This is a genomic window from Ruegeria sp. BI12, from assembly GCF_056537985.1.
Genome location: NZ_JBQFSL010000002.1, coordinates 400,687 through 458,357, shown reverse-complemented (window position 1 = coordinate 458,357; position 57,671 = coordinate 400,687). Strand labels below are relative to the sequence as shown.

Below are 57,671 nucleotides of genomic sequence, written 5' to 3'. Positions count from 1 at the left end.
GTCGGACACCGCCGAGGAACGGAGACGGCAGATATTTGAGGGCGCGTGCAAAGTGATTGCCAAACACGGGTTCGGAAATGCTTCCATGCGCGAAATCGCCAAGGAATCCGGCCTGTCCGTTCCGCTGATGTACAAATACATCAAGGACAAGGACGACATACTGCACCTGATCACGACGATGTGCATGCAGGACATCATCGACTTTTTCGATACCGGGAAGCTGTTTACAGGCCCCGCAGATCAGAACCTTGAAAAAGCGATAGATCGGTACATCGACTACATCGGGAAAAACCGCCGCTATATCAATCTGGTCTATTCGGAAACCCGGTCGATGTCCGCTGAGAACCGTGCGCGCGTTTTCGATATGGAACGTGATTTCATGGGGCGCTGGAAAGGTATTCTGGACAAAGGGGTCGAGCAGAAAGTGTTCCGCCCAATGAACACAGAGTTGATGGCCAACTATCTGTATTTCCTGTGCAACGTCTGGTCACTCCGGCATTGGAGTATCGGAAAGTTCCCGGAAAGCGAGATCAGGACCAGTCTGAAGGCGCTCATCATGGATGGCGTTTTGGCAGAAGCAGGCTCGGCGAAGAAGTCCTGAGTCACCCTAGTTGGCCTATGTGCCACCCCCTGACGTTCCAAACGCAAGTTCCTGTCGCTTCTGGGCAATTTGGTCGCAAACCAACTTGCGGCAACTAATGGCCGTGTCTAACTGCGTATATGACACCGCTCAGTAGTCCAAACCCTCTGAATCGGCGTGCAACCGGTTGTGACCTCGTCGTCAGTGGATGATCGCAGGCGCTCAGCGCCCATTGCCTTCTGCCCAGATAACGGACACTTCGGACAACTTCATGACATCTCAATCCCTGCGCCTGGCCATAGATATCGGCGGCACCTTTACCGATACAGTACTTGTCTCGGGCGAAGAGGCCATATTAGCCTCGACTAAGACGCTCACGACGCATCAAAATCCAGCCGATGGCGCGATGGAGGGCGCAAAACGTGTCATGGCGCAATCGGGCCGGACGTTGAATGAGGTGACTGGCTTCATCCACGGCACGACACTAGCGACCAACGCGTTGATCGAACGGCGCGGCGCTGTTGTGGCGACCGTCACGACCGAAGGTTTTCGCGATATTCTGGAAATCGCGTATGAGCGGCGGTATGCGCAATATGACATCAACCTTGAAAAGCCAGACCTGCTGGTGCCACGCGAACGGGCGTTGACCATTCGCGAACGGATGGATGCCGGAGGGGATGTGCTGATCCCATTGGACACCAGCGCAATTGACGCGCTGCTGATTGAATTGGATACCAGCGGGGCGGACGCTGTCGCAATCTGTTTGATGCATGCCTATGCCAACCCATCGCACGAACGCAGTTTGCGCGACATTCTGGCGGAAAAACGCCCCAGCCTGACAGTTTCAATTTCCTCTGATGTAAGCCCAGAGGCGCGCGAGTTTGACCGGCTTTGCACTACGGTCGCCAATGCCTACATCCAACCGTTGATGGAAAGCTACCTTGCGCGGTTTGCCACTCGGTTTCAGGCAGAAGGCGTGAATTGTCCGATCCTGATGATGACGGCCAGTGGCGGAATGTGCACCGTTCAGACCGCCTCGCGCTTTCCGATCCGCCTGGTCGAAAGCGGCCCGGCAGGCGGGGCAATTTTGGCCGCACGCATCGCAGCGCGGTCCGGGATTGACGAGGTGTTGTCTTTCGACATGGGCGGGACGACCGCGAAGCTTTGCCTGATTGACAAGGCAAGGCCGCAAACTTCGCGTCAGTTTGAAATCGCGCGCGCGGCGCGGTTCATCAAGGGATCGGGCATGCCGGTGCGCATCCCTGTTGTCGAAATGATCGAGATCGGGGCGGGTGGCGGTTCCATCGCCGGGGTCGACCGGCTGGGGCGTTTGACTGTGGGCCCAAAATCGGCCGGATCAGAACCCGGTCCCGTTGCCTTTGGCCGTGGGGGTACCGAACCAACCGTGACCGACAGCGACATAACCTTGGGCTATATCGTACCCGACACATTTGCCGAAGGGTTTATCAAAATCGATTCAGAAGCACCGAAAGCCGCGCTGAGCCGGGTCATCGGGGCGCGACTGGAGACAGACGCCGCAGGGGCCGCCGACGGTGTCAGTCGTATCGTCGATGAAAGCATGGCCAGCGCTGGCCGGATGCATGCCGTGGAATCGGGCAAGGACCTTGGATCGCGTACGATGATCGCGTTTGGTGGCAACGGGCCCCTGCACGCAAGCCGAGTGGCGCGTTCAGCCGGGGTTAGCCGCATCGTGATTCCGCCCAATCCGGGCGTCGGCTCGGCGGTCGGATTTCTGTTTGCGCCGGTCAGTTTTGAGATCGTAAGATCTCGCTACTCTCTGCTTGAAACCTTGGATCTAAAGGGCATCAATACCCTGCTGTCTGACATGATCGATGAGGCAAGCAGCGTAGTTTCCCAAGGCGCAGGTGGTGCGCCCACGGGAACACAACGCTCCGCCTTCATGCGCTATAACGGTCAGGGGCACGAGATCGAAATCGCCCTGCCCGACCGAGACTTAAACTTGAACGATGTAAAACCTCTCACCGCTGCGTTCGAGGCGGAGTACGGCAAGCAATTCTCGCGCCCAGTACCGGGGATGCAAATCGAGATCCTGAATTGGGCCGTCCGGGCCGCGACACCTGACGCGGAAATTCCAGTGTTGCCGGAAACACCTACTTTGACAACGATCACTCCTGCCCAAACCCGCCCGATCATCTGCGACGTGGATGGTCAGACCAAACAAGCTGGTTTTGTGTCACGCGACATCCTGAATCCTGGCGACCGGATCTACGGACCGGCGCTGATTACGGAAACGCAGACCACCACTTTGGTCTCAGCTGATTTCTCCGCGCATGTGGACGCAATGGGTAACCTCATCCTTATCCAAGACAAGAAAGGAGGCGCATGATGGCTGCCGATCTTTCCCCTGCCCACCTGCAAGTCATGTGGAACCGACTGCTTGCGGTGGTCGAAGAACAGGGCCAGACACTGATCCGCGCCGCGTTCTCACCCATTGTGCGGGAATGCGGTGATATCTCAGCCGGAATCTTTGACGCCGAAGGTCGGATGCTCGCACAGGCGGTCACTGGAACACCGGGACACATCAACACGATGGCCGCAGCTGTGATGCATCTGCGCGACCATTTCCCGGTTCAGGACATGAAGCCCGGCGATATCTACATGACCAATGACCCATGGTTGGCCTCGGGGCATTTGAACGACTTTCTGCTGATGATGCCCGTTTTCAAAAACGGGCGGGTCGTTGGCTTTACCTCGTGCACATCGCATCTTGTGGATCTTGGCGGTCTTGGCATGGGACCTGAAGGGTCTGATATCTATGATGAGGGCCTGCTGATCCCGCCTTGCAAGCTGGTCGATCAAGGAGTGCCGAACGCCCTGCTGCTGGACATTGTCCGCGCCAACAGCCGCGAGCCCATCGCAAATGAAGGCGACATATACGCGCTGATCGCCTGCTGTGAAGCGGGCGGTGTTCGTCTGCTCTCAATGATGGATGAGTTCGGGATTGGCGATCTGGATCAACTGGGCAGCTATATTATCGACACCTCGCGTCGCGGAACGCTTGAGGCGATCGCTGAAGTTCCGGCAGGTGTTTATGAAAACCTCTTGAAGATGGACGGCTATGAAAGCGAGTTGGAGCTGCACGCGACCTTGACGGTCAGCGCGCAGGGTATGCACGTGGACTTTACCGGAACCTCGGGCTGTTCGCGTAAGGGCATCAATGTTCCATTGAACTATGCCACTGCCTATACCGTATTCGCCCTGCGCTGTATCGTGGGGTCCGATATCCCGAATAACGCCGGATCATTGGAGCCATTTACAGTGGACGGTCCAAAAGGGTGCATTCTGAACGCTCAGCGCCCTGTACCAGTCGCGATGCGGCACACTCTTGGGCAGGTCACACCAGATCTGGTGCTGGGTTGCCTACATCAGGCCCTACCAGATCAAGTGCCCGCCGAGGGTGCGTCCTGCATGTTTGATCTGCCGATGCGGCACGCCCCCGAAGTGGCCCGCGACGGCGGTCAGGAATTCGCGGTCGAGCCCGTGCATAATGGCGGCACCGGCGCGCGGCCACACGCGGACGGTCTGTCCGCAACCGCATACCCTTCAGGCGTGTTCGGATCACAAGTCGAAATCACGGAAAGCGTGGCCCCCGTCACTATCTGGAAGCGCGAGTTGCGCCCGGACTCCGGGGGCGCAGGCAAGTATCGCGGTGGTCTGGGCCAGCGAATTGAGATGACATCAGCTAATGGGGCGCCATTCATCGTATTCTTGTCGGTCGAGCGCCTCAAGTTCCCCGCCCTTGGTCGCATGGGCGGGCGCCCCGGCGCACCAGGGCGTATCCGTTTCCGCGATGGTGATAACGACATCCCAGGCAAAGGGGAACTTCGCGTCGAAGCCGGCGACTATCTGATCTTTGAAACTCCTGGCGGCGGTGGTTTTGGCGACCCGGTTCAACGGGATCCGCAGGCAATTTCCCTTGATCTGCATCGAGGGCTGATCAGCGCAGAAGGCGCAAACTCTTACAGAGGTACATCATGATCCGTCCGGTTCCGCACATTGGGTCGATGGCGGCCTATGCTTTGGCCGACCTTGGAGATGAAGTCACCATCTCGCTGGCCCAGAATGAAAGCGCTTTTCCCACAAGCCCCGCTGCCATCAAAGCGGGCCGCGACGCAATGAGCGATCTGCAACTGTACCCCGATCCGGAATGGTCGGACCTACGCGCTGCAATCGCCGAAGTGCATAACGTCGATCCGACACGAGTGCTTTGCGGTGCGGGCTCGATGGAGCTTATTGGCTGTTTGATCCGCGCTTTTTCCGGGCGCGGCGACAGGGTTCTCGGCACAGATTATGGGTATGCTTTTGTCGCCTCAGCGTCTGCTCAGGTTCAGGCCGACTACGTCAGGGCGCGCGAGGTGGACCTGACAGTATCCGTAGACGATATCATTGTCGCGGTGACCCCCGAAACGCGGATCGTGTTTGTTTGCAACCCCGGCAACCCGACCGGCACTCTGATCCCCAACTCCGAAATCTTACGCTTGCGAGACGGCTTGCCCGCTGATGTTCTACTAGTCGTTGATCAGGCCTATGCTGAATTTGCCGATCAGATACATGACCCGGCAGAAGTCTTCTCGCTGACCGATCGGGGGGACACAGTGGTCTTACGCACCTTTTCCAAAGCTTATGGTCTGGCGGCTGCGCGCGCAGGGTGGGGATATTTCCCCTCAGAGATTGCGACGGAGCTGCGCAAATTGCTCAACCCGAACAATATTTCCATTGCTTCGCAGGCAGCGGCGGCGGCTGCGATCCGCGATCAGGCGCATATGCAGGATGTGGTTGCCCGAACGGGTGAAATACGAGACCGATTTGCCGAAGAATGTCGCGCGTTGGGCCTGACCGTTCCCCAAAGCCACACGAACTTTGTGCTATTGCGTTTTGCCTCGACCCAAGAGGCACAACGGGCAGATTTAGCGCTGCGGGCCGACAATCTTCTGATGCGCGGCATGGGAGGTTACGGTCTAAGCGACTGCCTGCGCGCCACAATATGCGAGGAAGCGGTCATGGATCGATGCCTTTTAGCCTTAAAAGGAGCGCTCGCATGACCGAAACACGAACTGCCGCAAAAATCGGTGTTCTGGTGCCCTTCACAAACACAAATCTAGAACCGGATTTGGAATTACTGAGACCGCCTAATACCACAATCCATTTTCAACGCATGGGCGGGTATGACGTGGATGAAATCCCCGGCTCGGACCAGATGGCGGGGTTGGGCGCATCGGATATCAGTCACGACTTGCGAATGATCTCGGGCGTGCGACCGGATGTTGTGTTGTATGGCTGCACCTCGGCGACGCTGACGCATGGGCCATCCTTTGACGCAGAACTGGCACAACAGATTAAGGCAGGATCTGGCGCGATTTCTCTGACCGCCGCGGGTGCGCTGATCGCAGGGATCAAAGCCGTCGGCGCGACAAAGGTTGGCTTTTCGTCACCCTATTTGGGCGAAATCAATTTACAGGCGATGGATTTCATGGCCCGCAACGGAATTTCGACCGTCAATTGTGCAGACGTGGGCCGCGAACTTGGCAATTATGGGCAAGGTGAATTAACCCCGGACGAGGTTTTTGAACTGGCCTGCCAGGCCGATCACCCGGATGCGCAAGCCATCGTGCTAAGCTGCACAGACATGCGCTCAGTCGAAGCGATCGAACAAATTGAGGCCGCGCTGGACAAACCCGTCATCACCTCAAATCAAGCGATGGTCTTCTGCCTGATGAAGGCATTGAACCTGCCGCAACACGAAGCATTGCCCGGGCGTCTGTTCGACGCCCTGTGACCCGCAGATGGCGGTTTGCGTCACACCCAGCAGGATAGCAATGTTTGAATAATGTTCAGGACCTTGAATGACGCTGCCACCCAATCAAGCTGAAAAAGGCAAACAAAATGGCGGCGACACAGACGATGGAAGGTCCTGCGGGCGTGTCAAAAACATAGGCCGCCCGCAACCCTGCTACGGCGGACGTCGCCCCGATTGCTGCAGCAATCAGAGCCATGGTTTCAGGCGACCGTGCCAGACTGCGCGCTGCAGCGGCCGGTATTATTAGCATCGCCGCGATCAACAGAACGCCCACAACCTTGATTGCAACTGCCACCGTGATTGCCAGTGCAATCGTCAGGATCAATTGTTCACGCTTGGGGTCGAACCCACTGGCATAGGCCAGTTCTTCATTCAACGTCGCTGTCAACAGCTGGGACCAGCGCCAGGCGATCAAAACGACGACCAGTGCGGCTCCACCCCAGATAACGGCCAGATCCGAGCGTGACACGGCCAGGATATCGCCAAACAAATAGGCCATCAAATCGATCCGGACACCAGAAAGGAATGAGACCGCGACAAGACCAAATGCCAAAGCGGAATGCGCCATGACCCCCAGCAAGGTATCCATTGCGTACCCGCGACCTGCCAACAATGTCACCGTCAGTGCCATCAGCAGTGCAACAGCCAACGCTCCTGTAAAAACCGATATCTGAAAGGTTAGCGACAGGGCGATGCCAAGGATGGCGGCGTGCGCTGTGGCATCGCCGAAATAGGCCATACGGCGCCATACTACGAAACACCCCAGCGGCGCTGCAGCAAAGGCCACGCCCACTCCGGCCAGTGTGGCCCGGGTCATGAAATCATCAAGCATTATTCTGCGGCTTCCTGTGAGTCTTTTCCATGATGATGATCGTGGTTGTGATCATGGTCATGGCGGTAAAGAGCCAGCGCACCCCCCGTTCCGGTTCCGAACAACGCGCGGTATTCCGGGGCCGAGGCCACCACCGCCGGAGATCCCTCGCAACAGACATGGCCGTTGAGGCAGATCACTCGGTCGGAGGCACTCATAACCACGTGTAGTTCATGGCTTATCATGATGATTGCGCACCCTGTTTCGCGGCGCACATCTTCGATCTGGCGGTAAAACGCAGCCGATCCGGGCTGGTCCAACCCTTGCGTGGCCTCATCCAGCAACAGGATTTCTGGTCGGTTGATCAATGCCCGCGCCAGCATCACGCGCTGGAACTGACCACCCGAAAGCTGCGACATCTGGCGCTTGAGAAGATCAGGAACGCCCGCTGTATCCAACGCCGTCTTGCAATCCTTCTTGGACGCACGATGCGTCAACCGCATGAACCGTTCAACGGTGATCGGTAGGGTCGGGTCGATATGAAGCTTCTGTGGGACATACCCAATTTTTAGCCCCGGCTTTCGTTTTACCTGTCCTGCAGACGGTTTGGTCGCACCGATTATGGCGCGCAGAAGACTTGTCTTACCCGAACCGTTGGGACCGACAATTGTCACGATTTCGCCAGGCTCGACACCCATGTTGACATGCTTCAACACAGTATTGGCCCCATAGCTTACGCTAAGGTCTTCTACGGTAATCAGGTTCATTTCTACGCCTTTTCGGTGCAGTCGGGGCAAACACCTTCGGCTTCTACAACGGTCCGTTCAATCTCGAAACCCACCGCCCGTGCCGCCGCGCCCAGCTCTCCTTTTGCAGGTGCGGAATGAGTTTCGGCGACGGCATCACATTTCCTGCAGATCATGAAGGCCGGGGAATGTGTCGCCCCGGGGTGGGCGCATGCGACAAACGCGTTCAAACGTTCGATTTTGTGGACAAACCCGTTGTCGACCAAAAAGTCGAGGGCGCGGTAGGCTACAGGTGGCTGCGACCCGAAGCCTTCGTCGCGCAATCGATCTAGTATCGAATAAGCGCCAAGGGCCCGATGTTCCTGCAGCAGCATTTCCAGAACCTTGCGCCGAACGGGCGTCAGGCGCAGACCTTCTTCTTTGCACCGAGTTTCGGCAACAGCAAGGCTGCTCTCGACGCAATGGGAGTGGTCATGCTTTTGAAATCCGACGAGGGCGGAGTCATCAGCAGGTGCAGGTCTCGTCTCACTTGTCATGTTATTCCATATCATGTATGCCGCCGGCAACGTTATAAAATCACATAGAGGGTTTGATGTCCAGAAAGCTTCTTCCTGTTTCGATCACGGCTGCGTTGATGGGGGGCACAGCGATGGCCGACGCCCCGAGTGTTGCAGTTGATATTGCACCGGTGCATTCGCTGGTGGCGCGCGTAATGGAAGGTGTAGGTACACCAAACCTGATCGTGCAACCCGGCGCATCCCCGCATGAATACAACCTCCGTCCTTCCGAGGCCGACGCGCTTCAGAACGCAGATCTGGTCTTCTGGATTGGCGAAGACCTGACACCTTGGATGGAAGGCGCAGTCGAAACGCTGGCCGACGGTGCAACGGTCACAACACTGCTGGAAGCTGACGGGACCGTCCTGCTGGACTTCCGCGAAGGTGCTCTGTTTGAGGCGCACGATCACGGCGATGATGAGCACGCTGAAGGTGATGATCATGATGACCACGGCGACGAGCATGCCGAAGGCGAAGATCATGACGACCACGATCACGAGGATCACGCTGACGAAAAAGATCATGACGATCACGACCACGGCGATGAGCATGCCGAAGACAAGGATCATGATGACCATGACCACGGCGACGAACATGCCGAAGGTGAAGATCATGATGACCACGGCGACGAGCATGCTGGCCACGATGACCATCATGACCACGCGCATGGCGATCACGATCCGCATGCCTGGCTTTCGCCGGAAAATGCCAACAACTGGCTGAACGTGATTGCTGCGCAGCTTTCCGCGGCGGACCCAGACAATGCAGGCGCCTATTTCGCAAATGCAGCTGCGGCACGTGAAGAGATGGCAGCACTCTCAGCAGAGATCAACCAAGCTCTGGAACCCGTTCGCGGTGGCAACTTTATCGTTTTTCACGATGCCTATCAGTACTTTGAGAACGCCTTTGATTTCCCGGCGTCAGGTGCGATTTCCATCGGGGATGCTTCAGACCCCAGCCCAGCGCGGATTGCCGAGGTCCAGGGACGCATTCGTGAAGAAGGGATAAATTGCGTTCTGTCAGAGCCTCAGTTCAACCAAGGCCTCGTCGCCACCGTCATGGATGGGACTGAGGCGAAAACGGCAGTGATTGACCCGCTTGGTTCTGACCTTGAGCCCGGAGCGGCGCTCTACCCGCAAATGATCCGGAACATCGCGAAAACACTGGCTGACTGCCTGTGATCTGATCTCTCAGCCCGTTTTGTTTAAATTCCGGAACGGGCTGGCTATCACCGGGGGCAACAAGGTATCTAGTACACTTGTGTTGGCGCGTCTTGTTGTCCCCGGTGCGCGTACACGAATGCCCAATACATATGGCTTCTGTACAGCTTTTAAGCGAAACAGGAGAAATCTATTCGAATGGAAAACTATCCAGCCGTTCGCTGCCTGTTTCGGTGACAAGAACCTGCGTTTCCAGTTTAATGCTTTCTGATCCCTGCTCGGCAATCAAGCTTTCGACACACACGACCATGCCGGGTTCAAAACGCCCCGACATTGCTCCACCCCCCCAATCCACATGCAAGGGAACCACCGGCCATTCGTCGGCCATACCGACACCGTGAACCGCCAACGAATACCGATACGGAATGTAAGGATCAGGTATCCGCCAGCTTTTGTTGTTGAATTCGGCAAAGCTGACACCCGGGCCCACCAGTTCAAGGTTGTGGTGAATCTGCTGCAGTGCGGTGTCGTACAGGCGACGCTGTGCGGAAGACATGGGCGTGTAACCGCATGTCCATGACCGCGAAAGGTCGGCGCAGTAGCCGTACGGGCCGATCATGTCGGTGTCGAATGAAATCATCTCGCCCAGCTGGCAGGGCCGATCCGAACATTCTTGGTACCAAGGGTTCGTCCTTGGACCACATGTCAGCAACTTTGTTTCAAGCCAATCACCACCCGATCGCGCGTTTTCGAAATGCAGATGCGCCCAGAGTTCGCGCTCAGTCTTGCCGGGCGTGGAATGTTCGTAGATCCGCGCCATGCCCGCCTCGCACACGCGGATCGTCCAGCGCATCAACTCAATTTCATCATCTGATTTGATCGATCGCGCGATCTCTGTAAGGGGCGAGCCTGCTATAGGATTGAGACCGCGTGCTTTCAAAGCCTCGACACCGCTGCTTTCGAGCGTGTCGCAAGCAATCCTAAGATTATCCCCACCATACTGCCGGACGAGGTCCGCAATCTCATCTGCCCAAAGGTCTGTTGCCCTGTCCGTCTTGTCACCTGAAGCCATGAACATCCAGGTTTTGGCGATCCTCAATTCATCGATCCCGGGCAACCCTTCGCTTTGGTGAAGGCAACCCTTGAACTCGAACATAATAGACGGGCCATTGTTCAGGATCAGCGCATAACGCATGGGGTTATGCAACGTCCAAACCTGCATGTTGGAACAGTCGAACGCATAGCGGATATTGCAGGGATCATACAGCAGCAACGCCGCACAATTCACCTTGTCCATTTGCTGGCGAAGACGCTGCAGCCGATAGTCCCGTGCCTTATCCAGAACCGCAGCGGGCACCGGGCTTTTCAGCGGTTTCTCCGCGCCTTCGCTGTTCAGGTAGGTCAGCTTACGCTCGTCCTTGAATGCGCCATCCCGGATCACGACGCGCGCCCATAAAATCCAATGCGTTCTTCGTCGGTGAATTGGACATTTGGCCGTTCATAGTATGAAAACACAGCGATGATGCGGTCGCGGTTGCCTTGCACAGGCGTGACACGGTGTGCCGTGTTTTTGCCCTTGAAGATGTTCAACATCCCAGGCTGGAGCTTCATCTGTGTTGGTTTGCGCCGGCCTTCCAGCAAATCCGCCACCCCATTGTAGTTCGGGTTGTCATCTGCGCGCAGGTCCTTTTCGTACTCAAACTCACCCCCCGAAAGCGGTGCTTGCAGCAGTAGTGTTGTGGTGAATTCCGACCTGTCGAAATGCCAATTCAGGGCCTGCCCAGCTGAGTATGCCATGACGTTCACACGGGCCAGCGAGTCATCCATGACAAAAAGCTTGGGCTTTCCCATGACTGCTGCCAAAAATTGCGAAAATGGCGGCCACTCATAAAGACGTATCACTACGGCCTGCCCCAGCTGATCGGCACAAATCGTCCGGTTGGAAGTTTCAAACTGGGTCAGGGCCGGATGGTCATTGCTGAGACCCTCGATTGACGTCTTGAAATAGATGTTGTGCCGCCGCTCATGGACAAACGCGTTTTCGTCGAAAACCGGCCGCAGATCAGCAACCGCAGATTGCAGTGCGTTGTCCCGAACAAAACCAGGCAAGTTGAACAATCCGTTCTGTGAAAGCTCGGACTTGCACCGTTCAATCAGGTCTTGCCAAGCCGCGCTGCCCGGCTGGTCCAGCGGATATAAGTCCAGATTGATGATCTCGCGCATCTTCGACCCTCCCTGTCTCCTATCCTGAGTAGGACTTGAAACAGGGTTTTATCAATAGGTATTCTTTTTATGATACGTAAGAATTTCTAAAGGTTGAACATGAAGCGAATTGCCCCGTTGAATGCGCTACGTGCGTTTGAGGCCGCAGCCCGGACCGGGTCATTTACCAAGGCCGCGCGTGAACTGAACGTCAGTTCGGCAGCCATTAGCCAGCAAGTAAAACTGCTGGAGGAGTTTTGGGAGGAAACGCTGTTCATCCGGCAAGGCAACCGGATCTGGCTGACGGATTCCGGGCAAACGGCCTATCCTGAACTTGCAGCGGCCATGACGCGCCTGTGGGATTTGTCCGACCGGATGCAGCGAACAACAAGTCGCCGAAAGCGCCTGATCCTAAGCGCGCCCCCATCTGTTGCCGAAACATGGCTGGCCTCAAAGCTATCCACACTGGACCTAAATAGACTTGAAACCCCGCTACACATTCGCGTCGAGGATGATCCCGTGGACTTTGAGTCCGACCAGATCGACATGCGGGTATTTTATGGTCATGATCTTTATGGGGATTTTCAGGTGGTCCCTTTGTTTTCCGACGTCATGATCGCGGTGGCCGCCCCGCAATTTGCCGCACAGTTCAATCACAAACTTGATGATGTAACAGATCAGAACTTTATTCACACAGACTGGGGACCGGGTTTCGCCTCCTCCCCGGACTGGAACACCGCCTTGGACGGGCGCCGGATCATTGACCGCTCGGCCGGGCAACTTGTAGGACACAGCAGCACCGCGTTACGCTTTGCGCGTGGCAGTTTGGGCGTGGCTCTGGTTCCGCAGGAAATGGCGGCGATGGATTTGAAATCGGGCACCGTTGTCAGGATGAAAATGACGCCAATTCCACTGCAGCAGGACTACCGGATAGCGCACCCAAAGAGACTGAGCTCTCATCCAAGTGTTCAAATGGTCGTGGCCGCACTCCTGAGTTGAAACACCAATTGAGCTTTAGGCGAGGATTACACCGCACCTTCCTTCAGCGACGTGAGGTAACCACCCAGATTTGTTGACGACAACGGTTTGCCCGCATACGAATTTGGCCAAACGCAGGAAACCAACACGCGACGCGGCACAGACCTCGCTGAACTCCCAAGGAATAACTCCATGAGCGAAAACATCATCGTCAGCACTCAGGATCGCGTCACCACAGTGACGATTTCCCGCGAAGAAAAGAAAAACGCGATCACTTTCGCCATGTATTCCAAGATGGCAGAGACCATCGAAAAATACGGTCAAACCGATGAAGCCCGGGCGCTGGTTATCACTGGTACCGGGGACATGTTCACAGCCGGGAATGACCTGCAAGACTTCATGACAGGCGGCCTACCCGTGGGCGACCAGGAAAATCCGATCGTACGGTTCCTGAACGCAATCCGGGATTGTCCGAAACCCCTGATCGCCGCAGTTAACGGGCCTGCAATTGGTGTTGGTTTAACCATGCTACTGCACTGCGATTTGGTCTATTCCTCGCAAAGCGCCACCTTCAGCGCGCCTTTTGTCCAACTTGGTCTGGTGCCTGAGGCCGGATCCTCGATGCTGCTGCCAGCATCGCTGGGCATGGCTGTCGCGAATGACGTCTTGTTGGCCGGACGGGTCCTTACCGCAGCCGAAGCCTTGAACCATGGCTTGGTCGCGCGTGTCTTTAGCGACAGCGAGTTGATGGGCAAAGTGCAGGCGATCGCGCATGCTATTGCGGCCTCATCCCCAGTTGCACTCAGGCAGTCCAAGGCGCTGATCCGCAATCAGCGTAACGAAGTTGCCGGACACATGGCCGCAGAAATCAAGATTTTTGCTGGGCAGCTGCAGTCTGCAGATTTCGCCGAAAGCGTTGCTGCCAAACTACAAAAACGAGCACCTAACTACGGCTAGTCGGCTTTCTTTGATCGACAATGGCTGACCATAACTCACAAGCAGCGCGAGTTACTTGCAAGGGCGCGCGGGCCTGCCAACAAAACGCAAACTGAAACCAAACTCGCGTCACTGGCCCGGCCAGCAAATGACTAAGCCCTAGCGACTTAATTTCATTACTGGGCTGGTCAATCCCGCCCGGCAATGAAATCAGTGCGCATCAACAAATTTTGATTCGCCCCAATCGGCTTTCGTAAGTCGCGCAGGGCGTATTCTGTGGCTTTAGGATGGCGTTTCACCCGAAAGCCGCTTGAAGTCAGAGGAAAAGCATGGGCCTAACCTGCTATGACGTGATGGTACCGCCAGAGGTACAAAAGACCATTCTGCCGGATGAAAGCATCGCCACGGCCTTTAACATCATCAGAGACAGCCGGGCACGGTTCCTGCCTGTCGTCGCCGAAGATGGAACTTATGTCGGTGTCTTTACCGCTCCGACTTTGCTGAAACTGATCCTGCCGAAAGCAGCGACAATTGGCTTGAACGATGATGCGTCGCGCGTGCCGATTGAATCCCTGAGTTTTATGAACCTGACGCGGGATGATTTCGAACAACAGCTGGAACGGCTGAAGTCCGAAAAAGTTCGCGACAACATGTCGAGGCCGTCAAACATCCCTGTTGCTGCACCCGACACACCGGTGATGGAAGGCATCTTCCTGATCTACAAATACAAACGGCACGTGATCCTTGTTGAACCGGAAACCAACCGTTTCGTTGGCACCGTAAGCGCCAACTCGCTTTTGGATCGCGCACTCGACTAACCTAATACGAACCGGACAAATACCTTGGCTACGCATTCGACGTCACACGGAGAGGCCGCTCTCTCTGTTCCACAACTATTGGGCATTGATCCGCTTTGGATCGCGACCGGGATTTTGATTTTGGTGTATGCGGTTCTGATCACCGAAAAGGTCAACCGCGCCATTTTGGCGATGCTGGGCGCATCCTTGATGGTTCTGTTTGGCATCATCAATCAGGAACAGGCCGTAGCAGGTGTGGATGCCAACACTCTGGCTCTGCTTATCGGTATGATGGTGATCGTGGGGATCACCAGCAAATGCGGACTGTTCCAATATGTGGCGATTAAGGCTGCAAAAGCGGTGAAAGCCAATCCCACAGGCATCCTGATCATGCTTACGCTTATCACGGCTGTATTCTCGGCACTGCTGGATAACGTGACAACAGTTTTGTTGATCGCGCCGATTACACTGCTGATCACCGAAGCACTGGAAACTCGGGTCTTTCCGTTCTTCATCGCAGAGATTCTGGCTTCGAACGTCGGCGGCACCGCCACCCTTATCGGTGACCCGCCCAATATCATTATTGGCTCTGCAGCGGGGCTGAGCTTCAACGAATTCGTCGTGAACCTGGCCCCTATCTCGGCCATATGTCTGGTTGTCCTGACCGGTATTATCTACCTGATGAACCGTAAGGAACTGGCCAGCATTCCGAAATCGGCAAGTGAACGGATCATGGGGTTCAACGAATCCGAGGCGGTCACCGATGTGGTCTTGATGATCAAATCTCTGGCTGTTTTGGCGCTGGTTTTGCTGGGCTTCACGCTGGGGCATAGCTACGGCATTCAACCAGGTACGTCGGCCCTGGCCGGAGCGGGTCTATTGATGCTGCTGGCCTACGGTCATCAAAGCGGTGAAGAGCAATCCGAGTCGGTTCACCACATCTTTGGCGAAGTCGAATGGGTCACGATCTTTTTCTTCGGGGGACTATTCGTCATCGTTGCCGGTGTTGAACATGTCGGACTGCTGGCATTCTTCGGTGAGAAAGTGCTGGAGCTGACCCAAGGCGATATGATGTGGACCGCGTTCTTCATCTTTTGGGCCTCCGGCATTTTGTCCGCAATCCTCGACAATATTCCTTTCGTGGCAACGATGATCCCGCTGATCGAATCCACCGCAGACACGTTTGGCGGCAAGGACGCGATTGAACCTTTGTGGTGGTCGCTAGCGCTTGGCGCCTGTCTGGGCGGCAACGGTACACTGTTAGGGGCAAGCGCCAACCTGACGGTGGCCGCTTTTGCAGAAAAGGCCAAGCAGCCTATCGGCTTTATCGCTTTTGCGAAGATCGCGTTCCCGATCATGATCCTGACCCTGATGATCGCAAACGTATACATCTGGCTGCGCTACTTCTGACCCTTTAGCCCTTTGAGCCAAACGTGTTACTGGTTCAAAGGGCGTCTGGTTCCGACAGGCCTACCCCTTCAAATGGAAATCACACGGCGTTGAGACACCAATTTTGGTTGTCTTTTTGGTCAATCCCCCCTAGTGACGGCCTCACCTCGGGGAGCACGGCCTGCCGCGCTGAGATGCTTATCAAGCGAACCCGTAGAACCTGAACCGGCTAGAACCGGCGGAGGGAAGGGTTTCGGTTTCATCCATCCTTACCCTCTCGCCGCAATGGAGGATGACATGAAACATCTGCTAATTGCTGCGGGACTTCTGAGTGCAACTTCGGCCATCGCCGCCGACAAGCCTCAGCTAACCGTTTACACCTATGACAGCTTTGTATCCGATTGGGGGCCCGGCCCGCAGGTCAAAGAAGCCTTTGAGGCAACCTGCGACTGCGAGCTAAACCTCGTGGGCGTCGAAGATGGTGCCGCACTTTTGTCGCGTATCCGGCTTGAGGGTGAAAACTCTGACGCCGACGTTGTGCTTGGGCTGGATACCAACCTGATTGCAGCGGCCCGGGAAACCGGCCTGTTTGCGCCCAACTCTGTCTCCGCCGACTTCGCTCTGCCGATCGAATGGACCGATGACACATTCACCCCGTATGACTGGGGCTACTTCGCGTTTGTTCACAAAGCGGATGCGACAGCGCCTGCGAACTTCCGGGAGCTGGCGGATAGCGACACCAAGATCATCATTCAGGATCCTCGTTCGTCCACCCCCGGTCTGGGTCTGCTGATGTGGGTCAAAGCAGCGTATGGTGATGATGCACCGGAAATCTGGGCTGGTCTTTCCGACAATATCGTTACGGTCACAAAAGGCTGGTCCGAAGCGTACGGCCTGTTCCTTGAGGGCGAGTCGGACATGGTTCTCAGCTACACGACATCTCCGGCTTATCACCTGATTGCCGAGGACGATGGCAGCAAGGCCGCGTCTGCTTTTGACGAGGGCAACTATCTGCAAGTTGAGGTTGCGGCAAAGCTGGCCGCAACAGATCAGGCCGAATTGGCTGATCAGTTTTTGCAGTTCATGGTCTCGGAAGCGTTCCAGCAAATTATTCCGACAACCAACTGGATGTACCCGGCCGTAACCCCGGCAGAAGGTTTGCCTAAAGGGTTCGACACCCTGACAGTGCCGGCGAAGTCCCTGCTGTTCTCTCCCGATGAAGCCGCCGCTGTGCGGGATCAGGCACTTGCAGAATGGCAGAACGCGCTCAGCCAGTAAGCCAATGGCCAGGTATTGGCGCGGCGGCCCTGGTCGCTGCACTGATCCTGGGCACCCTGGCAGCGGTTGCAGCGCGCGCTGAGACCAGCGGCGGCTTCACATCTGCCGACTGGGCTGCACTGCGCTTCACGCTGACCCAGGCCACGATGTCCGCATTTTTCAGCGTGGCGTTGGCCATACCGGTTGCGCGGGCTTTGGCCCGCAGGCGGTTCCGCGGGCGCCGGGCTTTGATTGCACTTCTGGGCGCACCCTTCATCCTTCCGGTGATTGTCGCAATCCTTGGTCTTTTACAGGTCTTTGGGCGGTCCGGATGGATCTCGGACATTATGGGCGTTTTCGGCCTACCCCCCATACGGATCTACGGCTTGCATGGCGTCGTGTTGGCCCATGTGTTCTTCAATCTGCCTTTGGCCACGCGACTTGTGCTGCAAGCCTGGCAAGAAATTCCCGCCGAACGATTTCGTCTGGCCGCGCAGCTGGGCTGCAACGGAATGGCCATGTTTCGGCTGATCGAAATGCCAATGCTTAAACGGACCCTACCGGGTGTTCTGGCCGTGATCTTCGCCATTTGCCTAACCAGTTTCGCAGTTGCCTTGACCTTGGGCGGAGGACCACGGGCCACGACGATCGAGTTGGCAATCTATCAGGCCTTCACTTACGACTTCGACCTTGGCCGTGCAGCCCTGTTATCCGCACTACAACTTGCCCTGACAGCTGCGACCGCTTTGGTGGCACTAAAGTTTTCACGCGGGGATGGATTTGGAACCGGACTAGATCGCGCCTTGCGCCGTTGGGACGGAGGCTTGCCTGCCATAGATACCTTCTGGATACTCGCAGCGGCGGTCTTTCTGATGCTGCCGTTGGCGTCAGTGGTGATTTCAGGAATTGCTGGTTTTTTTGATATGCCTGCGATCGTGTTTCGGGCCGCGCTGATCTCGGTCCTGGTTGCCGCGGCAAGCACCGCAGTCCTGCTTTTGCTAGCCTTGCCAATGGCCACCGCTGCGGCCAGCGGCCGGTATGGATTTGTGGAACTCAGCGGTATTTTGGGTTTGGCGGCATCTCCACTGGTCATCGGTACGGGCCTGTTCATTCTAATCCGACCCATTGCAAATCCGACCACACTGGCGCTGCCTGTCACTGCGCTGGTGAATGCCGCAATGGCCCTGCCCTTTGCATTGCGAATTCTGGTACCCGCAGCCCAAGACATAACCGCCAGATACGGGCGCTTAGCGCTTTCATTGGATATGGGAAAGTGGACGTTTTTCACTCGCGTTTTACTGCCGCGCATGCGTCCGCAGATCGGTTTCGCTGCAGGCCTCGGGGCGGCGCTGTCGATGGGGGATCTGGGTGTCATTGCACTTTTTGCCGATCCGCAGATCGCGACCCTGCCTTTGCAAATCTACCGCCTTATGGGTGCCTATCAAATGCAGGCCGCTGCAGGTGGGGCATTACTGCTTTTGTTGCTGTCTATGGGCGCATTCTGGCTTTTGGACCGAGGAGGGCGCTGGCATGCTGAAGCTTGATTGCTGTGTGATTGAAAACGGGAATTTCACTCTAAGTGCCGATATTCAGATCGAGGTTGGCACCCGCGTTGCCATTATCGGTCCGTCCGGGGCGGGCAAATCCACTTTGCTGGAAACCATCGCCGGATTTCGAGATCTGAAACAGGGCCAAATCTTCTGGAACGGTCGACAGATTTCCAACCTACATCCCGGCAAGCGCCCGTTGGCGATGCTGTTTCAGGACGGAAACCTGTTCCCGCATCTGACGGCAGATGAAAACGTTGCCTTGGGTCTGCGCCCGAATGGCCGTCTAACGAAAGAAGAGCAAACACAGGTTAGGTCTGCTCTCGACCGGGTTGCACTGCATGGTATGAGCGAGCGCAAACCCTCAGAGCTATCAGGAGGGCAGCAAAGCCGGGTCGCGCTTGCCCGCGTGCTGGTGCAACGGCGCGAACTACTGATTTTGGACGAACCTTTTGCCGCCCTTGGCCCGGCCTTGAAAGCCGAGATGCTGGATTTGGTAGCAGATCTGGTGGCCGAAACCAAAACGACCCTGCTGATGGTTAGCCACGATCCTCAGGATGCACGCCGAATAGCCAACCAAACCGTACTTGTCGCGGACGAGACGGTGTTTGCGCCCACTCAGACAGAACTACTTCTTGAAAACCCACCGCCTAGCCTACGCGCCTATCTGGGTTAGTGGCGATCCGACGCGGTACGCCAACGAGGCGTTGAATCAGGTCGCCAAGCTAAATATCGTTCAAAGATGGTCAATGAAGTCGAACATTTGGAACGTCCCGACAAAGTCGATCCCAATGCCGTGCCGCGTCACAGCCCTCGGTCAAAGTTCAAAATCAAAATTTCTACACTGCTTGCGTTGACCATCGGTGGGCTTGTGGCGATTTCGGCAGGCGCAGTGTTGTTCATTTCGACATTCGCTAATATTCGGAACACATCCGAGTTGCTGAACACCTCTGCCACGATGATCGTGGAATCAATCGAAGACGATATCTTCAGTCTGACAACTCCGATCGAGGAATTGGCGAAAGCTCTTCAAAAGGATGCAAGCATCGGTGAAGTCGATCTGAACGACACCGATTTCCTAAAGGCCTATTTCAAAGGTGTAGCTGCGTCGGCGCCCTATTTGACAGACCTTGCCGTCGTCTATCCTGACGGCAGCCTTTTCATCACAACCCATATTGCTGGTCCGGATGGGCCTTTGTTCGTCTCAGCAACTGAACCACCGGCAGCCGGTACGCTTCGATATCTTCAGGACGTCAAAGATTATGGCGATTTTTTCTGGAACGAGCCGTTCTTCGATCAGGGTAGAACACATATCTCAGCTGCTGTGCCCGCTTTTAAAGACGGCAAATTCCTCGGCGCAATTCTAGTGTCTTCTACAGTTCATCATTTCTCAGGCATTGTTGGCGAGCTTGGAAGCAAATTTGGCGCAACAGGTTTCATCCTCTACGGCAATAACCGGGTTCTGGCTCATCCCAAATTACTGGAGCTGTCGGCAAACGATCTGAATTCTGACACGCCCCTGCATTCAATCGCCGCACTGGACGATGCAGTCATCACACAAATGCTAATGCAATCCCCTGAATTCCATGGCATCGACGGCACTTTCGATGGGTATGTAGTCGAAATCGCCGAAGGCGATCACTTGATCCTGACCGTCACTGTTGACAATTTCGGATCGGAACCTTGGATTATCGGACAGTATTCCCCACTCAGCGACTGGAGCAATCAATGGACACGGCTGAGTGATACCGCATTTGTCAGCATTGGACTGCTGTTGGTTTCTGTTATTGCAGCACTGCTACTGGCAAGAAGATTGGCGGCCCCAATCCGCAGATCAACCGAAGAAGCCACCAAGATCAGCGAACTCAATCTGGATCAGATCGACTATCTTCCACCGTCGCGCGTTGCCGAACTGAATCTACAGGCATCCGCGTTCAACAAGATGCTCGACGGGTTGCGCTGGTTTGAAACCTACCTACCCCGGACCCTTGTGCGGCAGTTGCTAATGACCGGGGACACCAACCTTGTCGAACCCCGCGAAGTCGAGCTGACGGTCATGTTCGCCGACATCGTGGGTTTCACACCGGCATCCGAAGCCATGACCCCCCAAGCAACGGCCGCAATGCTGAACCGTCATTTCGAAATCCTGAACCGCTGTATCGAGGCCGAGGGCGGGACGCTCGACAAATACATCGGCGACGCAGCGATGGCGTTTTGGGGGGCACCGCAGGATCAAACGGATCATGCGGAACGCGCCTGTCGGGCGGCAATAGCAATCAAGCAAGCGTTAACTGAGGCTGAGGTCGACTACCGCGTCAAAATCGCGGTTCATACCGGGCCGTTGATTGTTGGTAACATCGGTGCGGTTGATAGGATGAACTACACCGTGATCGGCGATACGGTGAACACCTGTGCCCGGATCGAAACCTTGGTTGGCGATCTGCCAAGCGATGAGCAAACCCGGATATTAATCAGCGACGCAACGGCGCGCCTTATCAGCCCGTCATTCCATCTGATCCACTTCGGCGAATTCACTGTCAAAGGACGGTCGAAGAAGGTGAATGTCTATCAAATTGGCAATGCCGACGAGGCCAAACCAATCTAAAACCCTGTGGTTTATAGCACCAGAAAACCCTAAAGCGCCGATCGTATCACTCGGAACGACGCAACTGCTTTGGAGTCTTGCCGTATTCTGACTTAAACGTCTGGGCAAGCGTAGATGTTGAAGAGAAGCCACAGGCAATGGCGATGTCAATGATCGGCATTTGCGAATTCGAGACCAAGGTAAAGGCCTTTTTCAACCTGATTTTTCGGTAAAATTTGCCGGGCGATGTGCTCAGATGCAGCATGAACTGGCGTTCAAGCTGGCGGGTAGAAACGCCCACACGGCGGGCAAGGCTGGCTGTTGGCAGCGGGTGTTCGGTGTTTTCTTCCATAATGCGGATTGCGTTCTGCAACCGCTTTTCCAGAAAATTCGGGTTGGCACTAAGGCCCTTAGGCTGCTCTTGTGCGTGGCCACGGACGTCGTTCAGCATCAATTGACACGCCAGTTCTGCCCTGTCCTGAGGCTCCAACACCTCTGCCAGAATACCGATGATCGCTTCGGCGGTATGACCGTGTCCGGCGCAGGTCAAAACTGTTCCATTCCGGGCGACCAGGCTTTCGGAAAGCGTCGGGTAATCGCCAATTTCGCGCAGCAAACCAATGTCGCGCCAATGCGCCGTAACCGGTCCCGACTGTTGCGCTGTAGCCTTTATGTATTCGCGCGCTGCATCCGAAAACAACGCAACTGGCCGGTTGTGTTTTTGCATTGCTCGGACGCGCCGTATCCATGCGCTGACATCGCCCAATCGGCCGCCAACGACACACAGACAATCGCTTAAATACTGGTCGGCAATGGCGGGTTTTGCCCGTACAATCAGGTCTGAACTGCTGGACAACAGGCCAGGCGTGTCCGACTTAATCTGCCATCGAAAGAGATCACGGTTAAGGACATCGTTGGCCGTCTGCAAAACGGCAATGATGGATGACAGCTCCAGATAGGCAAACTCTGCCTGAACGAAAATCTCGAACGTTATCTGCTGTTCGGTATTTGGTTTGTCTGTGGGTGCTAACATTCGACGAGATCTTATTCTTCTTTGCCAGCGCGATGGCCCCAAAAAAGACCCGATCATTTTTGAGGGCAGCCGAACATTAATTGGCGAGGACCCAGTTTGAACCGATCATTTGACCGAAAGCAAGGCGCAAGTCCGCCAACCCTTCCGCTGCAGCCGTTGCGGTCAAACCTTTCCAACCGCATTCATAGATGCCGAAGCGCGGGATCCGAAGACCCCACGCTGAGGAAAACCTGAGTTAAAACGGCTCATGCCGCTGCAATTTGACCGGCCTTTTCGACCAATACTTCTGCCTGACGGATCGAGGCATAGTCGATCAATCTTCCATCCAGCGACACGGCCCCTTTCCCGGATGCCTCAGCATCGGCCATGGCAACAAGGATACGCTGCGCTTTGTTCACCTCAGCGTCGGATGGGGACATGACCTCATTCGCCAATGCAATCTGGCTGGGATGGATGGCCCATTTGCCTTCGCAACCCAGAACGGCCGCACGTTTTGCCGCCGCCGTGTAGCCGTCAGGATCCTGGAAGTCACCGAAAGGTCCGTCGATCGGGCGAAGACCGTTTGCGCGGGCTGCAACCACCATTCGGGCCAATGCATAGTGCCACATGTCGCCCCAATGGGTCAGACGTCCACCATCCGCATCCGCATCTGTCAGAACCGAGTAATCTGGGTTCACCCCACCGATAATCGTCGTCCGCGCGCGGGTTGAAGCGGCGTAGTCGGCGACACCGAAGTGCAGGCTCTCATTGCGTTTTGAAGCCGCAGCAACTTCACCGACATTCTGCATGCCCAATGCGGTTTCGATGATGTGCTCGAAACCAATCCGTTTCTTGTATCCCTTGGCATCCTCGATCTGAGTGACCAGCATATCAACAGCGTAGACATCGGCCGCGGTTCCAACCTTGGGGATCATGATCAGGTCCAGCCTCTCACCAGCCTGTTCGACCACATCGACCACGTCGCGATACATGTAATGTGTGTCCAGCCCGTTGATCCGCACGGACATGGTCTTGGCGCCCCAATCAATGTCATTTAGCGCCTCGATGATATTCTTGCGCGCCTGCTCTTTCTCGTCAGGGGCGACCGCGTCTTCAAGATCAAGGAAAATGACGTCCACATCCGATTTCGCGGCCTTTTCGAACATACCGGGCTGGCTGCCGGGAACAGCCAATTCGCTGCGGTTAAGGCGGGCGGGTGCTTGTTCGATGGAATGAAAGCTCATGGTTGTTGGTCCTTCGTCTTAGAGGGTCAAAGTGTGGGGATTGGGTAAAATACCCACTGTTGAAACGGGGCAATTTTGATCACAGGTCGTCCAAAAAAGCCGCCCACCCGAGACAGTTCGGCAGGCGACCAAGTTGGGGATGCACTCAGATCACGCGATCTCTCGGCGCGCGCCCAGCAAAAAAATCGCTGAGATTGTCCAGAACGCGGAACCCCATCGCTTCGCGCGCCTCGCGTGTTGCGCTGCCCAAATGCGGCAGCATCACAAGATTATCGCATTGCAACAGGTCAGGACTGATGCGGGGCTCGCCATCGAATACGTCCAAAGCCGCGCCGCCGATCATATCGAACATCAACGCCTGGATCAGCGCCCATTCGTCAATCACCTCGCCGCGCGCGGTGTTGATCAGAAAGGCATCAGGCTTCATTAGGCTTAGTCGGCGCGAATTGATCAGGTGCCGGTTCGCAACACCGCCCGGGCAATGCAACGACACAAAGTCACACTGCGGCAGAAGATCGTCAATCTCATCTACCTGAGTTGCATTGCACCGTGCCAGCACATCCTCTGCCACTTTGCTGCGATTGTAGACGAGGATGTCCATACCAAAGCCGTGATGAGCACGACGCGCCATCTCTTGTCCGATGCGACCGTATCCAACGATGCCCAATGTCTTGCCGCTGACCTTCGTACCCACCAGATGCGTAGGCCGCCAGCCGGTCCAGTTGCCCGAGCGTAGTTCACGCTCACCTTCGCCTGCGCGCCGGGCCACCATCAGCAGCAAGGTCATCGCAATGTCAGCTGTGCACTCTGACAAAACGTCAGGTGTGTTTGTCACCGTCATACCCAAGCCCCGCGCCGCGGGTTCGCAGATATGGCTGTAGCCAACGCCATAGTTGGCAAGGATTTTAGTCTGCGCGCCAGTCACATCCAAGGCTTCGGCGTTCAGCGTGTCAGTAACCGTGGGCAGAACCGCGTCATACCGCTTTAACGCGTCGCGTATCTCAGACGGAGACATGGGTTTGTCCCCGGTGTTGAGCACGGCGTTGTAACTCTCGGCCAGTTGCGCCTCAACGGCGGCAGGCCAACGCCGTGTTACAAGAACAGAGGGTTTTGTCATCACGCGGCCTTTCCCAAAACGCGGGCGATAGTTTCGCCGATGACAGCCGGGTTATCGGCAACCGTGACACCTGCAGCCGACAGGATTTCGACCTTTTCAGACGCACTTTCACCAAAGGCCGAGATGATCGCGCCCGCATGGCCCATGGTCCGGCCCTTGGGTGCGGTCAGACCGGCGACATAGGCCACAACCGGCTTGGTCACGTGATCGCGGATGTACTCAGCGGCCTCGGCCTCTTGCGGACCGCCAATCTCGCCGATCATGGCGATGACTTCGGTGTTTTCGTCCTCTTCAAACCGCTCAAGAATATCCCGGAAGGAAGACCCGTTGATGGGGTCGCCACCAATGCCCACGCTTGTAGAAACGCCAATGCCGCGTTCCTTGAGCTGGGCTGCGGCCTCGTACCCAAGTGTGCCCGAGCGTCCAATGATCCCGACATTGCCCGGCAAGTAAATGTGTCCAGGCATTATCCCCAGCAACGCTTTGCCCGGGCTGATCGTTCCGGCACAGTTCGGGCCAGTCAGGACCATGCGCTTGTCCTTGGGATAGCGGTACATGTAGCGTTTAACCCGGATCATGTCCTGGGCCGGGATGCCATCGGTGATGCACACGCAATAGCGAATCCCTGCGTCGGCCGCCTCCATGATGGAATCCGCGGCGAACGGTGGGGGTACGAACACAAGGCTGGCATCCGCTCCGGTGGCTTCGACGGCTTGCTTGACGGTGTCAAATACCGGCACACCTTCGACGGATTCGCCACCCTTGCCAGGGACAACACCGCCAACGACGTTTGTCCCATAGGCCAGCATGTCCTTTGTATGGAAACGCGCCATGCGTCCGGTGATCCCCTGAACGATAACGCGCGTGTCGCGGTCGAGAAGAATGCTCATTACACAGCCCTCATCTTGGTGTTTTGGGACAAGTCATTGCGCCATGCGCCGACCGCTCGTTCTGCGGCCTCCATCAAAGTAGTGGCACGGATGATCGGAAGGCCGGATTTGGCCAGAATTTTCTGGCCCTCTTCGACATTCGTTCCGGCAAGACGCACAACGACCGGAATGTCGATCTCGATCTCGCGCAGTGCCTGGACGACACCTTCGGCAACCCAGTCACAGCGATTGATCCCAGCGAAGATGTTGACCAGTACCGCCTGAACATTGTTGTCCGACAGAACCAGCCTGAACGCCTTTGCTACTCGTTCTGGAGACGCTCCACCACCGATGTCGAGGAAGTTTGCGGGCTCTCCTCCGGCCAGCTTTATCGTATCCATCGTGGCCATAGCCAAACCAGCGCCGTTCACGATGCAACCGATATTGCCTTCCAGCCCAACATAGGAAAGACCGCGATCCGCCGCGCGGCTTTCGCGCGGGTCTTCCTGGCTTTTGTCGCGCAGTTCAGAAATCTGGGGATGCCGGAACAGGGCGTTGTCATCAAAGCTCATCTTGGCATCCAGGGCCAACACGCGGTCGTCACCTGTTACGACCAGCGGGTTGATTTCAACCATCGTGGCGTCCAGCTCGCTGAACGCGGCATAGCAACCCTGCAATGTCCGCACCATTTGCTGAACCAGACGCGATTCCAGCCCAAGGTTGAAAGCGATCTCGCGCGCCTGAAACTCTTGCAGGCCGACAGCGGGTTCCACAATTGACCGCACGATGCTGTCGGGGCGCTCGGCCGAGATGTCTTCGATCTCCATCCCACCTTCAGACGACGCGACGATCATCACCCGCTGGCTGGAGCGATCCAGCACGAAGCCCAGATAAATCTCGCGGTCGATTGGCACGGCAGACTCGACATAAACGCGGTAGATACCCTTGCCCTCGGGGCCTGTCTGATGTGTCACAAGCTTGCGGCCAAACAGATCGTCGCAGGCTTGATAGATCTCGTTTTCAGTGTTGCACAGCTTGACGCCGCCCGCTTTGCCTCGGCCACCGGCGTGGACCTGCGCTTTGACGATCCACTTGTCACCGCCCAGTTCGCGCGCGCGATAGGCTGCCTGTTCAGGGCTGTAAGCCAAAGCGCCCGACGGCACGGCGACACCGAAATTCGAAAGAACCTCTTTCGCCTGATATTCATGAATATCCATCTGCAATCCTCCCGTTCATGCAGTGTGATTAAGCCGCGATCGACGTGCCGTACCGGCTTTCGAGCAGCGCCTCGATCTCTTCGAAATCGACCTGACAGCCCAATTCCTGCATCGCCTCGGCAAAGAGACGTACGATGCGGCTGACGGCCTCGCGGTTGAGCTGATTAAGGATACCGATCCGCACTTGCACAGGCGCGCTGAGCGTTGGCCAGATACCAAATCCTCTTGCCCGGCAGTTCTGCACCAGTTCCATCTCGCGACCAGCCAGTTCCGGCGGCAGATTGAGCACTACGAGGCTGGGCATATCCGACGTCACCTGACATCCCATGGCCGTCACGGCGTCGCGCAGAACACGTTCGTGGGTTTTGTACGAGGTCGATCGCCTGGCCAAACCTTCCAGCAGTGTCAGTCGCAGAGCTTCATGGAATGCGGCGACGGCGTAGCCAGAATGGGTTCTGTGGTAAGTCCCTTTCTCAACGTCCTGACCGTCTACAATGCCCCAATGCCGGGCTTCGAAAATCGGATTGTGTACGTAAGTGTAAGCACCAGTGGTCCTGAGGGATTCGATATAGGCGTCCGTAAAACTGACGGGCGCATATGTCAGAGGCAGGCAACAAAGCCCTTTTTGAGGGCATGAGGCCCAACCAGCGATCCCCGGATAGTCGTCAATCGAAAAATCCTCGACGCCCATCGATGAAACCGCATCGATCAAACCCATTACGCCGTGACGTTCACACGCATCCGAAAAGCCGCGCAGGTCGTTAACACGGCCAGACCCGGTTTCCCAATGCGCCATGAAAGCCCACTTAGGCTGGTGTTCAGCCAACGTGGTCTCGACTATTTCACCAGTTACCGGCTGGCCATGCGCAACATTGATGACAGTGACGCTAGCGGCCTGAGGATCCAGCGGATTGGCCTTATGTTCCTGAGGCGTGGCCGCTTTGATCCGCAAAGTCAGCGCGTCAATCCCGGAAAATGTCCCATTGGCAAAAGCCACGACCTTGTCGCCCGGCATAACGGCAGAGAACATAGTGTCCAACGCGCTCCAACCTGTACCGGCGACGGCGAACGTATAGGCATTCTGAGTGCCCCAGATCTTGCGAAGCATATGCTTACATTCAACCATGCCCCTAAGGACATCGCCCTGCATATGATCGGCCACACCCGCATTGGCGAAGGCTTGCAGAACACGGGCATCGGTATTGCCTGGTCCCGGACCTGCAGCCAGAGTCTCAGGGATCTCAAGCGGAGGGAAAATCTGAATTGTCATCTGTTAACATCCTCGGCTGTGGACCGGGCACCAAAGCCCGTCATGTTGCATTGGCGATTAGGAAACGCGGACTTGCCCAACGACGCAACGTAACTTACTACTGCTTTAGGATGTCTATTTGTGTGGGGATATAACTACCCATTCAGGTAAAAATACCAAAGTATACCAAAAAAACGCCCACCCATATGGGTAGTTTTTGCAGAAATTGGGTGAATATCAAATGGTTGAAACCACACAAGAACCGATTGACGTCATGCTGGCCGATAGTAATCCTTTGGTCCTGTCCGCCATGTCCGAGATATTTGAACGCGACGCACGATTCTCGCTTGTGGCCACCTCAGCGACGGCCGAAGGGTTTTTGGGTACGGTGATGCGGGTTCCTGTGAAAGTTGGCGTTATCGACTGGAACCTTCCCATTCTTGGAGCGGCCAAACTGATCGAGGTGCTGCGCGAACAGGCCAATGCCCCGCGATTTGTAGTTTACGGCGATACTTCCGGTGACGTTCCAAGACTGGCAATGCAAGCCGGGGCTGCAGGGTTTGCTGCACGATCTGGCGAGGTCGAAGGCTTGCTGAAAACCTGCGCCGACGTTGCGGCCGGCAAGATGGTTTTTCCATTCATTGACGTCCGCAAAATGCAGCAGGATCCCATCCAAAGCCTGTCCCGCAAGGAACGCGCCATTCTTGAGGCATTGGCACAGGGCATGTCCAACCGGGATATGTCAAAAGAGCTGCAGATTTCCACCAACACGGTCAAATTTCACCTGTCCAACATCTATGAAAAACTGGCCGTGAAGAACCGAACACAAGCCATTGCATATTTCTACTCCTCGCAGATGTCGCGCGACTAGACTGAGTGTTCGGTCGCATCTGCTGTCGCTGGTTCCGGAAAATGTCTCTTTCGCAATGCAGGCCAAAGGCTTCTGTCAAAGACTAAAATGGCTGGTGCGAAGAAGACCATCATGCAGAACCCGATGAGCACAAATCGGATCAGATCGTGCAGGCCCGCTAAAAGGTCAAAATGGTCTGCCAAAAATACTGGAAGGCACGCCACGACCAGTGCCGGCAGGACGGCCCATGATCTTAACAGGATGGTTTCCCACGCAATCCCTGCATAGCGCTTCATGATGATGGCGTTAATAACAAAGACAATTGCCGCCGCCATCAACTCAGCCGCGGCAATTGCTGTGATACCAAAAGGTGCTGCTGCAAGAACCGCCCCTATCGCGATTACCGAATACAATGCCGTCACCCTCGGCAAAAGCCGTACTTGCCCAGCCAAGGTTAAGATCGCCAAACTCGCATGCCCGTTACACCGGATCAGCGCCGCAACGGCCAGAATGCGCAGCACAGGCGTGGCGGCCTCCCATCCGGGTCCAAGAATTCCAGCGGTAAGCATGTCCGCCATGATGAATACGCCAGTAAACAGAGGGACGGCTCCGTAGTACAGGATGGGGAAGAACCGCAAAGAGAGCGCGCCAAAGCCTGCGTGGTCGCCGGACTTGTCGCGAACCCGCCGGAAGAGGTTCCAAGACAATACACGCGTGGGCTCGCTTACGATCTCTTCAAAGGCTGCAACAATTCTCTGGGCGGCCCGGAAATAGCCAACAGCTGTTGCTCCTAAAAACCCTCCAATGATTAAAGTCGCAGCGTAAATTCGGACATTCACAACGACCCGGGTCAAAATGATTTTCCAAGAAAACTCAGCGGCCTCGCGCAGTGTCGCAGGACCAACCATTTTGGGCGTAACTCTGCAGACAACAAAGCCGCTGACGCTCCAGATAACTGCACTGGATAGACGGCCCCACGCTAGGGCTAATACACCATAGCCCTCAATCAGAGCCCAGATTGCGATGATCAGGTTTGCAAAGTCTGCCAACAGCGTGAGCATTGCGCCTGCTGTCAACCGGTTCTGCCAGATCAATACTCCGTTATAGGCTGCGCCGATCGAAGTAAAAACGACACTCACCGACAGAATCTGAATAAGCGGTTTGGCGGCCGGTTCGGAAACCATTGCTCCAACTGCACCACCGCCGGCCACACCAAGCGCAGCAATTGTGGCCCCGCAGAAAATTGCGACGCTAAGGGTTTCTCGTATACGGGCCGGATTCCCATGCCATTGCATGATGTACTCTGGCCAACCAGCAGTTGATACCTGAGTCAGTATGACCACTACTGCCGCGGCAAGCGCAAAGACACCGAATTCGGCGGGCGTCATCAGGCGCACAGCTACCATAAAGATCGCGAACTGCGTCAATTGGGTGAAGACTTTGGACACCATTGTCCAAAGCCCGCCTTGCAGCACACTTTCTTCTTTCTTAGCCGCTGCCATTGGTCATTCCTGACGGATGAAGCACCCATTGCGCAGATGCTCGGGCCACTTTAAAATTCCCTTCACGAAACAGCTCGGGAATAGTCATCTAGAGCCCTCCGTGGTTCATTCTGCCACCGCAGTATTTTGCCGTACAATTTCAGCAACTCTGCGCACCATTTGTCTGGCGTTAAGGAAATTTCGCGGCCTCCACGAATAGCGTTTCCAGCCATCCTCCCGATGGTGGCATCATCCCTGGAAAGCTCGAGCATAGCTGTCGCAAGCGCATCTCTGTCACCGGCCAAATAACTGGCCCCCATGTGTTGCGATCGGATGTCTTGGCTGAGCAATAGGCTATCGGACGCAAGGACTGGCACACCGCACAGAAGAGCTTCGACCGGTGCCAAGCCAAAGGGCTCCGGTCCTAAAGTCGGCGCCACAAGCATTCGCGCGTCACTCATCGCATGTTGCAATCCGGCGCGGTCTTGCCAACCGTCGAACTGATGTTCGGGAAAACTGGCGCGTAACTGGATTAGATCTTGCCCGTCCCCGACAAAACGCACCTTTACACCGGCCTGCCTTCCTGCTTCGGCCAACAGAAAAACACCTTTGTAGGCGTGTATGTCACCAACAAATAAAAACTCACTGTTCAACTGGCTGGTAACCGGTTGGGATAACAGAGGTTCTGACGGGTTGGCTATAGCAATGACCGGGCCCGGCGTGCCGTTCGGAAACAGTAGGCGTTCCATGCCCGGGTGGATTAACAAGGTCGTCACGTCCGGTAGTAACTTGCGTCGTGCCTGATTTTGCAGCGCTTGCCGCGACACCCGCCAGAGTTTCTGTCCATAACTACGCTTGTCACAGTTGTGCAGTATACATGACGCTGACATCGCAACGCGTGGACAGGTGTTTTGCTTGCGGAAATCAAAAAAAGCACCATTTGGACAGCTTAGAAAGTAGTCGTGGGCATGCATAACTACCCGGCCTCTCACCGGCTTAAGAGGCCACAAAAGCGACGGCGACAATGTCTGGTGATACCCGTGGACATGGTAGAGGGTATCCGGGCAATCATTTCTTTTGACCCACGCGGCTAAGCGCTTCTGAACCTTCTGATTCCAAAGTCCCGACGCGGCTGCCGACAATCCACCCTGATCCAGCAGGCTTTGACCACCCATAGATATCAGCTCGACACCTACAGGCATCTGATCGCCATCGTCGCCACAAAAAAATGTAACAGGGATGCCCTGTCTTGCAATCAACGCGGCCTGAAGAACTGCAAGCTTGGAAGCCCCACCTCGAACTTTTGCGAAGTCACTAAGTATTACCACGCGACTTGGAGCACGGCGCGTCATTTGAAACGCGCCACTTCTTCAGGATTAAGCCTGCCGCGCGCCAAGTCACCGAAGGCATGCAGGTTTCCTTTCAGGCGTCCAAACCGGTCGATTTCAGGCTCGGCCTTGAATGACCTGACAAAATTGCTTGCCAGATTCCTCCACATGATATTGAAAGCGCGATTAAACGCCATGGTCCGTTTTTTATACAGATAGACCGGGTTGGCAATTTGCGAGTATCCAATACACAACCCGTTTGATCGCCCAACCTTGGTTCCCAAATGGACACCTCGCAAATTGCTCGAGCGCACGATGCGACCATGCGCAGCCATCTGACGTGAGAAATCTACATCCTCGAGCCAAGCATAAAGCTTGAGCCGCGTATCAAAGAGTATTTTGTCCAACAAAGCTGGTGCAGCACGCAGCGCCATGTTGCAACCATAGCAGTTGTAGACGTCTGTAATGTCGGGAGTATTGGTGGGCGTTGTTCGCGAGACCATACTCAATCCTCGCAAGTGGCTAATTCCTGGACCGTGTATTCCATCGGCCAACACTGTACCGGTTGCCATAACGACATCTTTCCGCGTCTTGAACAGATGTTCGAGGTTCGCCAGATAATCCGGCGCCATTAAAAAATCGTCATCTAAATACAGCAGGACATCATCTTCGTGCAGCATGCTCAAGGCTGTATTTCGTTGAATACAAGTGCCCCGTTCGCTTTGAACGATGCAGACCGGGAATGGCAAATCCGCAATTTTTTGAGCGTCAATGTCGTCGGCTCGGGCAACAACTACATTTACCAAATCTGGAAATCTCTTTTGGCGCGCTATGTCCAAAACTGTAGGAACCACAATTTCCGGGCGGTTTGTAGTCGGGATAGAAACGATTAATCGCATGATGCTAACACACTTTAGACATAATATTGCCGATAAACCGCCGCCACAGCCTGCATTGTTGACAGGTATTCGAACTCAGCGTAGCCGTGGTATTAATCATGAAAAAGAAAAGTCGAGCATAGCAAATGGCCCTCGTTCACGAGAATAAAACGTTGCGTTTCAACATCATCGAAATGATAGAATCCGCGTCACCTAAGTTACTACGCAGGCTGGTGATAGGCGGTTGTCTCCTCTTCTGGTTAGTCGTGATTTTATTTGTTTTCTTCTGACCGCAGTCCCGGGTTCCGCTACCGAGCGCCATCGCTCATGATCATCACTTTTATCGTCTTGAGAATGATCTCGATGTCGCGTCCAAATGACCGGTTGTTCACGTATTCAACATCCATCTGTACTCTTTCGGCATAGGTAGTGTTGCTCCGCCCACTGACTTGCCAATACCCGGTAATCCCCGGTTTGACCGAAAGGTAATCACTGAAATGCTCGCCATAGTGCGACGCTTCCGCAGCAACAACCGGGCGAGGTCCGACAATCGCCATGTCACCCACCAAGACGTTCCAGAATTGCGGCAGTTCGTCCAAGCTAGTCTTGCGAAAAAATTCTCCAACTGTAGTGATCCGCGGGTCATCATCCAGTTTCTGTTGAGCTTCCCACTGAGCGCGTGCTTCGGCGTCAGATTCCAGGATCCTTGCCAAACGCTCTTCGGCGTCTCGTGCCATCGTTCTAAATTTGAGGCAGTTGAATTCTTTGCCATCTCGACCGATGCGTTTGTGCCCAAAAAAAATGGGACCACCGTCCGTTATCAAAATGACAAGTGAGATCAGAATGAGAAAAGGGGAGAAAAAGATCAGCGCAAAAAATGCGAACAAGCGGTCAAACAACGATTTGAGAAAAGTGTCTGAACCACCGTTGTACTTCTTTAATCGACCAGAAGATGAGCCACTGAGCAATGAAGACTCTACCTCAGCCCCACGATTAAAATTCGTTCTCATTACACAGCCAATCGTTAATACAATAAAAAACACGCGTGACCCGGAAAACATCGGCCCGCAGTACAATTCCCCGCCATTCAAAGTATAAGTAAATCCCTGCCCAAGCCGCAACTTTTTTGTAAAATTGAGGAAGGGCAGCAGGCGTCCTGTGGATAACCTACTTCTTCAAGTCAGTTTGTCGCCAGAAGATCAACAGTACTCAAGTTTACCTCCGGACTGTTCCAGACAAAAAAATCCAACAAAGCTAAACGCGATTCGAAAACCCTTCGGCAGAAGGTGCTAGCGGCTCAATCGTGCGGCCCGCGAAAACCTGTTCACGGGCAACGACGCACAGCCCCGAAACCGCCATGAGAAGCAGAGTTGGATCCGGTGTCGTTGCTGAAACTAACATGGCTGTCAATAATGTCAGCGCGCATACGCGACCAGCGCTAAACAACCGTAGCGTGCCGCGATCGGCTCCTGTAGCTGGCAAACCAATTGCGCTGAAAATGAACATCAAAAAAGCAATCGTTCCGGGAAAGCCCACACTTCCCAAAAGAACGGATGCAATGCCATTCCCCCGCAATGAGCCGACTCCGGCCCCAAGCCCCCAGGTTTGGAAGAAAGTGTCAAACCCAGCCGCGGCCCACGCGCCGCGTTCCCGTCCTGATAGGGAATCTTGTTTGGAAAAAACCAAACGGTCTAGAATATCTGAAACGCTATCCATTACGACTGGCACCAATAGTAACGCACTGATCGCAATGGCGAGAAACGAAACACCTATGACCATGAGATGCCCAAACCCACGAGACATACTGAAGCCCAAGAAAACTCTGAAATGCAGAGTCACGAAGAATATCCCCGCGGCAAGAGCGGCAATGCCTGTGCTGGACATGGCCAGCAAGGCGCCAACAAAATTGGCTGCTGCCAAGATGCCGTGGCTTTGCGTTCTGACAACCAAGTAAGACATGAAAAAGTAAGTAAAGAACGCAGCCGAAGCGGCCCCATAAGCGGACGCTTCGGCATATCCTCCGATCACCCTACTGAACGGCCCCACGAGATGTTCGTTTAGAAGGGTATAGTCGGCAGTTCTGACTAGGCTCAAAACCGCATCGGCACCCAGAAAGTCTAAGAGTCCAAGAACCACGTTAAGCGAGGCGGCCCAAACCAGTCCTTTTTCAATGAACTCTGCCCCGCGCCGTCTGGCGACAAAAACTGTCGCTAGAAAGAAGGCAAAGGACAGCAGGATATAAACCGATTGGGCTATGTTGGAGTTTGTAGGCCGAAGCGGCAGCATTACGGAACTGAAGAAGTTACTGACCTGTGGCCCTCTGTTTGTCACCGTCATTGGGAAAACAAGAAACTGCCCCTCGAAAAGGCGCACAAGGACGATTCCAGAGAAAACAGAGTAAAACGCAAAAACAAGAAGATAGACACCCGATGGAGGCAAACGGAAATCCGCCGACCCAGGCGCATGCGTAGTCCGCCGTAAGACCAATAGAAAGATCGAAAGAATAGCCAACAAATTGGCAATGATCATTGAAAGACCACCGGCAACCAACGCTGCGAACATCCCAAATGGGATGACCGCAATGGCCATCAAAATCCCATTGTCAGCATTTCGTGCGCTGAGCCAAAGCCACAATAGCAAGAATGCGGCTGCAGCAGGATAAACAGCCATTTTCGTCCTCGCTTACAATCTCGAGGCGTGAACCCCGAACGGAACATTTATTAAATTGGTCAAATTCACTGTTTCGTCTGTTACTTCGACAAGCATCGCTGCCCGAATCGGTTATAGGCAAGCGGCATATCGAAAATCGTTCTCTGTCAAAGTAACTGAGCATATTCAGATCGCGAACCGGAAGCACTAACACCCCAAAATTCCAGCAGCAATTGCCAACTATCCCTCACAATGTTTCCGAAATGTTAACAGTAACGAGCGCATTTTGCCTTTGGGTTTTCCCGAATCCGGTTTGAAAGTAGTTTGGCGGAGTATTTTCTTCGGGCTCAGAATTCATACTGGCGGTTTTTCTCGCTTTTTGTGCGGTGGTAAAATTTTGTTTAGATCACGAGAAACCCTAAAATTCAGCTTAAGTCTTTTGAAACGTGGGATTGGGCTCCCGGTTTCAGCAGCTTGGGCTCGGCTAATGACGACCGGCATTCGCCCTCCGGCCATGGTTGGCGCTTATCCAAACTATGCAACGGCCGCAGGTAAAGCCCACGGCAACGGGTATAATGATATGGACGTGGCAAAGGTGAACACCGACCTGATGCGCAAAACCGTTGTTTGGGATTATCCGGTCATTCATTGGATTAACGAAGTTTTTAGCGAAGGAATGCACCTGCTGGATGCAGGTGGGCATTTCGGGTCGAAATACATCGCCTTTCGGGATTTGTGTCCAATCGACAGATTGCAGTGGACAGTTTACGATTTGCCCGTAACTGTCGATCTGGCCCGCGCCGCACAGGAGAGCCAGGAGTTACCTGCTGAAATTGTGTTTCAAGACGACCTTGCGAAAGTTGGTCAGATAGACGTGTTGCTAGGGTCGGGCCTGATGCAATACTTGGATATTTCTCTGGCTGAATTGATCGGCAAGCTCGACGCCCCACCCAGATACATCTTGCTAAACAAAGTCGCGACTCGCTGTGGCCCGACCGTTGTAACTCTGGAAAAGATCGGGCCTGGCCGGGTGCCCTATCAAATCAGAAACAGAAATGACTTTGAAAAAAACCTAACCGAAATGGGCTATGTAATACGCGATCAATGGGACATCCCATCTCTTGGTCGTATCATTTCAACGCATCCCGGTTTGGGCCCAAGTGTCAGCCGAGGCTATTTTCTGGAACGACGTGAGTAGGCTCGGACGATCGGATCACCGGATCGCCACCGAAGCTCGACAGGGCCGCCTGTATCGCGCAGAGCCAACGCACCGATCCAACCCGGCGCAGGTTCGAAATGAGTTAATGTCCAACGTAAAGGGTCGTCGTCTTCAATCCGCGTCAATCGGGGGGGGACGTCGGGCGAGAGGGTCACGTCGAAAGAATCAAGGGGCATGTACAACCCATGCCCCCGTGATTTCAGAACGGCCTCTTTTCTGGTCCAGCAGCGAAAAAACCCTTGCAACCAATCCGACGGTTGCAAGCACGACAACTCGGCGTATTCCACTGGAGAGAAATGATGTCTAGCCACCGCATCTTCGATAGGTCGCACCAACTCGATATCGAGACCCGGATGGGCATGCGAGCACACTGCCAATGCAGCCCGACCGCCAGAGTGACTGAGGTTAAACCCAGGGCCATTTTGCAGAAACGGCTTGCCATGCGGCCCGTACTCAAACTCGACCGCCTTGGCGGCGAGGCCAATGTAATCCGCCAAGATTCTCCGCAATCCGGCCCGACCTACAATGTACATGCTCCGATCACTGGATTTGACAAAACGATCGGCCCTTCGCAGTTCGTCAACCGACAGATCCTTAACAAAATGGTCGAGGTGTTCGTCCGCTTCTTCCAGAGACCACAGCCAAAGATCCACACTGAGCACGCAAAAAGTCCTTTCTTCTGATACCGAAACTACTCGTGGCGAACCCAGCAAGTCGATAGGGTGTTTAAATGAAACGCAAGGTTGTTCTTGTTATCTGTTCCGTGATTGCAATTGGTTGTTTAGTCCTGATGGGCAAAACCCTTTTGGACAAAAACCGAAATCAAATCGCGTGGTGGGTACAAGCTGGTGCACCGGATTTTGCGGATGTTATGGTGACGGCGCCTGACGGCGTGCGCCTGGCGACGGATGTCTACCTTCCGGCTGAATCCGGTCCGCGCCCAACGGTTTTGATGCGCCTTCCCTACGGCAAACGAACCTACGGCGAAGTGCGGTTTTGGGTTGGAGAGCTGACACGCAGGGGCTTCGCTGTGGTCGCTCAGGACATGCGCGGACGGCACGGCTCAGAAGGGACATTTGCCCCATACCCCAACGAGGGTCCGGACGGCGCAGCCACGCTAGACTGGATCATTAATCAACCGTGGTCAAATGGACGGGTTGGAACGCTGGGTTGTTCAGCTTTGGGGGAATCCCAACTCATGTTAGCGGCTCAAGGACATCCAGCCCTTCATGCCATAGTTCCAATCGCAGCAGGCGGCGCAATCGGGTCGGTCGAAGGAAAGAACGCCTACTTCAGTGCCTTTGAAGGCGGGGTCTTCAATCTGGCCGCCGGCGTCGGTTGGTTCGGTGCTGAAGGCGGCAAAACCGCGCCCACGTCTGGATATCGTCCAATTGAACCGGGCGATGTACTCGACGGACTTCCTGTCAACGGCCTTGTCAAACGATTGCGCTCGGACGAGACCGATTATGGAGCTTTTTTGCAGAACTTCGACAATCCTCAATTCTGGCAGGACGCCGGCTATATCACGGGCAACGAGTCGTTCTCGGTACCGGCACTATTCATTGATACCTGGCACGATCTCGGGATAGATTCGAGCCTAACTCTTGCCAAAACGCTGAAAAATAAGGGCGCATCTGTAAAGACCATCATCGGCGCTGGAACGCACTGCAACTACCTTGGTACGGACGGCGACACCGTGGTTGGTGATCTACCGGTCTCGCCAGATCGCCGCATCGGTTATGTTGATCTCATTAGCCGGTTTCTGGCTTGGCACCTTGGGGATGGACCCGTCGTCGATCTGCCCGCGTACACCTATTTCACACTCGTCGAAAATCGGTGGCACGAGGCCAACAAATGGCCGCCTGCCGACACAACTCAAAGGCACCTGTATTTGAGCGCGGATCAGTCTTTGCTCTGGAAAAAAAGCGAAATTTCGGACTTAAAGAGCAACATTCTTTCCGACCCGGAAAACCCTGTTCCCTCGGTCGGCGGCCCGATTTGCTGCACTGGAAATCCCGAAGATCTAGAAGGGCCTGTAATGCAGAACTCGATCGAGGCGCGAGACGATGTGCTGCTATTCTCCTCCGCACCGCTGGAACAGCCAATGACAGTCGCAGGCCCAATCCAGGCAAAGCTAAGAGTCACCATTTCAACTCCGGATTCCGACCTCGTCTTGCGCATTACGGATGTAGATACGCAAGGAAATTCACTATTGGTGCAAGAGGGCGCATTAAGGTTGCGATACAGGGATGGATTTGAAGCACCCGACCTGATGACACCCGGACAGATCTACGAAGTAACAGTCGACATGCGCCAAATCGCCTACAAGTTCGAAGCTGGTCACCTAATCCGGTTGCATGTGGCCGGAACCAGCTTTCCACGCCTTACGAGAAACACCAACACAGGCGGCCCAATCTATTCTGAAACAGAATTCATATCTACCGAGATCACCATTCTCAGCGACATTGACGAACCCTCCGCGCTGATCCTGCAAACCCTGCCAAATTGAAATAGGTCAATAACAGCGAAGCGCCTAGACGGCCCAATCACTAAGGACAGCGTCAACGACGTTGGAGAATTCGCGCCGAAACCGTTCTGCACCGAACCCGCTTGCGTGTTCGCTAATGTCTCTGGAATTAAATTGCGCGCGTTCAAACCGATGAATAGTCTCCACAATCGAACTGCTTGATTGATCGTCGAAGAACAGGCCTGTACGGCCCTCAACAACACTGTCGCGCACACCGCCTTGGCCGTAGGCCAACACAGGTGTCCCGCAGGCCATGGCTTCGACAGGGACAATACCAAAGTCTTCTTCAGCCGGGAATATCAACGCTTTCGCAGTCTGATACAGACCCGGCAAGTCTGCACTGGGGACACGACCCAGCAACCGAACATTTGGAGGAAGGTTCTGCTCTAACTCGGACCGCTGGCTACCATCTCCTACGACAACCAGTTGCCGGTCGAGATCACGAAAGGCCTCGATGACCAAGTCCGCCTTTTTGTAGGGAACCAGTTCAGAGACAAACAAGTAGTGGCTGCGTTTATTGGTCTCGTCAGGTAGGTGGTAGGCATCAAGATCGACCGGCGGATGCACAACTTGTGCGTCACGATGATAGTAACGCCGTATTCTCTGTGCCACAAAATTCGAATTGGCCACAAACTTGTCGACGCGGGCCGCAGTGCTGACATCCCAAATTCTAAGCCTGTGCGCGAGATGCGAAAAATACATCTTTTCGATCCGTGACAACCGCTTGCTATAGGCACCGTACTGATCCCAGATGTATCGCATCGGCGAATGTGTATAGCAAATATGAGGCGTGCCCGGTGGTGCGATGATACCTTTGGCCGGCCCACTTTCGGATGAAATGATCAGATCATAACCCGACAGATCCAGTTCTTCGAGCGCCCGAGGCATAAAAGCCAGGTACTTTTGATAGTGGCGTCGCGCGCCCGGAAGCCTGGCGATGAATGTTTCATGGATGGGACGGCTTTTTAGCCCAGGCGACAGTTTGTCCGGATCGGCAACATGCGTGAATAGGTCAGCTTGAGGAAATAGGTTGACCAATTGTTCCAACACGTGCTCGCCACCGCGCATACCAGTCAACCAATAGTGAACAAGGGCAACTTTCATAACATCACTGTCTTACAAACACTCAAATCAATAGTTGTACTTGTACGAATAGCTCCCAAGATCACGCGCTGCTACATCCTGGCGACGTACCATTGTCATCACCGTTCCAAACACCTGCTGCCCATTCTCCTCCAACCTCGCAATCGAGCCAAGCACCACTTTGGCCGGTGTCTTTCCACTACGCACGGCGACCAGGGTTGTGTCGGCATGTTTGGTCAGCAGAATTGCATCTGACAAATACAGCACAGGCGGCGCGTTTACGATGATGACGTCGTAGCGAGCACTTACTCGGCTTAGCAATCCGGAAAACAAATTAGACGACAGCAAATCCGCAGCGCTCGCGCTTTCAGACGATGGTGAAATGACATCAACGCCAGCCAGATCGGATCGGATGGGTAAGTCCTTAATCTTTGCATTTCCATTAAGGTATTCTACCAAACACGGCCCGTCGGACGGTAGGTCCAATGCTTTTCGTACATCAGGATGCCGAAGGTCAGCATCCAACAACAAGACAGACGTTTTTGAAGTACTGATTGCCCGCGCCAAAGCACAACATAGCGACGATTTTCCTTCTGCCGGAACAGAAGACGTAATCATTATTACTTTGGGCTGACGGGATTTCCCCAGCCCGAACAGGCTCGTGCGAATGGTGCGCACGTTCTCCATGAACTGTGACTTTTCCACGCCCGACAGTTCTTGTCGCAGCCATCTATACCTGCTGCCAAAATGCCGGACGTATGGGAGCAAAGCCAGATTGCGGCGCTGTGTCAGCGCTTCCAATTCATCCGCGGTGTTCACCGGCGACCGCGCCAGATTTCGCAAGAACACGAAAGCAGTGGCTGCAGAAAGGCCGAAAACAAAGGCCGCGATCATGTGCAAGGTCTTGCGCGGACCAGAGGGCACAGACGGAACCTCGGCCTGACCAATAATACGCGCTTCTGGAAGCTGGAAATCCGCCTGTGCGCTGGTTTCCTTAAAGCGCGAAAGAAAGTTTTCGTAGACTAGGCGGTTAGCATTGGCCGCCCGTTCCAGTTGCCCTAAACGTACCGAGGCCTTGGCCAGTGAATCCGCCCTCTCAGATACAACGGCGATCTGGCTCCTCAAAGCGTTCTCTCGATTGGTGGTCACGATAACGTCACCCCGCATTTCTTCGATCCTACGCCGCAATTCGGAATCAATCGATCGGTCAATATTCGCGATTTGCGCGTTAATTCGAACCATATCCGGATGCCGACGCCCGAGGGTGCTGGCCAATTGAGCCTGATTTGTCGTCAATTCTGCTCTTTGCTGGGTCAATGTTTCCAAAAGCGGTGAGGTCACAACATCTGATACTGCGCGTAAACCGCCAAGACTTTGTAGCGCCTCAACTTGAGAGAGGCGCACTTCAGCATCCGCGCGCTCGGTTGAGCTGCCGACCAATTTAGTATTCAATTCGGCCAATAGCTGGCTGATGCTTTCCTCATTGCCATCCGCGATTTCGATCATCTCGGCCTTGAAATCAACCACCGCTGCGTCTGCAGCTTCAAGTTGAACGCTCAATTCGGCCAACCTGTCAGATAGCCAAGAATTGGCACGCAATGTGGCATCCATTTTCGAGTCAAGTTGACTGTTAATGTACTGGTTTGCGATGGCATTGGTTATGTCTGCAGCAAGTACCGGATCGGTGCTCTGAAAACTCACTCCAATCACATAGGACACTCCAATCTGCGTTACGGACAGATTGTCTCGCACCGCATTGATAATCCATGAACGTAGTGTTTCTTCGGGCAATCGCGCAGCGACCACATGTGGCGGATCGTCTCCGCGCAATAGACGTTTGGCCCGGCCGAATAGGCTTTCGCTGCGCTGCTGGCGGGGGTCGTATCGGGGATGCTCCAACAAACCCAATTCGTCAACAACCTGGCCAATCAGCACGTTCGACCGCATCGTCACGACCTCACCGGCCAGGACCGAGCTGTTCAGATTAAGGTCAGAAACCACTTCCTCGACAGGCGATACACTTTCTTCGCGCGTGTCGAGAATGATCTGCGAATAAGCGGTGTAGGTCGGAGGAACAAAGAGCAGATAAATGAACATCGCTGCGGCGCACCCGATGGCCGCTGCGGAAATCAATCGTGCATTAACCCGTAAGATCGAGAACAAATACATTACGTCGATAGATTGGTAAGCTAGGAAACCGGCATTCGATTTGGCAGCGCGACCCACTTCGCGCGGGTTGGACGACTCCGGGTTTCTACGCACGTTCATTGTAGTTCACCCAACGTTTCGGGTGGCTTCACCACGATAACCAGTAAGTCGCCCGGCGAAAGCTCGTCCCCGGGTCGCAACAGTAGCTTGCGAACACCGTTGTCTTCGCGTCGGCGCACTTGGAATTCGAGCAGCATTTCGCTCTCTAAACCAGAGGCCGCATTCATCCACTGATCCAAAAGCCCCAATCTATCTTCGATAGAATTTCTATTTGAAATCAGCTTCTTGATCTCGTTCCATATCCGCTGGGATTCGCTGAGCCGCTTCTGCTCCAGATCCGAAGCGAACTGGGACAATCGTCCTTTGAGAGTTGCAAGTTGCACCAATGCCTCGGACTGTCGCTCGCGTTGATCCAACAGACTACTTTCTGCCTGGGAAGTCTTAAGCTCAAAGTCTCGGACATCAAATTTTGGGATCAAACCTCGGGCCGCCAGATCAATCATTCTCTCCAGCTCGGTTTGAGAAACATCCACAATCCTTTGCTGCACGACTTCGCGCTGCCGCAGGATGGCGATCTGGCTTTCAGCTTCGGACACGGCCTGTGTCAGAAGCTCATGCTGGGTTACCGCATTCTGCGTCTCCAACGTGATAACCTGATCTTCACTTGCTTTATGTTCGTCAAACAACTCTCGGTTCACTCCCGGGCGCAGGTCTGGCGGCAGGTTAGACCAATTCAAACTGTCCTCGCCTTTCAACAATGCCTGAGCCCGTGCATATTGGGCGGCCAACAATGCAAGATCGTATTCAAGGCTGTTCAAGGTGCCTTTTAGATTTCTACGCTCTAGAACACGCGCTTCTTCGTTGTTTGCTGAAATCGCCGGACCCCCAGCCAAACCGACGGCTTGTTCTGCAGTCATGAAAGGCTGGTAGTCGAAGTTTCCCGGATTCTTAACATCCCCCAAAACCGAAATCGGCCGGAAACTTGCAACCGAAAGCTCGATCAAGGGGTCCACAAAAATCTCATTTTTAACGTATGTGCGATGAATCAAATCCCTCGCATCGCCAACCGCAATGGAAGATACCTGTAGACCGCCGATGTAAGGTAACTGCACCTCACCATCGAGGCCTACAGTAAATCGCTGCGGTGGTTCATTATCATCGAGAATATCCAACTCGAGCTCGTCACCCACGTTTATCAGATATCCATCAGGGGTTGTGGCCCGGCCAATACCGCCGACCATCACTGCGCTTACAAAAACGGAAACAGCGCACAGGCTACGCACGAGATTTCGCGCCGAAGCTAAATCAGAACCCTTAAGCCAAATCATCGAATCGCTTACAACTAAATAACAACTGTCACATGATAGCGAATAATTGTGCCCTGTCAGGAGCGTTTAACCCCGTAAGTTGCGAAGTGCGGGCTTAAACTTATGTTCGTTGCACGGCACCTGCAGTATTTAGCGAGTTTTATTTGACTCGCGCGACTGCGGCAGAGAAACTTGGATTGTGTAATTAGTACCCGCATTTTGCCCTGTTCGCCGCATGCCGGGAGTTTTTTGGCTCGTAGTAGCTTGCGAAACGTTTTTCCGCGTCCAGGGTGATTGGGTTTAGCGGAGCGATTTTAATGAAGGCATTGAAGCAGCAGCAGATAGTCGGAACCTTTCCCACTTCTGTTACCCAAAAACGGTGCTGGTTTATGGAGCAGATTCACCCCGGTAATAAGGGACTGAATCTAGCCGTACGGTGGGAATTGCGAGGACCGGTAACCAGCGACATGGTTCAAACTGCGTTCCAGAAGATCATCGACCGGCATGAGATTTTTCGAACACGTTTCGTAGAACAAAACGGCGAGCCTGTGCAGGAAGTCTTCGCACATGTGGAATTCAAACTCGATCTCGTTGATATCCTAAATGTCCCCGAAGCCGATCGCGCAGAGCGGATTAACTCGATTGCCATTGCACATTCAGAACAGCCATTCGACCTATCTGAACCCTGTCTCTTTCGCGTTGCGATGGTTCCAATGGAAACGGAACGCGCAGCTCTGTTGATTTCGGTACATAACAGCGTGTTCGATGGATACTCAATCGGTGTTCTGGGTCATGAACTGGGCGTACACCTCGAAGCGCTGCAGACTGGTACTGATCCTGATCTGCCAGAATTAACACTGCAATACGGTGACTTTTCTATGTGGCTTTCTGATTACGAACAGAGCGGCGCCATGGATGAAGAGGAAGAGTACTGGAAGCAAACCCTCGGTGGCATGGAATATTTCGAACTGCCGCTTGATCGACCGCGTGCGGCCTCAGAGCCCCTGCCCAAGTCCTTTGCAAGGGAACTTCCGCAGGACTTCGAAACCAACCTTTCTGAAACCGCAAGAGAGCTGGATACCTCAGTCTTTGCCCTGGGCGTTTCCGCTTTCAGCACGGCGCTAGAACGGTTTTCTGGCCGCAATGATGTAAGCTTTGCCATCCAGGTCGCAGGCCGAACAGAAATAGATTTGGAACCACTGATCGGGATTTTCACTAACCCCATCGTCATGCGTCTCGACATTGACGCAAGCAGATCAGTAATCGATCAAGGTCGCGCTGCTCGTGAGGTCGTAAATGGCGCTTTGGCACACCAGACATTGCCTTTCGATAAGCTGGTTCAGGTACTAAACCCACCGCGTGACCCGTTACGTATCCCGTTGGTTTCGATCATGTTTAACCTTCAGCGCGTTTTCTTAAACGAAAGAAAATATGGCGATGTAGAACTGGTTTCGGTTCAATCACACTCACCTGGTACGCTCTACGATCTCAATGTGAACATTATAGGTCGAAATTCGGGATGGCGTCTGGCGATAGACTACAATGCCAACCTGTTTGACGAGTCCACTATTCAGGCGTTTTCTGACCTTTTGCTCGAGGTGTTCCAAGCCTTAATGCGACGCGACCCCGCTCCGACCTCAGCGATAGCAGCAAATCGACCCACTAAGGTAAAAAACCCTCCGCTAAATCTGAATGGGTTTACGTCACATGCAAAGCCAACACCGTCCCCGAACAACGTCAAAGCTCGACTGGCCTCCTTGTGGTCCGACATTCTTGCGCTGCCTGTTGATCATGTCGACGGAGATTTCTTTGATCTGGGCGGCTATTCGGTACTGGCTTTGCAAATGTTGTCGCGCGTTGGAGAGACTTTCGAAACCAGACCAAGCCTGCACGCGTTTTTGAATGATCCGACTCTGGACGGGCTGGCCAATCTATTGGGACAGACCGAACCTGTTGTATCAAAGCATCCAGCGCCTCGAGACGAAACGACGCCCGATTCAATCTGGTCTCTGGCCGAACTCAAATCCGCGCCTGAAACCGCGCCCATCTTGCTGACGGTTAATCAACCATTCCTTTACCAATCACTAGGCAAAGAGATCGGAGCAATTTGTGCTGTTGCCAATATCGGTATCGCTGATCGGGCGCAGCTCAATGCACTGTCTCAAGCCGGATTCGACCCGGCGATTGAAGAAGCGGCATCAATTGTTCAAGACCGATACTCAGGGCGGGACATACTTTTGTGCGGGCTTTGCGTCGATGGTCGTGTCGCGTTACGGCTAGCCGAACAACTAACTGCTTTAGGCGAGCGGGTGCGTTGTGTTGGTATGATTGACACTTGGGCCCCCGGCGCAATTGGCAAGTTTTCACGGTCTCAACGCATACGCGATAAATGGACCGTTAGAATGCGCAGGCTTCGGTACTACCTAAATCTACGGTGGTCTGGAAAGATCAGTACAACAGATCTCCTCGGTCAAAACGATTTTGCACAGCGCTTTCTCCAAGCCACAAAGCTCGCACCGCCGGCGTCTCCAACCGAAACGCTAGTCGACGAAACCGTGGATGTTTTAGTAAGCCAAACGCGGGCCTACAGCTTTGAACCATATGACGGCGAAGTTGTTCTTTTTATCACAAGATCTCAGGCCATGGTTCCTGAAGATGGCGTATTGGGTTGGTCGGAGCTGCTTTCGGCGGACACAGCTGTCTATCCGGTGAATGGCTGGCATGGTGACTCCCTCATGCGATCGGGCTTTGGCCGGATATCCGAAGTCTTCGATGCGAAGGCACGCCGATTGGAGAGCAACAGTGCAATATGAAAAGCTTAAAGTTGCACTGGTAACACCCCCGGGACTGTTTGGCTTGCAGGATTGGCAAGCGATATTGATCGACCGATTGAGAAGTGATCCCCGGTTTGAAGTTACGGGTCAGATTGTTGGCGGAATTGATCGGCGGGACCGTTCAGGAACACTTTTGATGCGCTTGTTAATGCGGGCCGAACAGGTTTTGGCTGCGCGACGTATTCTGCCTTATGATACTCAGGCTGCCGCAGATTTCCTTAGCACTCTCCCGGTTACCCAAGATCAGGCTGACCTTGCGCTTGCGCTTGGTCCCGCTTCGTTGACAAAGTATCAGTTGGCCCAGCTCCGCTTCGGAGAATGGGCAATTGCATTTGGCGGTATGAGCGACCCATTCAAGGCTGGCATGACAACTGGAGCGCGCCGCGCCCCCCATGTCCAAGTCGAAATCCATTCGAAATCCTACGAAGACCCAACTCAACGGGTTTTTCGGCAAACCAGCTACAACCGCAAACCAGGTAGTGTTTTGACGGGAGCTTTTGTAGCTGAAAAGTCGATCCTCTTTCTGTTCCATGCAATGAATGAGTTGGCAGAGCGTCGCAGTGTGCCTGAAACCAGGCAGCTTCCCGAGGCTACCAAGGCAAAACCTGACTTTGAATCCTCTCTCGTCTATGCATTCAACCTTGTAAGTGACGTGTCAGAAAAACTGAAATCTGAACGCCTTGCACGAGCCGGACAAATCAGAGAGTTTTGGCAACTTGGCAGTTCATCCGGCCCGGTCTCAGGGTTTCATCCAGGAAAGGCAAAAGGCCTGCCGCGATCATCTTGCATAATGGCCGATCCCTTCCTGTTCGAGCATCAAGGGCAACAGTGGGTTTTTTTCGAAGCCATGAATGCCGAAGATATCAATGGTCGCATAGAGGTGGCGCGTCTGGAAGGAGACTGTCTCACCGAACCCGTTACCGCGTTGAAGTGTACTTATCACCTTTCCTTTCCTTTTGTGTTTCGGGCCGGAGACTCGATCTTTATGATGCCCGAAACCCAGGCAGCCAAACGCCTTGAGATATGGCGTTGCACCAAATTTCCAGATGAATGGGAATTGCATGCCACAGCATTCGAGGGTCAGTACTTAGCAGATTCCAGCATGTATCTTGGGGATGATGGGCGGTGGTGGCTGATTACCAACTTATCTGATCATTTCGCTTTTCAGGATCATTCCAGCGAACTGTATCTGTTTGAGGTCGATGGCCCGGATCTGAAAACGATCAAACCTCATCCCAAAAATCCTGTCGTGTTTGGGTCAGACTGCGCCAGAAACGCAGGGGCGATCATCCGGCAAGGGGATCGGCTATTCCGGCCGTCGCAAAACAACAGCCATGGCGTGTACGGTTTTGGCCTGAACCTCATGGAAATTATCAAGCTTGACGAAACAGAGTACGAGGAGCGGTTTATCCGGCAGTTCACGCCCAAGGATCGACCTGGTGTCAAAGGCATGCATCATCTGAGTGTTGCCGGTGGCCAGATCGTTATGGACTGGAGTAGCGCAGAATGAAGTGGAACCTCGCCATCTCAGTTGTGTTTCTGGCGGGATCAGCCATCGCCGACGAAGATGAGTTCAATCTTGGCGTACAAACGCATCTGGAACAGGGATGGAGCAGAGCCGCCCTCGATCTGGCGCAAGATCTGGGTGCGACGCACCTTCGTGATGAGATTGGATGGGCCACCGCGGAACAACGACCAGGCGTTTACAACTTTGCGGTCGCGGACAAGTACATGTTGCCCCTGATTGAAAAAGGTATGGTACCGCTTATCGTCATCACAGACAGGAATCCTTTGTACGACAACGGCGATACGCCGCACAGTAAGGAGGGTCGCGAAGGTTTCGCCGCCTGGGTAAGCGCCATTATCAGCCACTATGGAGTCGATAATCTTAAGATCGAAATCGGGAATGAATTCAACTCGAGCGATTTTATCAGAGGTCCATTTACCCAGAACCCACCGGCATATTTGGCTGCACTGGTTCGAACGGTACGCGCGCGCCTGGAGCAAGATCATCCCGATGCCAAGATCATTTGCAGCGGCTTAAACACAATTGCGATCGGGTTCTATCGAGAGTTTTTTCGTCAGGGCGGCCTGCAAGCCTGCGATGCGATTTCTGTTCATCCTTATCGCGACAACCCCAATACCGTCCTGCCAGAACTGAACCGTCTGAAGGCTTTGATGCAGGAATACGGCGGAGAACGCCCAATCTACGTAACCGAGTTCGGCAATTGGTTTGAAGATCAGAATGATGCGCCTGATTACATGGTCTTGATGGTGACACAAATGGCAGCATCCGGGATAAACGACGCGTATTGGTATGCGTTGCTGGATGAGCCTTGGTGGCCCAATATGGGATTGCGTACGCAAAACGCTGAAAAACGAAAACCCGCAGCTGACTCATTTGAGTTTCTACAGCGTGAGCTCCTGCCATTCGGCCGTCCTGTCGCACGCGAAACGATTGAACCAGCGCGGATCTACGAATTTGGAAAGAACGGTGAAGCATTCGTCGCGTGGGGCAGCGGCGTGCTCGAAGTGAAAGGAGTGGCAGAGTTTTTTGACGCTCGCGGCCGCCCCATTGATCCTGTGAACACTCTGACAGATTCGCCAATTCTGATCATTGGACAGAATCTGAAAGTCGAGTTGTCAGTACAAACAGTACACGCGGACACGCGATACCAGTTCAATCAGGCACCATGGAGCTACTTTGCCAGACGCCCCAGCATCGGTCTGGTTCCGCTGGAAATCATCGATTGGTATTGGCCGAGCTACCGTGGCGCGCCTGATCTTTCGCCTCTTCGCATCACTGACGACGGCGTGACGACCGCGCGGTTCAATGGCAATCCTTATAACGCCATAGAACGATTTACGGCACAAATGGATGGTCGATTTATAGTGAATGGGCAGTGGAAAGCCTCCTCAGAGACCGAACCATCGCGCCTGTCTGTCTTGCACAACGGAACACCTGTTCACGAGGCCGAGGTCACAAATGATGGCTATGTTTTGCCCGAGATTGGATTGGAATTGCAATCTGGTGACACGGTGGATTTCGAAATCGCACCGACAGGCCCAAATGGCGATGGATCTGTAAAACGCCGGATCAAGATATCAGGGCCACCCGTTTCGCATCCGGATGGCTCCGAAAATCGCTTATAGTCCCCGTCGGGCACCGCGACGATAGGATTTCAGCGAAGGTTTGCGCGGTGCGCTGTCCTCATCTACCCGATTGTCGGCAAATGCGGCAAGGCGCGCAATTGAGGGGTATTCCAATAGGTGCCTCGCCTCAACGTTCAAATCAGCATCGATCATGCGCGCGGCAATACGGAATACTGTTAAGGAATCTGCGCCCAACGCAAAAAGGGTTTGCGATGTTGAAATTTGATCGATACCCAGAGCGTCTTCCCAGATTTTTGCCATTTTCTTTTCCGTCGGCGTACTGGGCTCAGTGTACAATGCGGTGACTGTCGCAACAACGTCCGGATCAGGCAGAGCTTTGCGATCCAATTTTTCGTTGCCGGTTTTGGGCAGATTACTGAGGAATACCCAAGCAGTCGGCACCATGTAGTGCGGCAGCCGGTCGGCCAAAGCCGTAGTCAGGCTTTCCGGTTTGGGGTCATGTCCTGGCTCGGCAACGACATATCCGACCAGTTGCTTGTCTCCACGCGGCGAAGGACGCAAAGTCGCGGCGGCCGCCTGAACGCCGCGCACCGCGCGCATTGCCGTTTCAATCTCTCCAAGCTCGATGCGGAAACCGCGCAATTTGATCTGCCCATCATTGCGACCCAACACTTGGATTGTGCCGTCGACCAAACGACGGGCAACATCGCCGGTCTTATACAAAAGACGTGGGTGCCCGTTCAGGGACACTTCACGAAATGCTGCTTGTGTTAGATCGTCGCGTCGGAAGTACCCCTTAGCCAACCCTGTGCCACCAATATTCAGTTCGCCCTCAGCCCCGATTGGCAACGGCTGGTCGTCAGGACCAAGCACATGCAATTCGGTATTGGCTATGGGATGACCAATCGTAATCAGTTCGCCCGAATGAACCTTGGAAATAGCAGACCAGATCGTGGTCTCGGTCGGGCCATACATGTTCCAGAGATCGGCGCCGCTTTCCATCAACCTCTCTGCGAGATCGGCTGGCAAGGGTTCACCGCCCGCCAACATGGTCAAACCTTTGTCAGGCCGTAACCCAGCTTCAAGCAGCATGCTCCACAGCGTAGGCGTGGCCTGAATATGCGTGACATCGCCACGCTTCAAACGTTCGACCAATCGGAACCCGTCCAGAACGTCTTCTTGTGCCGCGATAACCACTCGACCACCCTGCAGCAACGGCAGGAACAGCTCCAGAACCGAGATATCGAACATCGTCGTAGTCACTGACAACATTACCGACTGCGGGTCGAAACCGGGTTCGTCCGACATAGACGTCAGGAAGTTGATCACCGATCGATGGCCGATCTCAACCCCTTTTGGCGTGCCGGTAGAACCCGAGGTGAACATCACATACGCCGTTGGATCAACTCTATCTGCGATGATCGAAGGAATGCCACCCGCTCTTACTTGACTCATCTGAAGCTCAGGCAGATCAAGACCTTCAGCGCAGTCGGGTAGATTGGCCTGATCGTGCAGGACAGCAGAAACATCTGCCGTCTCAAGTATCATGCGCAGCCGCGAAGCGGGTTGAGCGGGATCAATCGGCACGTAAGCGTTACCGCTTTTCAGAACGCCGAGCAAAGCTGCCAGGCATTGTGATGACCGAGACATGGCCACGGCAATCCGGCCGCCGGAACCCCGAACAAGGGCCTGGATGTCAGCGGCGACCGCATCACTTAGCCGGTCAAGTTCCGTATAGCTGAGCTGTCCCAGATTATCCTCAACTGCGATCGCGTTTGGATAAGTTTTGGCAGTTTCCGAAATTAGCCTGTCGAGCGTTGTCGCCTGTGGCAATGCCTCGCTCGTTCGATTCACAGTCTCCAGCATCCACTCGAGCTCGTCGGCGGGCTGAACGTTAACCTTAGCTAGAGGGCGCGCGGAATCCTCGGCCAGTTCGGAAAGAACTGTCTCAAAGTACTTCATCCAACGCATCACCGTGTCTTCGTTATAGACGTCAGTGTTGTAATCGACATCCACTCGCAGACCGTCGCGACGTTCGATCACGTTAAAGAACAGGTCGAAATTCACAGCTGTTTTAGGGTTGGGTGCCGACGTCATGCTAAGCGGGCCCATATCTACGGCTTCGCCCAGTCGTTCCAGATTGAACTGCACTTCTGTGAGCGGCAACCGGTTCAACGTGCGCTCGATATTCAGATCGCGAACGAGCGTTCCGTAGGTGTAATCCTGGTGGTCAAATGCATTCATAACCTGATCACGAACCTGCGTCAGAAAGTCAGCAACCGAAGCATTCGGGTCTTGAACGGCGCGGATCGGCAGGAAATTGACGCAGTGACCAACCATTTCGTTGTTGTCCAGCAAGGCCTGCCCGCCGGTTGGCACACCTATGACCAGATCATGAGACCCGGTCAGCCGTCCTAATACAATCTGCAACGCGGCAAACAGCGTTGCAAACAGCGTGCAACCTTGCGCGGCACCGGCCTTACGTGCCGCTGACGCGACATCTCCCGATATGCGCGCCGTGCAAGTCGCACCGGAGAATGTTTTGATTGCAGGTCTAGAATGATCGGTTGGTATATCCGGCAATTCAGTAGTTTCTGAATATTGTTCTTCCCAATAGGCGCGCGTCGCCGGTCGCACATTTTTACCGGACTGAGTGGCGGCATAGGCGGCGAAAGACGGTGCCGGTGGAAGGTTCGCCGGCGTACCCGAAACCTCTTCTTTGTAAAATGCCACCAGGTCCGAAGCCAGTACGTTGTATGACCAGCCGTCGCATACGATATGGTGTGCATTGATGATCAGAACATGTTCTTCCGCCGACATCCGTGCAACGAAAGACCGTATGGGAGGCCCCGAAATCAAGTCGATTTCAATCGAAGAGTCTTCGTGCACAATGCCGGCCAACGCAGCCTCTGGGTCTTCTTTGTCACTCAGATCATGAAGCGTAAGCTGCAGTTCGAATGGATCGACAATGTTGAACGTCTCACCGTTTTTGGCAAAGACCTGACGCAACCCATCATGCCGTTCAATTACACGGTTAAGCGCCCGTTGTAAGGCGTCTTGGTTCAATGAACCCGTTAGACGGAACGAGGCGCTTTCATTGAAACTGCACGACGCTTTCTCTCCCAGTTGACTGGTCATCCAAACTTCGCGCTGTGCTTCGGTCAGGGGGATACCTTCGGTTGGCGGTTTGGCTACCGGCTTTGTAGCGACGGGTTTGGCTTTCCCGTCGCCAACAAGGATACCAACGCTTCTGAGCGCATCGACGGATTGTTCAAACGCGTTCACAACCGCATCGAAGTCCTGTTCAGTATGGGCAGTCGTAAAGAAGCAGGCATACCCGACCTGAACATGGATACCGGCCATCTTCATGAGCGGATAAAACAGGGCGGCATTGGGATCGAAGTCCATTAGTTTCGGAACAAACCAGCTTGAATAGCTTTCGACCAATTGCGGTAACCCACGCGCTACAAGAATGGCATTCATCCTGCCGACTGCATCAGCTGTACGGGCGGCCGTGCGCTGCCAAAGATCGGACCCATTGGTGCCCATATGTTCTAGCGTTGCGTCCACCGCGGCAACAATCAACGGATGACGAACGAACGTTCCTGCAAAGAAGGTTGGAGAAACTTCCGGGACCGAGTCATCACCGAACTGCCACATGCCTCCGTCGAGTGCATCCATAAACCGGGCTGAACCCGCAAGCATGCCAATTGGCATACCGCCTCCGATTACCTTGCCGTAGGTTGCCATGTCGGCCTGGATATCCCACTCGCCCTGCATTCCCCGGGCACCAACCCGGAATCCGGTCACAATTTCATCCATGACCAAGGCCGCACCGCCTTCGTGTGTGATATGGCGCAGTTCACGCACAAATTCCTTAGGGCGCAGGTTTGGGTTCCGGCTCTGTACTGGTTCGACAACAACAGCAGCGACTGAGCCGATATTTTCGCGAATCCAATCGATGCTTTCTGGCGCGCCATACGGTAACACAACCATGTTGGACAGGCTCGAGCGGGGAATTCCCGGTGCAATCGGCAGAGCCGCAGGGTCGCCACCACGTGACTTGCCTTTAACCAATACTTCGTCGAACTGGCCATGGTAGTCACTGCCAAAAACTACGATCTGGTCGCGACCTGTTACCGTTCGTGCAATACGCATTGCTGCCATCACAGCCTCGGACCCTGTGTTACAGAAGGTAGCGCGCTCATGACCTACGAATTTAGCAAAACGTTCCAGAACTGGGCCGGCGAGGTCACATTGCGGTCCAATTGCAAAGCCGCGTTCCATCTGTCGTGATACAGCATCAATGACAAAATCCGGCGAATGGCCAAAAGCTATAGGCCCGAAACCACTGACCAGATCTATGAATTCATTACCATCGATATCCCACAGGCGCGCACCTTTAGAACGATCGGAAACGATCGGGAACACCAACTCCTTCCATTCAGCGCGAAACCCAGCTGCCGTGCGTGGGTCGGCCATCACAGACCGGTAGGTCTGTACATACTCTTTGGATTTGGCGTGCCGCTGGCTGTAACTTGTTGCCAAGTCTCGCGCAAAGGCCAGTTGCTCGGACGTAAGGTCGCCGCCGGCTGCATTGGTTGCACGTCCAATCGAAAAGGTGCCTTTGCTCGCCGCATTTTTGGGCAGCGCAGGAACTGCAGGTTTAATCTCTGCCTCGACTTTTGGTGTACTGGCCACAGCAGTAGGTGTCGCCGTCTGAGCTCCAGACAAAGCCTGAAGCTGTTGTGCAAAAAGTGACTGCATAGCAGCCACCTGCGCCTGCATGACAGCAGCGACTGACCCATCGCCAATCGGCGCGGAGGGCACAACTGATGGTGTCAATACCGCAGGAGCCGCTGGTTGCGTAGCGCTTTGCGTGACCTTTTGTGTGGCCTCCGGTTCAGCCGAGGGAACAGCCGTTTCGGGGGGTAGGCTTTCATCCAGGTAATCAACGAGCGCCTCGGCGGACGGATAGTCGGACATTAATTGCCGGAATGTCAGATCGATCCCATAATCAGCATTCAATTTTTGGGTGACCTGTCCGAGGAACAAGGAGTCAAACCCAAGTTCCAAAAATGTTGCCGGTGCATCTTCTGGCCCCAGATCTTCACCAGAAACTTCGCTCAAAATGGCTAGAATCTCACTGATCAGGCGCGGCTTGCGCTCAATCTGTTCTTGTGAATTGGATGTCGGCATAGAAGAGAACTCACTTACACTTGAAACAGGATTTACGATTGCCGTGGTCGGTGCGGGTGACGAGGAAGTTGCTGCTCCGATGGAAGGCGCTGGCGCATCGACCCAATGCAGTTTGCGTTGGAATGGATAAGTTGGCAGAGGTACGCGCCGGTTTCCGCGCGGACCCAGCTTGTTCCAGTCTACATCGACGCCACATCCCCACAGGCAGCCCATTGCAGCGGCCATCGCGACTTCATCCGTTTCTGGACGGGTGTGATCCGGCAAAGACTGTATCACCGCAACCGAGGCATCCCGCGGCAATGTTTGGGTGCTGAACGCAGATAACGTGTTCCCAGCGCCAACCTCGAGCAACGCGGCTGGATCTTCGGTCACGAGTGTCGAAACCGCGTCCGCAAAATTCACCGCTGCTCGCGCCTGGGTCGCCCAATATGACGGGTCTGTGCATTCATTCTCGGAAATCCAATCGCCCGTTACACAGCTGACATATGGAATTTTCGTTGGTTGTAGCGTTTTTTGAGTGACCGCTTCCAACAGGCCTTCACACACCGGGTCCATCATGCGTGAATGAAACGCATGAGAAGTGTGAAGACGTGTACACGGAATACCGGCCTCTTTCAGTCGATCGTCAATCGACGCAATTGCATCAAAGTCTCCGGCCAATACATTTAAACGAGGCGCATTGCGCGCGGCGACATCGACGGTATCATCCAGATAATCATCCAGATAATCATCCAGAGCCTCAATCGGTGCTCTAACGGACAACATCGCACCGCCTGGCTGATCCTGCATCAGTTGGCCTCGTTTCGCGATGATCGACAACCCGGTTTCAAAATCCATGACGCCACCCAACGTGGCGGCGGTGAACTCGCCAACCGAATGGCCAATCATTGACGCTGGGCTTATGCCACGAGCCATCCACAGCTTTGCACAGGCGTATTGGGTCAAGAACAACGCTGGCTGAGTCAGGCGGGTTTCGCGCAACGCACGCGCGAGGTCCTGGTCACTGGCGTCTGCGAAACACAGCATTGTCTTTACGTCCAAGCCAAGAACCGGGCGTAATATTTCCGCACCTTTATCAATCCACTGCGCAAATTCAGGTTCGGTTTGGTACAGACCGCTGCCCATGCCCGGGTACTGAGATCCCTGACCAGGGAACATGAATGTTACAGTTGGTTTGCCCCGCATCGCAGGCTTACGGATAGCGGGTGCAGCGCGTAAGGTTTTGGCGACCTCTTCAGGATTCGAGCCCGCGACAGCCTGACGGTACTCAAAAACGGCTCGTCCCTCTTGCAAGGTATAGGCCGCATCCGCCAGTCTCGGCGCGTTGGGGTTCTCCAAGGCGTCCGCTAACTCACCCTTCATCTCGACCAAGGCTTCCGGCGTCTTCGCCGAAATGACAACCGTTTGTACGGAAGCAGTCTCAGCGTCCTGCACTATTTGCGGCGCCTCCTCCAGCACCAAGTGGACATTGGTCCCCCCCACTCCGAAAGAACTGACACCGGCGCGCAATGGTCCATCCGACACCCAATCCGAGAGGGAACTCGGAACCCGGAACGGAGTACCTTCCAGTTCTATTCTAGGGTTCAGACCGGAGAAGTTTGCCACAGGAGGAATCTTGCGGTGTTTCAGCATCAGCACTGTTTTGATTACGCTGGTTACGCCGGCAGCCGCATCCAGATGACCGATATTGCCTTTGACGGACCCGAGTGCACAGCCTCCTTCGACAACTGCTTCGCCGAACGCCTGACGCAGCCCACTAATTTCAATAGGGTCCCCGAGAGGTGTCGCGGTTCCGTGGCATTCGACGTAAGTCACACTTTTAGGTTCGATTACAGAATCTTTGTGCGCTAGGCGAATTGCATCCGCCTGACCGCGTACCGTTGGTGCCGTGTAAGATATTTTGTCGGCACCATCGTTATTGATACCGCAGCCCAGAATAACCGCATGGATGTGATCACCGTCTGCTACGGCATCTTTAAGTCTGCGCAATACAACAACGCCGGCACCGTGCCCGAAAACCGTTCCGCTGGCTTCAGCGTCAAATGGTCGGCACGTGCCGTCATCTGACGACAACCCACCTTCTTGCGCGATATACCCGCGCTTTTGGGGAAAGGTGATCGAAACGCCTCCCGCCAAAGCCATGTCGCATTGGCCCGCGCGCAATGCCAACAATGCCTGCGAAATCGCGGTCAGCGACGTCGAACACGCCGTCTGTACTGTCATCGCAGGACCGTGCAGGTCCAGCTTGTACGACACCCGAGTTGCCAGGCAGTCGCCAATATTGCCGGTAAGTTCAGAAATCTTACCGGTCTGATAATTCGACATATACGCCTCGGCTGCCTGACGGTCGGACAATATGTTTTGAATCAGATATGTGGTCGACGACGACCCCGCGTATACGCCCACCGGCATGCGTGTCCGCCATGGATCGTGCCCGCTGTTTTCCAAGGCATGATAGCAAATCTCAAGGAACACACGGGCTTGCGGGTCCATAGTTGCCGCCTCACGGGCATGCATTGAAAAAAACTTGGCATCGAACATCCCTGCATCCGAAAGGATCGGGCGGGCCGCTACAAAACTGTCCGATGCACGTTGTTCCGGCGTGAAGCTATCTTCAAGTTCGTCCGATGAAAATGGCTTGATCATATTGTCGCCGTTCTGAATGTGCTCCCAGAACTCATCAAGAGACTGTGAGCCGGGCAGTTTGGCTGCCATGCCCACAATTGCGATTGCATTCTCAGGTAAGTTCAGTTCAGCCCGTTCGTCAGCTCCTTGTTCTGGCTCCTGAGATGACAGCGACTCGTTTCCACTCACTTCGATCGCGGCTATTGCCTCGGACAAAGGGCCCAGACGCGGGACTTCGAACATGAGTGTGATGTCGAACCGTACGTTTAAACGTTTCA

The 57,671-nt window shown here is 54.5% G+C and carries 41 protein-coding genes and 1 riboswitch (2 of these 42 only partly in view); of the genes, 20 read left to right on the top strand and 21 right to left on the bottom strand.

The window, feature by feature from the left end; all coding sequences use genetic code 11:
* The 5 genes from ACR0AK_RS15345 to ACR0AK_RS15325 form a co-directional block, all read left to right on the top strand.
* On the top strand, positions 1-601 hold the 3' portion of the coding sequence (locus tag ACR0AK_RS15345; protein WP_480793950.1) for a TetR/AcrR family transcriptional regulator. It extends 371 nt beyond the left edge of the window; the window shows 601 of its 972 coding nt (coding positions 372-972); its start codon lies beyond the left edge, outside the window; its stop codon occupies positions 599-601.
* Between the two features lie 250 nt (positions 602-851).
* The gene (locus tag ACR0AK_RS15340; RefSeq protein ID WP_480793949.1) at positions 852-2,948 is read left to right on the top strand and encodes a hydantoinase/oxoprolinase family protein; all 2,097 of its coding nucleotides are present in this window, start codon (positions 852-854) and stop codon (positions 2,946-2,948) included.
* Entirely contained in the window at positions 2,948-4,600 is a 1,653-nt protein-coding gene (locus ACR0AK_RS15335) for a hydantoinase B/oxoprolinase family protein (RefSeq protein ID WP_480793948.1), read from the top strand. The genes ACR0AK_RS15340 and ACR0AK_RS15335 overlap by 1 nt, the downstream gene beginning before the upstream one ends.
* A complete protein-coding gene (locus ACR0AK_RS15330; RefSeq protein ID WP_480793947.1) occupies positions 4,597-5,664 on the top strand; it encodes a pyridoxal phosphate-dependent aminotransferase in 1,068 nt (355 codons plus the stop codon). The genes ACR0AK_RS15335 and ACR0AK_RS15330 overlap by 4 nt, the downstream gene beginning before the upstream one ends.
* Positions 5,661-6,398, top strand: coding sequence for a maleate cis-trans isomerase family protein (locus ACR0AK_RS15325; protein ID WP_170559709.1), 738 nt, complete (start codon positions 5,661-5,663; stop codon positions 6,396-6,398). The genes ACR0AK_RS15330 and ACR0AK_RS15325 overlap by 4 nt, the downstream gene beginning before the upstream one ends.
* A 55-nt stretch (positions 6,399-6,453) precedes the next feature.
* Here ACR0AK_RS15325 and ACR0AK_RS15320 read toward each other — a convergent pair whose 3' ends face one another.
* Genes ACR0AK_RS15320 through ACR0AK_RS15310 form a run of 3 tightly spaced genes read right to left on the bottom strand, consistent with a single transcriptional unit; the run spans position 6,454 to position 8,512 of the window.
* A complete protein-coding gene (locus ACR0AK_RS15320) occupies positions 6,454-7,251 on the bottom strand; it encodes an iron chelate uptake ABC transporter family permease subunit (RefSeq protein WP_170559707.1) in 798 nt (265 codons plus the stop codon).
* Positions 7,251-7,997: a metal ABC transporter ATP-binding protein gene (locus ACR0AK_RS15315; protein ID WP_170559704.1), complete on the bottom strand. Its 747-nt coding sequence runs from the start codon at positions 7,995-7,997 to the stop codon at positions 7,251-7,253. The genes ACR0AK_RS15320 and ACR0AK_RS15315 overlap by 1 nt, the downstream gene beginning before the upstream one ends.
* A 2-nt stretch (positions 7,998-7,999) precedes the next feature.
* On the bottom strand, positions 8,000-8,512 hold the full coding sequence (locus ACR0AK_RS15310) for a Fur family transcriptional regulator (protein ID WP_170559700.1): 513 nt from the start codon (positions 8,510-8,512) through the stop codon (positions 8,000-8,002).
* A 56-nt stretch (positions 8,513-8,568) separates the two neighbouring features.
* Between ACR0AK_RS15310 and ACR0AK_RS15305 the strand changes: the two genes are divergently transcribed.
* Positions 8,569-9,714: a zinc ABC transporter substrate-binding protein gene (locus ACR0AK_RS15305; protein ID WP_170559698.1), complete on the top strand. Its 1,146-nt coding sequence runs from the start codon at positions 8,569-8,571 to the stop codon at positions 9,712-9,714.
* A gap of 169 nt (positions 9,715-9,883) precedes the next feature.
* Here the strand turns inward: ACR0AK_RS15305 and ACR0AK_RS15300 are convergent, their stop codons facing one another.
* Positions 9,884-11,134 (bottom strand): M24 family metallopeptidase, encoded by a 1,251-nt coding sequence (locus tag ACR0AK_RS15300; protein ID WP_480793946.1) that lies wholly within the window; start codon positions 11,132-11,134, stop codon positions 9,884-9,886.
* Positions 11,131-11,916 carry a HalD/BesD family halogenase gene (locus ACR0AK_RS15295; protein WP_480793945.1) on the bottom strand — a complete coding sequence of 262 codons (786 nt, stop codon included), beginning with the start codon at positions 11,914-11,916 and terminating at the stop codon, positions 11,131-11,133. The genes ACR0AK_RS15300 and ACR0AK_RS15295 overlap by 4 nt, the downstream gene beginning before the upstream one ends.
* Positions 11,917-12,015: 99 nt before the next feature.
* Between ACR0AK_RS15295 and ACR0AK_RS15290 the strand changes: the two genes are divergently transcribed.
* The 8 genes from ACR0AK_RS15290 (at position 12,016) to ACR0AK_RS15255 (ending at position 21,404) form a co-directional block, all read left to right on the top strand.
* Positions 12,016-12,894: a LysR substrate-binding domain-containing protein gene (locus ACR0AK_RS15290; RefSeq protein WP_480793944.1), complete on the top strand. Its 879-nt coding sequence runs from the start codon at positions 12,016-12,018 to the stop codon at positions 12,892-12,894.
* Between the two features lie 171 nt (positions 12,895-13,065).
* The gene (locus ACR0AK_RS15285) at positions 13,066-13,830 is read left to right on the top strand and encodes an enoyl-CoA hydratase-related protein (RefSeq protein ID WP_480793943.1); all 765 of its coding nucleotides are present in this window, start codon (positions 13,066-13,068) and stop codon (positions 13,828-13,830) included.
* 308 nt (positions 13,831-14,138) lie between these two features.
* A complete protein-coding gene (locus tag ACR0AK_RS15280) occupies positions 14,139-14,627 on the top strand; it encodes a CBS domain-containing protein (RefSeq protein WP_170559689.1) in 489 nt (162 codons plus the stop codon).
* 24 nt (positions 14,628-14,651) lie between these two features.
* Positions 14,652-16,016 (top strand): ArsB/NhaD family transporter, encoded by a 1,365-nt coding sequence (locus tag ACR0AK_RS15275; protein ID WP_170559686.1) that lies wholly within the window; start codon positions 14,652-14,654, stop codon positions 16,014-16,016.
* 137 nt (positions 16,017-16,153) lie between these two features.
* A riboswitch (TPP riboswitch) is annotated at positions 16,154-16,259 on the top strand.
* A gap of 33 nt (positions 16,260-16,292) precedes the next feature.
* On the top strand, positions 16,293-17,273 hold the full coding sequence (gene thiB / locus ACR0AK_RS15270) for a thiamine ABC transporter substrate binding subunit (protein ID WP_480793942.1): 981 nt from the start codon (positions 16,293-16,295) through the stop codon (positions 17,271-17,273).
* Complete coding sequence (locus ACR0AK_RS15265) at positions 17,249-18,796, top strand: thiamine/thiamine pyrophosphate ABC transporter permease ThiP (protein WP_480793941.1); 1,548 nt, start codon at positions 17,249-17,251, stop codon at positions 18,794-18,796. Before thiB ends, ACR0AK_RS15265 begins: the two co-directional genes overlap by 25 nt.
* Positions 18,783-19,475: a thiamine ABC transporter ATP-binding protein gene (locus tag ACR0AK_RS15260; protein ID WP_480793940.1), complete on the top strand. Its 693-nt coding sequence runs from the start codon at positions 18,783-18,785 to the stop codon at positions 19,473-19,475. The genes ACR0AK_RS15265 and ACR0AK_RS15260 overlap by 14 nt, the downstream gene beginning before the upstream one ends.
* Positions 19,476-19,541: 66 nt before the next feature.
* Positions 19,542-21,404: an adenylate/guanylate cyclase domain-containing protein gene (locus tag ACR0AK_RS15255; RefSeq protein ID WP_480793939.1), complete on the top strand. Its 1,863-nt coding sequence runs from the start codon at positions 19,542-19,544 to the stop codon at positions 21,402-21,404.
* A gap of 46 nt (positions 21,405-21,450) precedes the next feature.
* Here ACR0AK_RS15255 and ACR0AK_RS15250 read toward each other — a convergent pair whose 3' ends face one another.
* The 6 genes from ACR0AK_RS15250 to ACR0AK_RS15225 form a co-directional block, all read right to left on the bottom strand.
* Positions 21,451-22,416: a GlxA family transcriptional regulator gene (locus ACR0AK_RS15250; RefSeq protein WP_170559675.1), complete on the bottom strand. Its 966-nt coding sequence runs from the start codon at positions 22,414-22,416 to the stop codon at positions 21,451-21,453.
* A gap of 245 nt (positions 22,417-22,661) precedes the next feature.
* Positions 22,662-23,639 carry an HpcH/HpaI aldolase/citrate lyase family protein gene (locus ACR0AK_RS15245; RefSeq protein WP_480793938.1) on the bottom strand — a complete coding sequence of 326 codons (978 nt, stop codon included), beginning with the start codon at positions 23,637-23,639 and terminating at the stop codon, positions 22,662-22,664.
* Between the two features lie 145 nt (positions 23,640-23,784).
* Positions 23,785-24,756 (bottom strand): 2-hydroxyacid dehydrogenase, encoded by a 972-nt coding sequence (locus ACR0AK_RS15240; protein ID WP_480793937.1) that lies wholly within the window; start codon positions 24,754-24,756, stop codon positions 23,785-23,787.
* Positions 24,756-25,646, bottom strand: a complete 891-nt coding sequence (sucD, locus tag ACR0AK_RS15235; protein ID WP_480793936.1) for a succinate--CoA ligase subunit alpha — start codon at positions 25,644-25,646, stop codon at positions 24,756-24,758. The genes ACR0AK_RS15240 and sucD overlap by 1 nt, the downstream gene beginning before the upstream one ends.
* Entirely contained in the window at positions 25,646-26,842 is a 1,197-nt protein-coding gene (locus ACR0AK_RS15230) for a malate--CoA ligase subunit beta (protein ID WP_480793935.1), read from the bottom strand. The genes sucD and ACR0AK_RS15230 overlap by 1 nt, the downstream gene beginning before the upstream one ends.
* 28 nt (positions 26,843-26,870) lie before the next feature.
* Entirely contained in the window at positions 26,871-28,112 is a 1,242-nt protein-coding gene (locus ACR0AK_RS15225) for a pyridoxal-phosphate-dependent aminotransferase family protein (RefSeq protein WP_170559664.1), read from the bottom strand.
* 220 nt (positions 28,113-28,332) lie between these two features.
* Between ACR0AK_RS15225 and ACR0AK_RS15220 the strand changes: the two genes are divergently transcribed.
* Positions 28,333-28,962 carry a response regulator transcription factor gene (locus ACR0AK_RS15220; RefSeq protein WP_254452957.1) on the top strand — a complete coding sequence of 210 codons (630 nt, stop codon included), beginning with the start codon at positions 28,333-28,335 and terminating at the stop codon, positions 28,960-28,962.
* Here ACR0AK_RS15220 and ACR0AK_RS15215 read toward each other — a convergent pair.
* From ACR0AK_RS15215 to ACR0AK_RS15195, 5 genes are all read right to left on the bottom strand, one after another.
* Positions 28,959-30,443: an oligosaccharide flippase family protein gene (locus ACR0AK_RS15215; RefSeq protein WP_480793934.1), complete on the bottom strand. Its 1,485-nt coding sequence runs from the start codon at positions 30,441-30,443 to the stop codon at positions 28,959-28,961. The genes ACR0AK_RS15220 and ACR0AK_RS15215 overlap by 4 nt on opposite strands.
* A 62-nt stretch (positions 30,444-30,505) precedes the next feature.
* A complete protein-coding gene (locus ACR0AK_RS15210; protein ID WP_480793933.1) occupies positions 30,506-31,774 on the bottom strand; it encodes a glycosyltransferase in 1,269 nt (422 codons plus the stop codon).
* Positions 31,771-32,649 (bottom strand): glycosyltransferase family 2 protein, encoded by an 879-nt coding sequence (locus tag ACR0AK_RS15205; protein ID WP_170559657.1) that lies wholly within the window; start codon positions 32,647-32,649, stop codon positions 31,771-31,773. The genes ACR0AK_RS15210 and ACR0AK_RS15205 overlap by 4 nt, the downstream gene beginning before the upstream one ends.
* Positions 32,650-32,936: 287 nt before the next feature.
* Positions 32,937-33,749, bottom strand: a complete 813-nt coding sequence (locus ACR0AK_RS15200) for a sugar transferase (protein WP_480793932.1) — start codon at positions 33,747-33,749, stop codon at positions 32,937-32,939.
* 133 nt (positions 33,750-33,882) lie between these two features.
* The gene (locus ACR0AK_RS15195) at positions 33,883-35,217 is read right to left on the bottom strand and encodes a hypothetical protein (protein WP_480793931.1); all 1,335 of its coding nucleotides are present in this window, start codon (positions 35,215-35,217) and stop codon (positions 33,883-33,885) included.
* 547 nt (positions 35,218-35,764) lie between these two features.
* Between ACR0AK_RS15195 and ACR0AK_RS15190 the strand changes: the two genes are divergently transcribed.
* Positions 35,765-36,475, top strand: coding sequence for a methyltransferase, TIGR04325 family (locus ACR0AK_RS15190; RefSeq protein ID WP_480793930.1), 711 nt, complete (start codon positions 35,765-35,767; stop codon positions 36,473-36,475).
* On the opposite strand, the gene ACR0AK_RS15185 is transcribed toward ACR0AK_RS15190, so the two are convergent.
* Entirely contained in the window at positions 36,451-37,158 is a 708-nt protein-coding gene (locus tag ACR0AK_RS15185; RefSeq protein ID WP_480793929.1) for a 4'-phosphopantetheinyl transferase family protein, read from the bottom strand. The genes ACR0AK_RS15190 and ACR0AK_RS15185 overlap by 25 nt on opposite strands.
* A 68-nt stretch (positions 37,159-37,226) precedes the next feature.
* On the opposite strand from ACR0AK_RS15185, the gene ACR0AK_RS15180 reads away from it, so the two are divergent.
* The gene (locus tag ACR0AK_RS15180; protein ID WP_480793928.1) at positions 37,227-39,005 is read left to right on the top strand and encodes a CocE/NonD family hydrolase; all 1,779 of its coding nucleotides are present in this window, start codon (positions 37,227-37,229) and stop codon (positions 39,003-39,005) included.
* 24 nt (positions 39,006-39,029) lie between these two features.
* Here ACR0AK_RS15180 and ACR0AK_RS15175 read toward each other — a convergent pair whose 3' ends face one another.
* The 3 genes from ACR0AK_RS15175 to ACR0AK_RS15165 are packed head-to-tail and all read right to left on the bottom strand — an operon-like array spanning position 39,030 to position 43,642.
* Positions 39,030-40,127 carry a glycosyltransferase gene (locus ACR0AK_RS15175; protein WP_480793927.1) on the bottom strand — a complete coding sequence of 366 codons (1,098 nt, stop codon included), beginning with the start codon at positions 40,125-40,127 and terminating at the stop codon, positions 39,030-39,032.
* Between the two features lie 27 nt (positions 40,128-40,154).
* Positions 40,155-42,374 (bottom strand): GumC family protein, encoded by a 2,220-nt coding sequence (locus ACR0AK_RS15170; RefSeq protein ID WP_480793926.1) that lies wholly within the window; start codon positions 42,372-42,374, stop codon positions 40,155-40,157.
* Positions 42,371-43,642, bottom strand: coding sequence for a polysaccharide biosynthesis/export family protein (locus tag ACR0AK_RS15165; protein ID WP_480793925.1), 1,272 nt, complete (start codon positions 43,640-43,642; stop codon positions 42,371-42,373). Before ACR0AK_RS15165 ends, ACR0AK_RS15170 begins: the two co-directional genes overlap by 4 nt.
* 296 nt (positions 43,643-43,938) lie before the next feature.
* Here ACR0AK_RS15165 and ACR0AK_RS15160 point away from each other — a divergent pair, with 296 nt between their 5' ends.
* From ACR0AK_RS15160 to ACR0AK_RS15150, 3 genes are read left to right on the top strand one after another with little or no spacing between them, the layout of a single operon-like run.
* On the top strand, positions 43,939-46,434 hold the full coding sequence (locus ACR0AK_RS15160) for a condensation domain-containing protein (RefSeq protein WP_480793924.1): 2,496 nt from the start codon (positions 43,939-43,941) through the stop codon (positions 46,432-46,434).
* Positions 46,424-47,965 (top strand): glucosamine inositolphosphorylceramide transferase family protein, encoded by a 1,542-nt coding sequence (locus tag ACR0AK_RS15155; RefSeq protein ID WP_480793923.1) that lies wholly within the window; start codon positions 46,424-46,426, stop codon positions 47,963-47,965. The genes ACR0AK_RS15160 and ACR0AK_RS15155 overlap by 11 nt, the downstream gene beginning before the upstream one ends.
* The gene (locus ACR0AK_RS15150; RefSeq protein ID WP_480793922.1) at positions 47,962-49,608 is read left to right on the top strand and encodes a glycoside hydrolase 5 family protein; all 1,647 of its coding nucleotides are present in this window, start codon (positions 47,962-47,964) and stop codon (positions 49,606-49,608) included. The genes ACR0AK_RS15155 and ACR0AK_RS15150 overlap by 4 nt, the downstream gene beginning before the upstream one ends.
* On the opposite strand, the gene ACR0AK_RS15145 is transcribed toward ACR0AK_RS15150, so the two are convergent.
* A protein-coding gene (locus ACR0AK_RS15145) for an amino acid adenylation domain-containing protein (protein ID WP_480793921.1) crosses the window boundary here: on the bottom strand, positions 49,603-57,671 show its 3' portion. The gene runs 1,786 nt beyond the window's last position; only the last 8,069 of its 9,855 coding nucleotides appear in the window; its start codon lies beyond the right edge, outside the window; it ends in the stop codon at positions 49,603-49,605. The genes ACR0AK_RS15150 and ACR0AK_RS15145 overlap by 6 nt on opposite strands.

What these genes read in the sequence shown, in the direction of transcription:
- ACR0AK_RS15340 (WP_480793949.1), top strand. Translation starts at nt 852, where the DNA reads ATGACATCTCAATCCCTGCGCCTGGCCATAGATATCGGCGGCACCTTT.
- ACR0AK_RS15335 (WP_480793948.1), top strand. Translation starts at nt 2,948, where the DNA reads ATGGCTGCCGATCTTTCCCCTGCCCACCTGCAAGTCATGTGGAACCGA.
- ACR0AK_RS15330 (WP_480793947.1), top strand. Translation starts at nt 4,597, where the DNA reads ATGATCCGTCCGGTTCCGCACATTGGGTCGATGGCGGCCTATGCTTTG.
- ACR0AK_RS15325 (WP_170559709.1), top strand. Translation starts at nt 5,661, where the DNA reads ATGACCGAAACACGAACTGCCGCAAAAATCGGTGTTCTGGTGCCCTTC.
- ACR0AK_RS15320 (WP_170559707.1), bottom strand. Translation starts at nt 7,251, where the DNA reads ATGCTTGATGATTTCATGACCCGGGCCACACTGGCCGGAGTGGGCGTG.
- ACR0AK_RS15315 (WP_170559704.1), bottom strand. Translation starts at nt 7,997, where the DNA reads ATGAACCTGATTACCGTAGAAGACCTTAGCGTAAGCTATGGGGCCAAT.
- ACR0AK_RS15310 (WP_170559700.1), bottom strand. Translation starts at nt 8,512, where the DNA reads ATGACAAGTGAGACGAGACCTGCACCTGCTGATGACTCCGCCCTCGTC.
- ACR0AK_RS15305 (WP_170559698.1), top strand. Translation starts at nt 8,569, where the DNA reads ATGTCCAGAAAGCTTCTTCCTGTTTCGATCACGGCTGCGTTGATGGGG.
- ACR0AK_RS15295 (WP_480793945.1), bottom strand. Translation starts at nt 11,916, where the DNA reads ATGCGCGAGATCATCAATCTGGACTTATATCCGCTGGACCAGCCGGGC.
- ACR0AK_RS15290 (WP_480793944.1), top strand. Translation starts at nt 12,016, where the DNA reads ATGAAGCGAATTGCCCCGTTGAATGCGCTACGTGCGTTTGAGGCCGCA.
- ACR0AK_RS15285 (WP_480793943.1), top strand. Translation starts at nt 13,066, where the DNA reads ATGAGCGAAAACATCATCGTCAGCACTCAGGATCGCGTCACCACAGTG.
- ACR0AK_RS15280 (WP_170559689.1), top strand. Translation starts at nt 14,139, where the DNA reads ATGGGCCTAACCTGCTATGACGTGATGGTACCGCCAGAGGTACAAAAG.
- thiB (WP_480793942.1), top strand. Translation starts at nt 16,293, where the DNA reads ATGAAACATCTGCTAATTGCTGCGGGACTTCTGAGTGCAACTTCGGCC.
- ACR0AK_RS15265 (WP_480793941.1), top strand. Translation starts at nt 17,249, where the DNA reads ATGGCAGAACGCGCTCAGCCAGTAAGCCAATGGCCAGGTATTGGCGCG.
- ACR0AK_RS15260 (WP_480793940.1), top strand. Translation starts at nt 18,783, where the DNA reads ATGCTGAAGCTTGATTGCTGTGTGATTGAAAACGGGAATTTCACTCTA.
- ACR0AK_RS15255 (WP_480793939.1), top strand. Translation starts at nt 19,542, where the DNA reads ATGGTCAATGAAGTCGAACATTTGGAACGTCCCGACAAAGTCGATCCC.
- ACR0AK_RS15250 (WP_170559675.1), bottom strand. Translation starts at nt 22,416, where the DNA reads ATGTTAGCACCCACAGACAAACCAAATACCGAACAGCAGATAACGTTC.
- ACR0AK_RS15245 (WP_480793938.1), bottom strand. Translation starts at nt 23,639, where the DNA reads ATGAGCTTTCATTCCATCGAACAAGCACCCGCCCGCCTTAACCGCAGC.
- ACR0AK_RS15240 (WP_480793937.1), bottom strand. Translation starts at nt 24,756, where the DNA reads ATGACAAAACCCTCTGTTCTTGTAACACGGCGTTGGCCTGCCGCCGTT.
- sucD (WP_480793936.1), bottom strand. Translation starts at nt 25,646, where the DNA reads ATGAGCATTCTTCTCGACCGCGACACGCGCGTTATCGTTCAGGGGATC.
- ACR0AK_RS15230 (WP_480793935.1), bottom strand. Translation starts at nt 26,842, where the DNA reads ATGGATATTCATGAATATCAGGCGAAAGAGGTTCTTTCGAATTTCGGT.
- ACR0AK_RS15225 (WP_170559664.1), bottom strand. Translation starts at nt 28,112, where the DNA reads ATGACAATTCAGATTTTCCCTCCGCTTGAGATCCCTGAGACTCTGGCT.
- ACR0AK_RS15220 (WP_254452957.1), top strand. Translation starts at nt 28,333, where the DNA reads ATGGTTGAAACCACACAAGAACCGATTGACGTCATGCTGGCCGATAGT.
- ACR0AK_RS15215 (WP_480793934.1), bottom strand. Translation starts at nt 30,443, where the DNA reads ATGGCAGCGGCTAAGAAAGAAGAAAGTGTGCTGCAAGGCGGGCTTTGG.
- ACR0AK_RS15210 (WP_480793933.1), bottom strand. Translation starts at nt 31,774, where the DNA reads ATGACGCGCCGTGCTCCAAGTCGCGTGGTAATACTTAGTGACTTCGCA.
- ACR0AK_RS15205 (WP_170559657.1), bottom strand. Translation starts at nt 32,649, where the DNA reads ATGCGATTAATCGTTTCTATCCCGACTACAAACCGCCCGGAAATTGTG.
- ACR0AK_RS15195 (WP_480793931.1), bottom strand. Translation starts at nt 35,217, where the DNA reads ATGGCCATTGCGGTCATCCCATTTGGGATGTTCGCAGCGTTGGTTGCC.
- ACR0AK_RS15190 (WP_480793930.1), top strand. Translation starts at nt 35,765, where the DNA reads ATGACGACCGGCATTCGCCCTCCGGCCATGGTTGGCGCTTATCCAAAC.
- ACR0AK_RS15180 (WP_480793928.1), top strand. Translation starts at nt 37,227, where the DNA reads ATGAAACGCAAGGTTGTTCTTGTTATCTGTTCCGTGATTGCAATTGGT.
- ACR0AK_RS15175 (WP_480793927.1), bottom strand. Translation starts at nt 40,127, where the DNA reads ATGAAAGTTGCCCTTGTTCACTATTGGTTGACTGGTATGCGCGGTGGC.
- ACR0AK_RS15170 (WP_480793926.1), bottom strand. Translation starts at nt 42,374, where the DNA reads ATGAACGTGCGTAGAAACCCGGAGTCGTCCAACCCGCGCGAAGTGGGT.
- ACR0AK_RS15165 (WP_480793925.1), bottom strand. Translation starts at nt 43,642, where the DNA reads ATGATTTGGCTTAAGGGTTCTGATTTAGCTTCGGCGCGAAATCTCGTG.
- ACR0AK_RS15160 (WP_480793924.1), top strand. Translation starts at nt 43,939, where the DNA reads ATGAAGGCATTGAAGCAGCAGCAGATAGTCGGAACCTTTCCCACTTCT.
- ACR0AK_RS15150 (WP_480793922.1), top strand. Translation starts at nt 47,962, where the DNA reads ATGAAGTGGAACCTCGCCATCTCAGTTGTGTTTCTGGCGGGATCAGCC.